The sequence below is a fragment of the Variovorax sp. KBW07 genome (assembly GCF_003852515.1).
Classification (GTDB): domain Bacteria; phylum Pseudomonadota; class Gammaproteobacteria; order Burkholderiales; family Burkholderiaceae_C; genus Variovorax.
Genome location: NZ_QAJK01000026.1, coordinates 1 through 56338 on the forward strand (window position 1 = coordinate 1; position 56338 = coordinate 56338).

Here is a 56338-nt window from a genome sequence, read left to right on the forward strand (position 1 = left end):
TCGATCGGAGCAGCCGGTGGCGGCGTCACTTGTGCAATCGGAGCGATGGGCGCAGGCACGACCGGCTCCGGCAAGACGATCGGCGTGATGCTGCCCATGCCGACCCTGCCGCTCGGCTCGAAAAGATAGTTGCCCGCGCCATCTCCGGTCAATTGGAGGCCGCTGCCGGTGACGGCCTTGTCGTTGCCGACCTCCTTCGTGTCGAAGCTGCCGACGGTCCCTCGCACCGTCACCCTGTCGTCTTCCCCGGGGACAACGCCTGTCAGCTTCAGTCCGCTCAACACGGCCGACGTGTCGCCGTCGTAGACCTTGGGCGCGACGATGCCCGTCGCGGTGAGCATCTTGGGCGCAATGGTTGCCGTGGCCGTCGTCCGGGTGTCGGGAACAACTTCGTAGTTCGATGCCGATGGCCCGAAAAGCTGGATGTCGGTCACGTCCACGCGCTTCGACCGGCCCGCGTCCTTGGTGTCGAAAGTACCGGTGCCGGTGCCCGTCAGGACATCGCCCTTGATGACGTTGAGGAACGACACGCCGGTCACCGTCGCCGATCGGTTGCCGTCGTAGACCTTGTCTTCGGCGGTTGCGGAGTCGTGGGGGTCCAGCGTGAGTTTTCGCTTGTCGATGATGCCGATGTTGGCGCTGGCGCTGCTGTTCCACTGGTAGCCGTACACCTTCACCGCGCCTTTGGTGGCCGAGTCGAGTTCGATGTCCGTGACGGTGACCTGCTTTTTCGTTCCGGCGTCCCACGTGTCGTAGGTTGCGGTGCTCGCCGGGCCGCGCTTGAAGACCATCGCATCGCCGTCGATGGCGCCGCTGTACGCCAGGTTCGCATCGGTGACAGACGCGGTGGTTGTGCGGTCGTATTCCTTTCGCACTTCGCCGATCAACGCAATATCGATCGTCGGTGCGATGCTGTAGAGAAATCCGTTGCCGGTTCCCTGTACCTGGTCGGTGGCGGCTCCACCGGGGTAGGTGGCGTTGTACTGCTTGAATTCGTTGACCAGACCGCCTTGCTGGCTGGTGTCGGGAGCGGCGGAGTACACCAGCCAGCGGCCGTGGGGTGCTACGAGCGCCTGTGCGCTCGGGTTCTTGTTGACGAACTTCTGGCCCGCCGCCAGGACGATGGCATCGCCCGTGCCCGAGGCAACCACCGTCGCTTTCGGTGCCAGCGTCACGTCGTGCCCGGCCTGCACGACGACGCGCCCGGTCGCGGCGGAGTTGGTCAGCGTGCCCTGTATGTCGACGCTGCCCAGCCCACTCAACAGCTTGAAGGTGTCGCTGACCTGCGCGGTAATGCCGGTCGCCGGAACCGTGATGGTTCCGGTGCCGTCCGCGCGTCCTATCGTCAGGCTCTTGACACCGCTGAGCCTGTCGAAGGTTTCGGCGCGGGCGATGCCGGCGCCGGCGCTGCCGAGGGCGACAGGGCTGGCGGGATCGCTCGGCTCCAGGCTGATGCTCGCCGTCGAAACGTTCGTCAGCGTCGCGCGCGAGAAGTCGATGTCCGTGGCGCGAAGGGTGACCGGGCGGTCTTGCGTATCGAACGTGACGCTGCTGGTGAAGTGGATGGGGCTGTCCGTGTAGATGGAAGCGCCCCCCTTCAAGGTCAGCGGGGTAGAGAAGTCGACGTCGCCGCTCAAGACCAGCTTTCCGCCAAGTATCTTTTCGCCTGTCGATCGGCCCAGCGCCTTGGTCGCGGGGTCCCCTGGGATTGCATCGCCAAAATAGAGTCGACCGGCCCCGAGCGTGATGTCGCCCATCAACTCCGCCTTGGCTAGCGCATCGTGGCCCCCGAAGGACACATAGAGGTTGCCGCCCTGGGTCGTCACCGGCGTGGTCAGCTTGAAATCCCCGATGCCTCCCAGATCCGAATCCGCCGAGAGACGTATGTAGCCGCCATTCGTGGTGAGGGCCCCGGCGATGGTCAGGCCGTCCGCGCCAAGAAGCGTGATGGAGCCGGGGGCCGGCGTTCCGTTGCCAATTTGCTTGATGTCATGGCCCGGCAGATCTGCAGGACTCGGGTTGCTTCCACGCCCCTTCGCCGTGAGCTTGAAAACGTTCTCGATGCGACCGGTGTTGGCCAGCCCGGCCTGAAGGTAAATGCTGCCCGTGCCTGAAACAACGAGTTCGTTGTCCTTGTTCAGGAAAGTCATTTTTCGAGGGTCGATGAGGTTGTTTCCTTCCACCTCCGCCCGGAAGCTCACGCCGTCTTGCAAGGTGATGACGCCGTCACCGCCGTTGTCGGTCAGGTCCTCGAACGTGATGGCTTTCGATGCTTGCAGAAGAATGTTGGCGCTCTGCGCCTCCAGTGTCTTCTCATAGACAGTGGCATCTACCGTGGCGGCGGCGGCCCCCTGCCAGGCACCGTCCGTGCCTTCTCCACCCTTGATCGTGATGGTTTTCGGATCGAGCAGCAGATTGCCCGTGACACCCTTGCTCGCACGGGCATCGGTCACGCCGTCATAGAAGAGATCTTGCGCCCCCGACACTTCCGCCTTGCCCCCGTTGCCGCCGGTCGTGCCGCCGCGCACGGCGATCTGGCCCGTGAAGCGGGTGGTGCCGTCGCTCCAGAACACGACGGTTCCACCGTCGCCTTCGCCGGTCGCGTTGGCCCGTGCCACGACGCTCCTGTCGGCCGACACGGTCGTGGCATTGGCGATGGAGGTATCTTTTCCTTGCCAGCCACCGCCGACGCTGATGGTGCCGCCACCCGTGGCACCGCTTGCATCGAGCACGGCGCCGCCGTCGAGCGTGATGAACCTGCCCCCGACCACGATGCTGCCGCCTCGGCCGTCGGCGGAGCTGGCGTCCAGCGTGCCGGACACGTGCGTGCTGCCGCCCGTCGCGTCGCCGTCCAGCAGGATGCGGCCATTGCGCGAGACCAGGCCGCGGGCTTCGATCTGCCCGGTGTTGTTGACCACGCCGCCCAGCACCGAATCGACGCCGCGGGCACTCAGCGTGACCGATCCGCCAGTGGCACTGATATGCCCGCTGTTTTCCGCCGCGGCTTCGACCAGGCCGCGTTCCACGCTGACGCCGACCAGGCCATCGCCGGTGAAGTCGAGCCTGACGGCATCGCCGGCTGCCAGCGCGGTGCTGCCGCCGGGCGTCGAAATGCTGCCCGTGTTGCTGACGTGCGGGGCGATGAGCGCCACCACGCCACCCGTGCCCGTCTGGATGCTGCCGTTGTTGATGACCTGGCCGGCTCCGCTGCCGCCCGTGAACTTGCCGCGACCGGCGAGAAAATCGGTATCGGACACCTGCAGCGACGACGCCACCAGCCCGCCGACATTGACCTGCGCGCTCTTGCCGAACACCACGCCGCTGGGGTTGATGAGCCACACATTGCCGTTGGCGCTCAGCTTTCCGTCGATGGCGCTGGCCGGGCCCCCGCCGGTCACACGGTTCAGCGCGACGCTGTCGGCGCCCGGTTGATTGAACCGGACCTCGGCGTTGGCACCGATGTTGAAGGCCGCCCAGTTGGCGACCATGCGCTGCGAGGTCTGGGTGATCGTCATCTGGCGACCGCTTTGCACGATGGTGCCCTGGCCCGCCGCAATGCTGCCGCCTGTCGGCAGCGTTTGCGCGAGGGCGCTCGCGCTCATCATCAGTGCCACGGCCAGCACGCCGGTGCGGCGCTTTCCGCGGCCCGATGCATGCTCCGCAACGGCCACGTAGGTGCCGGATGCCTCGCTCCAGACGAGCCGGTAGATGTGATTCATGGATGCGCGTTTCATGATGAAACTCCTTGAAGACCAAATGGGAGGTATCGAGAGAAGAAGGGGATCAGAAGGCGTACATGGCTTGCACCCAGCCGCGCCACTTGCTGCTTCGGCCGTCTGCATCGAGACCGTTCGGGCCTCGACCGGGGTTGCTGCCCAAGGTGCGTGCAAGCGCGGTGCGCAGCGTCCAGCGGTCGAGCGACAGGTTCAGGCCCACGCCGGCGCTGGCCAGGTGCACGTTGTTCGTGTCTCCTGCATTCGAGATGGCGTGGGGCCAGGCGCGCTTGTGCAAACGAACCTGTCCCGCGTCGACGAAGGCCAGCGCCTGCAGCTTCGACTGCATGCCGTCGCCGCCCAGGGTGAAGTTGCGCCGCAGCTCGAGCGTGCCCAGCACCCCTTCGTCGCCCGAAGCCTCGCCGACCGGATAGGCGCGCACGCCGGACGCACCGCCCAGGATGAACTTCTCGGACGAGTCCAGGTTGCCGCTGGCGAGTTGACCGATGACCCCGGCAAAGAGCGTCCATTCGGAGCCCGGCGCACCGCCCAGGTTCTGCAGCCGATTTGCCCCGACGAAGAGCTTTCGGAAGCTGCCGTTGGTGCGCGCCGTGCGGCTGTCGACGAACTTGTCGTCCGCATTGCCCGACAGGTCGGCTCGCCCCGCCGTCATCGCCACGTTGCCCTGGAAGGTGCCGCCGCCGCCCCACGGGTCGATGCGGCTGCCCGCCAGCAGGAAGCTGAGGCTGTCGAGCTTGCGCGAGCGCAGCGTCTCGCCCAGTGCACGGTCTGTGAGCTTGCGGCGCTCGTAGGTCAGCGATGCGTAGAGGTTGCGCTCGCGCGTTCGCACCAATGGATAGCTCGCACCGAGCTGGAATGCGGTGGCATCGCCTCGCAGGTCGAGCGAACGGAACGCCTCCTGGTCGATGCGGTAGCGCAGGTACGAAGCACCCGCGTTCAATCGCAGGCCGGACGCGTTCAGCGGCAGGCTGTAGTTGAGGTTGGCCGCCGTGCTGCCCGTGGACTGCACAAGGCCCACCGCGACCGAGTCGCCCAGCCGCGACGGACTGTTCACCTGGAGCTGCGCGCCCAGGCGAAACGATCCGGTGCTGCGGTTGCCGAAGTTGTCGGACCAGGCCCGGCCTTCGAGCATCGGGGTGTCGTTCGCGTCCACCACCAGGCGGCTCGTGCCTCGTTCGCTGCCGCGCTCCAGTGTCGAGCGCGCCGCCAGACCGGAGAGATCGTTCAGGAGCAGCATCGCGCGCTCGAGGTCTTCGACGCTGACCGCCTGTCCGACGGGCAACGCCGAATCCGCGATCGCGTAGAGCCGGCTGGCGTCGATGCGCGTCGTTCCCCGGATCTCGATGCGCTGCGCATCGGATTGCAACCGGCCCTCGGAGACGGCTATTTCCAGGTCGCCGTCCGTCAGGTCCTGCTGCGGCAGATAGGCGCGCGCCAGCATGTAGCCACGGCTGCGCAACAGGCGCGTTGCGGCATCGACGGTGCGCTGCAACTCGGCATGGTTGACCGTGCGCCCGATCAACGGGGTCGTCAGCGATGCCAGGTCGCTCGACTCGGCCAGTGCGGTCGCGCCAGTGAAGCGGACCGAGCGCACCCGGACTGCCAGGCCGATGGCGGGCGTGTTGTTGCCCGAGCCTTCGGGCACCACCACGGCGGGCGGCGGACTGTGCAGGGGCGGCGCGGCCGGCAGCGTGCGCTGCTGTTCGTTGAGCAGCTGCCCGGCGTTCGGCAGGGCTTGCGCGGCAGACTCTCCGGCGCCCAGAAGCAGCATCGCGAAGATCGCGAAGAGAACTCCGCTGTGTGCATCTCGCGGCTGTCCCGGCGGCGTGTCGAAATTGGCGGTATCTGAAGGCGATGTCATGACGACCGTCCCTGGTTGTTGTGTCGAGATATGGAGAGAGAAAAGAGAGCGCGGGGCCGGCCGCTCGCGCAGCGGCACCGGGCGCCGAGCTAGGACAGCGTGGGGAGAAGCGTCCTCGGGCCGACCTCGATCCAGCAGGCAAAGATCGGCTTGCCATCGATGATCTGAGGGGGGGCGGCGCGCCGGGCCTGGAAGCCCCTGCGACGAAGCAGGCGCTCTATGCCGAGCGGCGAAACGGTAATGAGCCGCTGCACACCGTGGCTCGCGGCTTCGGCCATGACCGCGTCGAGCAGGTCGTCGACGATGGTGGAGCTGAACTGCGAAAGTGCATTGCCGGTCGCGGCAAAGAAATCGGTCGCCGCAAAGCGGGAGAGCTCCCACACCAGCGGATCGCAAGGCGGTGCGGCCCCGCCCATCAATTGCGGAAAGACCTCCCCGAGCAGATAAGGCCGGTCCGTTGGAAGAAGGCGCGCGGAGCCCACGACATCACTCGACGCATTTCTCGCAATAACGTACAGGGTATCTGCATGATCGAATTGATCTAGCTCTACGCCGTGCTCGCATGCCAGGTTCCACCCCAATTTTTCAATGAAAACTCTGTGGCGATACCTGCCTAGCGCATTCATGATGCCAGGCTCTAGCGCATTGAGTCGGCCGATAATGAAATCCATGAAATCTACTCCCCGATGAATATATCGGGGCGATTTCACCTCGCAAAGAAGGTCGGCGTAACTACTAAATTTAGTGGTTTATTCGGGGTTCCGGCTTATTAACGCATTGCGCGTTTTTTCGTGCCAGGAGAGTGCGTCCACGGCATTGGCCAACAGATGAAGCGTGGGCAGCCAGCCGAACTCGCGCTGCATTTCGTCGGTCAGCATGGCATTGCTGCGCGGAAGGCCAAACCGCCTCCAGACCACGATGCCCTGGTCCGACGCCAGCACCCAGTCCCATCCTATCGAAAGACCGGGCTCGGTGTCGCAAACCCACTCGGTGTAGCCGGAGATCGTGGTCGGCCCGCCGCACCGTGGCGCCGCGCCGCATTGCTCGTCTTCGTCGACGCCGGAAACCAGGTGGCGAAGCTGCAGCCGGGTGAACCTGAGCAATGGAATGCGAAGGAATCCATCGTTGGAAATACTTGTTGTCATTGATAAACGATTCATATATTTGTCACTTGTATTTGACGGATGCCTCCGCAAAAAGATGACGTTTTTCGTGAGTTAATCTGTCTTTTTAATGCGATCCTGCATCACCACGAAAAGTAATTGATGCAGCGGCAGCAAGACGTGGCAACCCTCTTGTAGCATTCGTTACCTGCATAGTTCAACTTCCTAACCGCACTTCAACAAAGGGGAATTCAATTGAAATAAGTTGAAAGTATTCAATAGCATTTTTTGAAATGAAGTCGGGATCCAGCGGCCAAGTCAATTTCCATTGGAAATAGCTGCCGTATTGACGCTCGGTTCAACTGGGAGAAGAGGGCGGGGCGTTTTCAATTCGAACCACTCCCGAGAAGGCCTCATCATGAATGCGTGGATTGAAGAGCTTTCAACAGGCTTGCTGCGATCGCCCGACGCGGACGCGGCCTTTGCGTTGGTGCTGAGCACCGCAAGGAAGTTGGGATTCGACTACTGCGCATATGGATTGCGCCTGCCATTGCCGGTGTCGAAACCGCGCGTCTTTCTTTTGAACAACTATCCGCCCGAATGGGTCAGGCAATACGAAGAGGCGGGCTACCTGGCGATCGATCCGACGGTCCTGCATGGCCGAAGAACACAGGCGCCCATCGTCTGGACCGATTCCCTGTTCGCCAATGCCCGGGAGATGTGGGATGCGGCCCGTTCGTTCGGCCTGACCGTCGGCTGGGCGCAGTCGAGCTTCGATGCCAATGGCGTGGTGGGCATGCTCACGCTGGCCCGGTCAGGCCAGGCCATGACCGAGAGCGAACTGCGGGACGGCGAGCCGAACATGCGCTACCTGGTCAGCGCCTCGCACTACGCGCTGTCGCGGGCCTTGTCGTCGGACATGCAAAAAGGCCCCGCCGTTCTGCTGACGGCACGCGAGACTGAAATTCTCAAATGGCTGGCGGACGGCATGACCTCCAAGGAGGTCTCGGACCTGCTCCACATCTCGTTCGACACCGTGAATTTCCACGTGAAGAACGCCATCACCAAGCTGGGCGCGGCGAACAAGACCGGCGCGGTCGCTCGCGCCATCCTGCTGGGGCTGCTGGGGTAGCCGCAGCGCGCCTAACGAAGCACGAGCACGGGCAGCGCCGAGTGCGCCAGCACGTGCTGCGTCTCGCTGCCGAGCAGCAGCCGCTTGATGCCCTTGCGGCCGTGCGATGCCATCACGATCAGGTCGCTCTTGTGCTTTTTCGCCGCGGCAATGATCGCCTCCGCCACCAGGTCCGAATTGACCGTCGCCGTCTTGACCCGCACGCCGCTTGCCTTGGCGCGCGCGCTCACGGCGTCGAGCATCTCTCGCGCTTTTTCGGCCCATTGCGCTTCGATGCGGCCGATGTCTTCCGCAGAGAAAGTCATGGCGCCCTCGAAGTAGCTGCGGGGGTAGCGCGGCACCACGTTCAGCGCCACCAGGTCGGCATCGTTCTGTGCGGCAAGGGCGATGGCGCTGGCCACGGCCTTCTTCGACAGCGTGGAACCGTCGGTGGCGACAAGGATGCGTTTGAACATGGCAGTTCTCCAGAAGAATCGGTGCCGCAAGCTTCGGCTAGGCCACGGTCGCAGGCCTTGATGCAGATCAAGGTGCGCGGCGGGGGCCGCGCTTAGCCTCGCCACGATGCAAGCCGCGCTCGCTCCGTCATCACCATCTTCCCCGCTCTTTCCGCATCCATCGTCCGCACCGGCTTCGGCCGATCCCTGGCAGGTGCTCGACGATCCGGCCGAATGGCCGGCGTTCGGCCAAGTGGAAGAGGGCGATGCGGCCACGGGACGGTGGGCGTCGCAGGTCGCGGTCGAGGGCATGCATTGCGCTGCCTGCTCCGTCACGCTCGAGGCTGCGTTGCTGAAGGTGCCCGGCGTACTCGACGCGCAGGTCAATGCCGCCAGCCGGCGGGCACGCGTGGTGTGGTCGGCCGCGGCCACCCGGCCGTCGCGCTGGTTCGCGGCTTCGGCGGCGGCCGGTTATCCGCTGCTTCCCGCTGGCAGCCATGAAGCCGGCGCGCAGCGTTCGCGCGAACTGCGCATGGCGCTGTGGCGCTGGCTGGTGTCGGGCTTCTGCATGATGCAGGTGATGATGTACGCCTACCCGGCCTACATCGCGAGGCCGGGCGACATGACGGACGACGCGGCACAGCTGCTGCGCTGGGCCTCGTGGATGCTCACGCTGCCCGTCGTGCTGTTCTCGTGCGGTCCCTTCTTTCGCAGCGCCTGGCGCGACCTGCGCGCGGGCCGCGTCGGCATGGACCTGCCTGTCGCCTTCGGCGTGCTCGTGACCTTTGCCGTCAGCAGCGCCGCCACCTTCGACACCCATGGGCCGCTCGGCCACGAGGTCTACTTCGACTCGCTGACGATGTTCGTCTTCTTCCTGCTCACCGGCCGCTGGCTGGAGGCGCGCCTGCGCGACCGCACCGCCGGTTCGCTCGAAGCGCTGATGAACCGGCTGCCCGACAGCATCGACCGCCTCGACCGTTCCACGCAAGACGGCGGCTGGACCCGCGTGGCCGTGCGTCGGCTCGCCGTGGGCGACGTGGTGCGGGTGCGCCCCGGCGAGGCCTTTCCGGCCGATGGCGTGGTGATCGAAGGCGACACCAGTGCCGACGAAGCCCTGCTCACCGGCGAGTCCCGCCCCGTGCCGCGCCCTTGCGGCGACCGTGTGCTGGCCGGCAGTCACAACCTGTCGGCAATGGTGCAGGTGCGGATCGAATCGGTGGGCGAGGGCACGCGCTTCGCGCAGATCGTGCGGCTGATGGAAAGCGCCGCCTCGCGCAAGCCGCGGTTGGCACTGCTGGCGGACCGGGTGGCGCGGCCCTTCCTCGTCGCGGTGCTCGCATCGGCGGCGATGGCCGCGGTGTTCTGGTGGCCGACCGACCCGGGCAAGGCGCTGATGGTGGCGGTCGCGGTGCTGATCGTGACCTGCCCGTGCGCGCTCTCGCTTGCCACGCCGGCCGCCATGTTGGCCAGTGCAGGAGCACTGGCGCGCCGCGGCGTGCTGGCTTCCAACCTGCAGGCACTGGAGGCGCTGGCCTCGGTCGATACCGTGGTGTTCGACAAGACGGGCACGTTGACCGGCGACATTCCGCGCCTGGAGCGCATCTATTGCCGGCAGGGCTTGCGGCCCGGCGATGCGCTTGAAATGGCGGCGGCACTTGCCGCACATTCGCTGCATCCCGTGGCGCAGGCGCTGGTGAACGCGTGGAATGCGCAGTTCCGCTCGCCGCCCGCATGGACCGTGGAACAGGCTGCTGAAAAGGCGGGCTTCGGACTCGAAGGCCTGATGCGCCGGGCACGGGCGAGCGCCGAAGCAGGCGAGTACGTGCGCCTGGGCTCGTCGGCCTTCTGCAAGGTGGCGCCGCTGGAGGTCGATGCGGTGCAGGTGCACCTGGCCGACGCGCGGGGGTGGGTCGCCAGCTTCGTGCTGGCCGAAGAGCTTCGTGCCGACGCGGCCGATGCGGTGGCGGCGCTGCGCGCGCAAGGCCTCACGGTGCGGCTGCTCTCGGGCGACCGGGACAGCACCGCGAAGGAGGTTGCCGCGCGCGCCGGCATCGGCTTCGCGCAGGGCGGCTGCACGCCCGAAGACAAGCTCGACGTGCTCTGGCGGCTGCAGGCCGAGGGGCGGCGAATCGCGATGGTGGGCGACGGCCTGAATGACGGGCCTTCGCTGGCGCGCGCGAATGCTTCGTTCGCCTTCGGCCGCGCGGTGCCGCTGTCGCGCGCGCACGCCGATTTCGTCGTGCTGGGCGACAGGCTCGCCACCATTCCGGCGGCCATTGCGCAGGCCCGCAAGACGCTGCGGGTGGTGCGGCAGAACCTTTGCTGGGCCGCGGGCTACAACGCGCTGTGCGTGCCGCTCGCCGTCGTGGGCTGGCTGCCTGCGTGGCTTGCCGGGCTCGGCATGGCCGCGAGCTCGCTGGTGGTGGTCTTGAATGCGGCGCGGCTGGCGGCCGTGGGCCAGGCGCGGCACTGATGGACATTCTTTTCCTGCTCGTTCCGCTGTCGGTGGTGCTGGTGCTCGCGATCCTCGGCGGGCTCTGGTGGGCCATCGAGCGCGGCCAGTTCGAAGACGTCGAGGCCGAAGGCGACCGCATCCTGCGCGGCGATTGATTTGCATCAACCCCGGGGAGAAGGGCGCAACGGAAACTGCCCGAAATTCTTTCAAGGGCACGACGATGCAACAACCGAACCCTCCCGCCGCGGCCTACGACGACACCGTCGTGCGGCAGTTCGCTCTCATGTCCGTGGTCTGGGGTGTGGTCGGCATGCTGGTCGGCGTGGTCATCGCCTCGCAGCTGACGTGGCCCGAGCTCAACCTCGGCATTCCATGGCTCGGCTACGGGCGGCTCCGGCCGCTGCACACCAACGCGGTGATCTTCGCGTTCGGCGGCTGCGCGCTGATGGCCACGAGCTTCCACGTGGTGCAGCGCACCTGCCAGGTCCGCCTGTTCGCGCCCCGGCTCGCGACCTTCGTGTTCTGGGGCTGGCAGGCGGTGATCGTGGCGGCCGCCATCAGCCTGCCGATGGGCTACACCAGCGGCAAGGAATACGCCGAGCTCGAGTGGCCCATCGACATCCTCATCGCGGCGGTGTGGGTGGCCTACGCCATCGTGTTCTTCGGCACCATCGGCATGCGCCGCGTGCGCCACATCTACGTGGCGAACTGGTTCTTCGGCGCCTTCATCATCGCGGTGGCGCTGCTGCACATCGTCAACAGCGCCGCGATTCCCGCGGGCTGGATGAAGAGCTACTCGGCCTATGCCGGCGTGCAGGACGCGATGGTGCAGTGGTGGTACGGCCACAACGCGGTGGGCTTCTTCCTCACCGCGGGCTTCCTGGGAATGATGTACTACTACATCCCCAAGCAGGCTGGCCGGCCGGTGTATTCGTACCGCCTGTCCATCGTCCATTTCTGGGCGCTGATCTTCACCTACATGTGGGCCGGCCCGCACCACCTGCACTACACGGCGCTGCCCGACTGGACGCAGTCGCTGGGCATGGTGTTCTCGCTGATCCTGCTGGCGCCCAGCTGGGGCGGAATGATCAACGGCGTCATGACGCTCTCGGGCGCCTGGCACAAGCTGCGCACCGACCCGATTCTTCGCTTCCTGATCGTCGCGCTGTCGTTCTACGGCATGGCCACCTTCGAGGGCCCGATGATGTCCATCAAGACCGTCAACGCCCTGAGCCACTACACCGACTGGACCGTGGGCCACGTGCATGCCGGCGCGCTGGGCTGGGTGGGCTTCATCACCATGGGCTCGCTCTACTACCTGATCCCGCGCATGTACGGCCGCACCGAAATGCACAGCGTGAAGGCCATCGAAGTGCACTTCTGGGTGGCCACCGTCGGCATCGTTCTCTACATCGCGGCCATGTGGATCGCCGGCGTGATGCAGGGGCTGATGTGGCGCGCCGTCAACCCCGACGGCACGCTCACCTACACCTTCGTGGAGAGCGTGAAGGCCACCTTCCCGTTCTACGTGGTGCGCCTGATCGGCGGGGTGCTCTACCTGTCCGGGATGCTGGTGATGGCCTGGAACGTATGGATGACCGTTATCTCGGGCCACTCGGTGCGCGCCGAAATCCCGGGCCCCGCCATGGCCCACGCCTGAGGACCGAACGATGAATTCGAACAACAAGAACACCCCCTCCACCGGCTTCACCCACGAGAAGGTCGAGACCAACAACCTGTTGATGATCGTGCTGATCCTCGTGGTGGTGGCCATCGGCGGCCTTGTCGAGATCGTGCCGCTGTTCTTCCAGAAGTCGACCACCGAGGCGGTGCAGGGCGTCAAGCCGCTCACATCGCTTCAACTGGCCGGCCGCGACGTGTACCTGCGCGAGGGTTGCTACAACTGCCACTCGCAGATGATCCGCCCCTTTCGCTCTGAGACGCTGCGCTACGGCCACTACTCGGTGGCTGGCGAGTTCGTGTACGACCACCCGTTCCAGTGGGGCAGCAAGCGCACCGGCCCCGACCTGCACCGCGTGGGCGGCAAGTACAGCGACGAGTGGCACCGCATTCACCTGAACAATCCGCGCGACCTGGTGCCCGAGTCGAACATGCCGGCCTATTCATGGCTGGAGAAGACCCCGGTCGACGCCGCGGCCATGCCCGCCCACATGCGCGCGCTGCGCAGGGCCGGCGTGCCCTACACCGACGAAGAGATCGCCGGCGCCACCGAAGCGGTGAGCGGCAAGACAGAGATGGAGGCCACCGTGGCCTACCTGCAATCGCTGGGCCTGGCGCTCAAGTAGTCGGAGTCGGGCGGAGACACACACACCATGATCGACATCACCACCTTGCGCGTCGGCGCAACCGTTGCCTGCTTCATCGTTTTCATCGGCATCGTCGCCTGGGCCTGCTCGCGCCGCAACGCGAAAGATTTCCAGGAAGCGGCCCTGCTGCCGTTCGAGCAGGACTGAAGGAAGAACCACGATGAGCGACTTCATTCACCGTTTCTGGTCGGACTACGTGGCGATGCTTTCGCTGCTGAGTATCGTGGCCTGCGTGCTGCTGCTCTGGCTCACGGCGCGCAAGCGCGTGGCCTCGGACGCCGACAACACCACCGGCCACGTCTGGGACGAGGACCTGCGCGAAGCCAACAATCCGCTGCCCCTGTGGTGGGTCGGGCTGTTCGTGCTGACCATCGTCTTCGGGCTGGGCTACCTGGCCGTGTTTCCGGGGCTTGGCAGCTTCAAGGGCCAGTCGGGCTGGAGCTCGCGCGGCGAGTACGAGGCCGACGTGGCCAAGGCCACCCAAGCGCTGGCGCCCGTGTATGCGAAATACGAGGCCATGCCGGTCGAAGAAATCGCACGCGACCCGCAGGCCCGGGCCATCGGCGAGCGCCTCTTCATGAACAACTGCGCCCAGTGCCACGGCTCCGACGCCCGCGGCAGCAAGGGCTTTCCCAACCTGACCGACAAGGACTGGCTGCACGGCGGCACGCCCGAGAAAATCGTCGAGACCATCACCAAGGGCCGCATCGGCGTGATGCCGCCCATGGCCGCGGCGGTCGGCACGCCGGACGACGTGAAGAACGTGGCCAACTACGCGCTGAGCCTGGCGGGCGAGCCGCACGATTCGTTGCGCGCCGGCCTCGGCAAATCGAAGTTCACGGCCTGCGCGGCGTGCCACGGTATCGGCGGCGTCGGCAACCAGGCCCTGGGCGCGCCCAACCTCAGCGACAAGATCTGGCTGCACGGCTACGGCGAAGCCGCCATCGTGCAGATCATCAACAACGGCAAGCACAACGAGATGCCGGGGCAGGAGGGCCGCCTGACCGACGCGCAGATCCGCATGCTCGCGTCGTACGTCTGGGGCTTTTCCAACACGGCCGCGGCCACGCCGTGACGCCATGACGCCATGACCCGGAAGATCATTCCCATCGCCAGCGCGGGCAGCCCGCAGGCCGGCGCCGGCCTCTACGAAGCCACGAAGAAAATCTACCCGCGCACCGTGCGCGGCATGTTCGCCCGCTGGCGCTGGGCCATGGTGTTCCTGACGCAGCTGGTGTTCTACGGCCTGCCATGGGCGGAGTGGGGCGGGCGGCAGATGGTGCTGTTCGACCTGGCCGCGCGCCGCTTCTACATCTTCGGGCTGGTGCTGTACCCGCAAGACCTGATCTACCTGTCGGGCCTGCTGGTCGTCAGTGCGCTGGCGCTGTTTCTCTTCACCGCCGTGGCCGGACGGCTGTGGTGCGGCTTTGCCTGCCCGCAGACCGTGTACACAGAGATCTTCATGTGGGTCGAGCACAAGATAGAGGGCAACCGCACCGCGCGCATGCGGCTCGATGCCGAGCCGATGTCGCTCGAGAAACTGGTGAAGAAGTGGTTCAAGCACTTCGTCTGGATCGGCATTGCGATGTGGACCGGCTTCACCTTCGTGGGCTACTTCACGCCGGTGCGCGAGCTGGGCATGGCCTTTTTGCAGGCGCAGATGGGTTCGTGGGAAGTGTTCTGGGTTTTCTTCTACGGCTTTGCCACCTACGGCAATGCCGGCTTCATGCGCGAGCAGGTCTGCAAGTACATGTGCCCCTATGCACGCTTCCAGAGCGCCATGTTCGACCGCGACACGCTCATCGTCAGCTACGACCCGCAACGCGGCGAACCGCGCGCCCCGCGCCGCAAGGGCACGGACCCGCGCACGCTGGCACTGGGCGACTGCATCGATTGCGGCCTGTGCGTGCAGGTGTGCCCGACGGGCATCGACATCCGCAATGGCCTGCAGTACGAATGCATCGGCTGCGGCCTGTGCGTCGATGCCTGCGACACCGTCATGCGCAAGATGGCCTACCCGCCGCGGCTGATCCGCTACGACACGCAGAACGGCATGGAGGCCGGATGGTCGCGCCGGCAATTGCTGCGGCGCGTGCTGAGGCCGCGCGTGCTGGTCTACACGGCGCTCCTGGCGCTGCTGGTGGCGGGGCTGCTGGGCAGCCTGGTGGTGCGCACGCCGTTCAAGGTCGACGTGGTGCGCGACCGCGCCTCGCTGGCCCGCATTGCCGAGGGCGGACGGCTCGAGAACGTCTACCGCCTGCAGATCATGAACGCCACCGAAAAGCCGCAGCGCTACCGCATCTCGGCCGATGGGCTGGAGGGCCTGAGCGTCTCGCCCGACGAGCCCGTGACAGTCGACGCGGCCCAGTCGCGCTGGGTCGCGGTGCGGCTGCAGGTGCCCTACGGCGCGGTGCCCGCCGGTTCGCACACGGTGCATTTCGGCATCCGCGAAGAGGGCGGCGAGGCGCAGGTTTCGGAGAAAGCGGCCTTTCTTGTGCCGCGCTGAAAGGTGGAAATGAACGCATCGGCGACGAACGAACAACCGGCGGACGCCTGGTGGCGCCATCCGCTGCTCTGGATGGTGATCGGCGGGCCCGCCGCCGTGGTGGTCGCGAGCTTCGTGACCTTCTGGCTGGCCTGGCGCAGCCCCGATGCGCTGGTGTCGGAAGACTATTACCGCGAAGGCGTGGAGATCAACAAGACGCTGGCCGCAAAGAAGCTGCTGCCCGCGCTGGCCGGGCGCAACCATGCGGCCACGCCGGTGGACGACGTGCCGCTGCCGGCACGGAAGGCTGCACCATGAACGGCCCGGGCGGCACAAGCGGCACAAGCGGCACAAGCGCCACAAGCGCCACAAGCGGAACTCGCCAGATCGTCGGCGTGCTGTGGCCCTCGTTCCTGGTGGCCTGCGCCATGGAAATGCTGGTGTTCGCGCTGGTCGATCCGGTCAACGTGTACTGCGGCGCCGATGCGCTGGGCATGTCGCGGCAGGGCGCCTACACCACGGCCTTCTTCGTCTTCTGGCTGATGGCGGCGGCTTCGAGCGCGTGCACGGCATTGCTGGCCGCGCCATCCGATGCCGAACGCCGCAACGCCGTCTTGTGAGTACCCGCGTCATGAACCTTCCCGCTCTTGCTCCACAACCCACGCAAGCTGTACCAGCCACGCTCCCCATCGAACTGCTGCGCCAGTTCGACGTTCCCGGTCCGCGCTACACCTCCTACCCCACCGCCGACCGCTTCGTCGAAGCCTTCGGCGCAGACGACTACGCACAGGCACTGCAACGGCGCCGCGCGTCCGGTGCGCAGGCGCCGCCGCTGTCGCTCTACGTGCACATTCCGTTCTGCGAGTCGCTGTGCTACTACTGCGCCTGCAACAAGATCGTCACGCGGCACCGCGAACGGGGCCGGCAGTACCTGGCGTACCTCGCGCGCGAAGTAGAGCTGCAGGTCGCGCAACTGGGGCACAGCACCACCGTCGCCCAGTTGCACCTGGGCGGCGGCTCGCCCACTTTTCTCGACGACGCGGAACTGGGCGAGCTCATGGTGATGCTGTATCGCTCCTTCGCCTTCGTGCCCGGCGGCGAGCGTTCCATCGAAATCGATCCACGCACGGTCGATGCGCGGCGGCTCGCCAATCTGTTCGCGCTGGGCTTCAACCGCCTGAGTTTCGGCGTGCAGGACTTCGACCCCGCCGTGCAGCAGGCGGTGCACCGCATCCAGCCCGCGTCGCAGGTGTTCGCGCTGATGGCGTCGGCCCGCGCGCTCGGTTTCGAGTCGATCAATGTCGACCTGATCTACGGGCTTCCGCGGCAGAACGACGCCTCTTTCGACCGCACGCTGTCGCAGATTCGCGACCTGCGGCCCGACCGCATCGCGCTCTACGCCTACGCGCACCTGCCCGAGCGCTTCAAGCCGCAGCGGCGCATCGCGGCCGACGAGCTGCCCGATGCGGCGGCGCGCGTGCGCATGCTCGCCGCCGCCATTGCGCAGCTCACCGAAGCGGGCTACGTGTACATCGGCATGGACCATTTCGCGCTGCCCGACGATCCGCTGGCGGTTGCCAAGAGGGAAGGGCGGCTGCACCGCGACTTCCAGGGCTACGGCGTGCGGCCCGAAGGCGACCTGCTCGCGCTCGGCGTGTCGGGCATCGGCCGCGTGGGCGACACCTACAGCCAGAACGCCAAGACGCTCGAAGACTATTGCGACCACCTCGACCAGGGGCGCCTGCCGGTGGTCCGGGGCCTTGCGCTGTCGCGCGACGACCTGCTGCGGCGCGCGGTGATCATGGCGCTGATGTGCCGGGGCCGCGTCGATTTCAACGCCATGGGCGAAGCCCACGCAGTCGATTTTCGGCGCTGCTTCACGACCGAATTCGCCGCGCTCGGGCCGTTGGTGGCGCAAGGCCTGGTGCGGCTGAGCGACCACGACCTGGCGGTGACCGAGCAGGGGTGGTTTCTGGTGCGCGCCGTGGCGATGGTTTTCGACCGCCATTGCCACGCGAACCGCGCGCGCTTTTCGAGGGTGGTCTGAGCATGCAGCTCGCGCTCGTCGGCGCCGCGCTGGTGATGGGCCTTGCCGGCGGGCCGCATTGCCTGGCGATGTGCGGTGCCACGTCGGCGGCAGTGATACGGATCGTGCCGCTTGCTCCGGCGGGGCACGGCGCCATGCGGACAGCAGCGGCGCCCGCGGCATTTCATCTCGGCCGCATCGCGAGCTATGCGGTGGCCGGCGCCATCGCCGCCGCGAGTGTCGACAGCCTGGCGCAGGCCAGCACGCACGTGGCGGCGCTGCGGCCGTTGTGGGTGCTGCTGCATGTCTTCGTGTTCGCCTGGGGCGCGATGCTGGCCGTGACGGGGCGGCAGCCGCTGTGGGCACAACGCATCGGCCGCAGCCTCGAAGCGCGTCTTCGTCCGCTCGCCGGTGGCTCCTGGCTGGGCGTGCTGGCCACCGGCATGCTGTGGGTCGCCTTGCCTTGCGGCCTTCTCTATTCGGCGCTGATGCTGGCCGGCCTGGGCAACGGGCCGTTGCAGGGCGCGGGGCTGATGGCGCTGTTTGCGCTCGGAAGCGGCCTCTCGTTGTTGCTGGGCCCCTGGCTCTGGCGGCGGCTTCGCGGGAGCGGCGGCGGTACGCGACAGGCATGGGGCGCGCGGCTGGCTGGCGCGCTGCTGGCGACCGTCGCGGCGCAGGCCCTGTGGTTCGATCTCGTTCGCCAGATCGACGCCTGGTGCCGCTGAGCCGGGCGGCGCCCGTGGTTCAGGCGATGGCTTCCAGCAGCAGGGCCTGCAGCACGAAGCGCCGGTTGTCGGCCAGCGGTGTCTTGTCTCCGAGCAGCTCCGCGAGCCGATCGGCCGGGTGGCCCGCCACGGCGGCACCGTCGAACACCGGAATGCCGGCGTGCTGGCCGATGCGCTGCACCAGCGCCGCGTCCAGCCCCTGGCACTCCACGGCTTCATAGAGACGGCCGAGCATGCGGGCGGTGTCCTGCACTTCCTGCGGTGCGCTCGCGGGCGACAGGCCCGAGCGCATAACCGCCACGTGCGCACCCAGTTCCCTGGCGGCGCGATGGAACAGCGCCTGGGCCTCGTCGGGTTGCGTTTCGCACAGCAGCCCCAGGTTTCGGCCGCGCAGCAGCCTGGGCACATTCCCGTCCAGGGCGGCACGCTGGAGCATCCGGGCGCGGCACAGCAGGTTCGTCACCTTGAGCGGCGAGAGCTGCGGCACGGCCTCGGGGGCACGGGTCTGGGGCGAATGGGGCATGGCAATGGTCGGTATATGACTCGCCAAGGTTAGGCACGGCCACCGCCCCGGATTTGATGCAGGTCAAGCGGCGGGCACGTGCCCCTGTGACTTGCCGCACGCCGCGTGCCGTTGATACACGCCGGACACACTTCATTCACCCAGCGTTACCGGCCGATTCCGGCCGTTGTCATTGCGCGGCCCGCGGCTTCCTAGCATCGACCCATCGACACGCGACAAGACAAAAAAGGAACCCCGATGCTCAATACCGCCGCCCCCTCGCAGACCGCACCGGCCATGCCCGACGTGGCGCTGGCCACCCTCGGCAACGCGTGCGCGGGCCGGCAGACCGCCGACACGCTGAAGCTGCTGTGCGAGCAACTCCGGCCGCAGCGCCGCGTCGTGCACACGGGCGACGTGATCTACCAGGCCGGCGAGCGCTTCGGCAACCTCTACATTCTGAACTCGGGTTTCTTCAAGATCGTGAACCTCTCGGCCGACGGGCGCGAGCAGGTGGTGGGCCTGAAGTTCCGCGGCGACTGGCTCGGCTTCGACGGCATCGCGGGCAGCCGCTATTCGTGCGACGCCGTGGCCATGGACACCGGTGAAATCTGGGTGGTGCCCTACGAGTCCTTGCTGGCCGCCTGCGTCGCGTGCCCGCCCTTGCTGCAGGTGCTGCATGCCGCCATGAGCCGCGAGATTGCGCACGACCGCGATTCGCTGATGTCGGTCTGCACGCTGCCCGCTGACGCGCGCGTGGCCGAGTTTCTTCGCCATTGGGCCGAGTCGCTGGCCGAGCGCGGCATGCGCACCGACGAGATCACGCTGCGCATGACGCGCGCCGAAATCGGCAACTACCTGGGCATGACGCTGGAGAGCGTGAGCCGCGCGCTGTCGAGGCTGGCACGCGACAAGGTCATCGGCTTCGCCACGAAGGGACGGCGCGATGTACAGATTCCCGACGTGAGGGCGCTGACTGCCTTCGTGCAGCGCTGCCTGGCCCCGGCGCCAACCATGCTTCAGTAGCAAGCGGAAGCGCCGGGCCGGCGCGTTTCAGGCCGCGCGGCCGGCCAGCACCTTCGCCATGGCCTGCGCCAGCTCGGAACGCGTGTACGGCTTGCGCAGCAGCTCCCAGCTCTGCGGCACTTCGCGGTCGGCGTCCAGCAGCTCCGACGAAAAGCCCGACATCAGCAGCACCGCCAGCTGCGGAAAGCGCCGCTGCACTTCGGTGGCCAGTTGCGTGCCGCGCATGCCGGCGCCCAGTGCGATGTCGCTCAGCAGCAGGTCGATGGGCGCTACACCCGCGTCCAGCGTCGACAGGGCCTGCTCGGCCGTGGCGGCGGCAATCACCTCGCAGCCCAGCGTGGACAGAAAGGTGTCGACCACCTTCAGGACTTCCGCGTCGTCTTCGACCAGCATCACGCGCAGGCCGGGCGGAATGGTTTCGTCGGCGCGCTCGTCCAAGGCGACCGGCGTGCGGGCTGGCTCCCGCGAGGGCAGGTAGAGCGTGACCGTGGTGCCCTGGCCGGCCTTGCTGTCGATCGCGACCGCGCCCCGGGACTGGTTGACGAAGCCATGCACCGTGCTCAGCCCCAGGCCCGTGCCGCGGCCGGCTTCCTTGGTGGTGAAGAAGGGTTCGAAGGCGCGCTCCTTCACCTCGTCGGACATGCCCGTGCCGGTGTCGGAAATGGAAATGGCGACGAAGTGCGCGGCGGCATCCTTGTTCGGGTCGTTGCGTTCGCTGCGCAGGGCCGCCGGCAACGCGCCGCAGGCCTCGGTGCGAAAACACAGCGTGCCGCCCTCGGGCATGGCGTCGCGCGCGTTGATGGCGATGTTGAGCAGCGCCGATTCAAGCTGCCCCGGGTCGGCCGTCACGGGCGGGCAGTCCGGCGCGGTGTCGATCTCGATGCGAATGCGCTGGTCGAGCGTGCGGCGCAGCATGTCGGCCAGCGAATGCAGCAGCGCGCGGGTGTCGACCGTGCTCGGTTGCAGCACCTGCCGCCGCGAAAACGCCAGCAGCTTGCCGGTGAGTTCGGCACCGCGCCGCGTGGCGCGCGTGGCGGCGCTCAAGAGCTGTTGCGCATAGCTGTCGTGCGCCAGCGCGGGCAGCTCTTCCAGCACCTGCAGGTTGCCCTGGATGACGGTCAGCAGGTTGTTGAAGTCGTGCGCGATGCCGCCCGTGAGCTGGCCGACGCTCTCCAGGCGCTGCGCGTGGTTGAGCTCTTCTTCGGTCTGCACGCGCTGCAGGCTGGTGGCCAGCAGGCTCGACAGAGATTCGAGAAAGCTCACTTCCTCGTCGCCGAAGCGCTTGGACTCCTTCGAGCGCACCGACAGCATGCCGATGACGCGGCCCCGATCGCTCAGCGGCACGGCGAGCGCGCTGACCAGCCCGGCTTCGAGATACGCCCGCGGCACGGCGAAGCGATGCTCCAGCCGGTAGTCCGGTATGACGACCGGCCGGCCTTGTGCAAACACGAAACCGGGCGGCGTGTTGGGCCGGTTGGCGATGCGCGTGCCGATCTCTTCGCCCGCGAGCAGGCCGACGCCGCTGGCCACCCGGAATTCGAGCCGGTTGCCATCGAGCAGCCACACCATCGCGACTTCGACCTGCAGGGCCGTGGTAATGATTTCCGGCACGTGCTCCAGCACCACCTGCAGATCGCGCGTGTCCACCGCAAGGCGCCCCAGCTGGGCCAGGTGCTCGCTGTAGCGGGCGCGTTGCAGCGCCTGCTTCACGCGCGGGTAGGCGCCGATGTCGCGGATGGCGGCCACCACGAAGGGCAGGCCCTGGTTCTGCAGCGGGCTGAGCGCGATCTCGACCATGACCTCGCTGTCGTCCTTGCGCCGGGCCACCAGCTCCATGTGCGTGCCCATGGGGCGAGGGCGGGGCGCGCGGCCATAGGCCTCGCGGTACGAGGCATGGCGCGGGCGGATGCTGTCGGGCACCAGCGCGTCGACGTTCAGGCCCACCAGTTCTTCGACCGTGTAGCCCAGCAGCGTGGCGGCCGAGGGGTTGGCCAGGATGATGCGGCCCGCCTGGTCCACCAGCAGCAGCGAATCGGGGTAGGCGATGAAGAGCGAGCGGAACACGCTGCCTTCCTCGACGCCCGACGGCAGCCCCAGCATGGGCAGCTCGGGCAGCGAGGGCTGCGAAGGAGGCGGGCCCGCGGCGTCAGCCATGGGACACCGGCGGGATCAGGATGTAGCCCGCGCCCCGCACCGACTTGATGAGCTGCGGATCGTCCGCGTCGGCTTCGATCTTCCTGCGCAGCCGGCCGACCTGCACGTCGATCGTGCGGTCGAAAGGCGCGGCTTCGCGTCCGCGTGTTTCTTCCAGAAGAAAGTCGCGCGACAGCACGCGGCCGGGGTGGCGGGCAAAGGCCTGCAGCAAGTCGAATTCGCCGCCGGTCAGCGTGACCTCTTCGCCTTTCGGGTTCCTGAGGCTGCGCGCGGCGGTGTCGAGTTGCCAGCCCGCGAAGCGCAGCTTGTGGGCGGAGGCGGCGGGCAACACCGGCGTCTCGGGCGTCAGACGGCGCAACACCGCCTTCACGCGCGCCACCAGTTCGCGCAGGTCGAAGGGCTTGGTCACGTAGTCGTCGGCACCGACCTCCAGGCCGACCACCTTGTCGACCGCGTCGCCCCGGCCGGTGACGATGACGAGGCCGCAGCGCCAGCTCTCGCGCATGCGGCGCGCGATGGAAAAGCCGTCTTCGCCGGGCAGGCCGAGATCGAGCAGCACGAGGTCGGCGGGGTCGGTGTCCATCAGCGCCATGAGGGCGCGGCCGTTGTGCAGCTGGGTGACGCGGAAGCCGTGGCCCTGCAGGTAGTTGGCCAGCAGCAGCGTGATGTCGACTTCGTCGTCGAGCACCGCGATGTGGGGGGCAGGTTTCATGCGATGGCAGAGAAATGAAGCACGAATGTTTGTAAACAAACTTAATCAAGGAGCGTAGCACGCAGGCTTTGTGCAGCAGCACCCGCGCGGGCCGCCCGGCGGCTATCGCGTCCAGCGCCAGTTCTCGATTTCGGGCATGTCCTGGCCATGGCGCGTGATGTAGGCGCGGTGTTCCAGCAGCCTGTCGCGCAGATGCTGCTGCACGTGGCCCGTGCTGTCGCACAGGCGCGGCACGCGCGCGATGGCATCGGCGGCGAGGTGAAAGCGGTCCAGCCCGTTGAGCACCGTCATGTCGAAGGGCGTGGTGGTGGTGCCTTCCTCGCAATAGCCGTGCACATGAAAGCCCGGATGGTTGCGCCGCTTGTAGATCAGCCGGTGGACCAGCGCGGGGTAGCCGTGGAACGCGAAGATCACCGGCCGGTCGGTGGTGAAGATCGCGTCGAAATCGGCGTCCGAAAGACCGTGTGGATGCGCGCTGGGCGACTGCAGCGCCATCAGGTCGACCACGTTCACCACCCGCACCTTGAGCTCGGGCACCCGCTCGCGCAGCAGGTCGACGGCCGCCATGGTCTCCAGCGTGGGCACGTCGCCAGCGCAGGCCATGACCACATCGGGCGTGCCGCCCTCGTCGTTGCTCGCCCAGTCCCAGATGCCCAGGCCCGTGGTGCAGTGGCGCGTCGCGGCGTCGATGTCCAGCCACTGCGGCCCGGGTTGCTTGCCGGCCACGATGACGTTCACGTAGTCGCGGCTGCGCAGGCAATGGTCGACCACCGAGAGCAGGGTGTTGGCGTCGGGCGGCAGGTACACGCGCACTACCTCGGCCTTCTTGTTCACGACGTGATCGAGAAAGCCCGGGTCCTGGTGGCTGAAGCCGTTGTGGTCCTGCCGCCAGACGTGGCTGGTGAGCAGGTAGTTCAGCGACGCGACGGGCCGACGCCAGCCGATGCCGCGGGCCACCTTGAGCCACTTGGCGTGCTGGTTGAACATCGAGTCGACGATGTGGATGAAGGCCTCGTAGCACGAGAAGAAGCCGTGCCGCCCGGTCAGCAGGTAGCCTTCGAGCCAGCCCTGGCACAGGTGCTCGCTCAGGACTTCCATCACGCGGCCGTCGGGCGAGAGATGGTCGTCGCCGGACCATATCTGGGCGGTGGTGGTCCGGTCGGTCACCTCGAACAGCGCGCCCAGGCGGTTCGATGCGGTTTCGTCCGGCCCCATGACCCTGAAGTTGTTGTCTTGCGCACTGGCGCGCATGACTTCGCGCAGGAAATTGCCCGCGACGCGCGTGGCCTCGGCATCGGCCGCGCCCGGCGCCGTCACCGGCACGGCATGCGCGCGGAAGGGCGGCATTGCCAGGTCCTTCAGCAGCAAGCCGCCGTTGGCATGCGGATTGGCGCTCATGCGGCGCCGGCCGCTGGGTGCGAAGGCGGCGATTTCGGGGCGCAGTGTGCCGCGCGCATCGAACAGCTCTTCGGGCCGATAGCTGCGCAACCATTGCTCGAGCAGCTCGACATGGCCCGGCTTGCTGGCGAAACCGGTGAGCGGCACCTGGTGCGCGCGGAAGGTGCCTTCGATCTGAAGGCCGTCCACCTCGCGTGGCCCGGTCCAGCCCTTGGGAGAACGCAGCACGATCATGGGCCAGCGCGGCCTGGCACTGAAGCCGTTCTTGCGGGCGTTGGCCTGGATGGCGCGGATGCTGTCCAGGGCGGTGTCGAGCACGGCCGCCATCTGCCGGTGCATTGCCATGGGCTCGTCGCCCACCACGAAGTACGGCTCGTGGCCGTAGCCGCGCAGCAGTTGCGTCAGCTCTTCCTCGTCGATGCGCGCCAGCACGGTGGGGCCGGCGATCTTGTAGCCGTTCAGGTGCAGGATCGGCAGCACGGCACCGTCGCGTGCAGGGTTCAGGAACTTGTTGGAATGCCAGCTCGCCGCCAGCGCACCGGTCTCGGCCTCGCCGTCGCCGATCACGCAGCAGGCCAGCAGCGAGGGGTTGTCGAACACCGCGCCGTAGGCGTGCAGCAGCGAATAGCCGAGCTCGCCGCCCTCGTGGATGGAGCCCGGTGTTTCCGGCGCCACGTGGCTCGGGATGCCGCCGGGAAACGAGAACTGCCTGAACAGCCGCTGCAGGCCCTCGGCGTCCTGGGAAATGGCGGGGTAGACCTCGCTGTAGGTGCCTTCGAGGTAGGTGTTGGCAACGACGCCCGGTCCGCCGTGCCCGGGACCCGCGATGAAGATCGCGTCGAGGTCCCTCGCGTTGATGCAGCGGTTCATGTGCGCGTAGATGAAATTCAGGCCCGGCGTCGTGCCCCAATGCCCCAGCAGGCGCGGCTTGATGTGCGAAAGCGCGAGCTTCTCGCGCAGCAGCGGGTTGTCCATCAGGTAGATCTGGCCCGCCGAGAGGTAGTTGGCGGCGCGCCACCAGGCATCGAGCAGCATGAAGTCGTCCGGCGTTGCGGGTGTGGGAAGGAAGGCCATGTAGGGCTGCTTTCTGGTGGACGGGGTGGACGAACGTCCCAGTATGGGCATGCGGGCGCGCGCCGGGTTGATGTTGCGCAAGCCGGTAACAACCGATACAGGACGCACGTCTTTGTGTTGTCTTGATCCGCCGCAAGGCCTGGGGCGCGCGGCACGCTCATCTGGCCGCACCGGCGCTCGTCCGTTCTTCCCGTGCCTTGATACGGATCAAGGCCCGTGGCCGGTGCGCTTCGCAGAATGGCGCGCACTGTTCACGAGGTACGAATGCAATCCCTGTTCTATTCCGGCGTTCTGGATCTTCCCTGGTGGGGCGCCGTGCTGGCCGCGCTGGCGCTCACGCACGTCACCATCGCGTCGGTCACCATCTTCCTGCACCGCCACCAGGCCCATCGCGCGCTCGAGCTGCATCCGGTGGCGAGCCATTTCTTCCGCTTGTGGCTGTGGCTGACCACCGGCATGGTGACCCGGGAGTGGGCCGCGGTGCACCGCAAGCACCACGCCAAGTGCGAGACGCCCGAAGACCCGCACAGCCCGCAGGTGTACGGACTCAACCGCGTGCTGTGGGGCGGCGTGCTGCTGTACGTGCGCGAAGCGGCGAACACGGAAACCCTGGAGCGCTACGGCCACGGCACGCCCGACGACTGGGTGGAGCGCAACCTGTACTCGCGCTACAAGATCATGGGCATCGTGCTGATGGGCATCGTCGACATGGTGTTGTTCGGCGTGCTGCCGGGCGCACTGGTGCTGCTCACGCAGATCGCATGGATTCCGTTCTGGGCGGCCGGCGTGGTCAACGGCATCGGCCACTACTGGGGCTACCGCAACTGGCCGGCCCGCGACGCCAGCACGAACATTTCGCCCATCGGCATCCTGATCGGCGGCGAAGAGCTGCACAACAACCACCACGCCTTTCCCGCCTCGGCCAAGCTTTCGAGCAAGTGGTTCGAGTTCGACATCGGCTGGCTCTACATCCGCGTGCTGCAGGCGCTGGGCCTGGCGAAGGTGAAGCACGTGGCGCCGACGCCGCGCTTCGTCGCGCCCAAGGCCAACGTCGACCTGGCCACGGTGCAGGCCATCATTCGCTGCCACTACGACGTGCTCTCGAACTACACGCGCTCGCTGAAGAAGGCTTGTGCTACCGAACTGGGCCGCCTGCGCCGCAAGTCGCCGGAAGCAGCGCGCGTGCTGAAGACCGTGAAGCCGTGGCTCGGCAAGGAGCAGGGCGCGCTCGGCGCGTCGCGGCAGTTGCAGGTGGCGCAGGCACTGAAGGCATCGCAGGCGCTGGCCACCATGTATGCGATGCGCGGCGAGCTGACCGCGCTATGGAGCCGCTCCGCCGCCACCGGCGAGCAGCTTGCCAGGCACCTGCAGGACTGGTGCCAGCGCGCCGAGGCCAGCGGCATCGCGCCGCTGGCCGAGTTTTCGCGCCGCCTGCGTTCCTATGCCTGACTTTGTGTGCCCGACAAACACAAGGAGCTGCCGCCCCATGACCCACGCCACCGTTCGCATCATTCGCCAGGAGCACGCCGCGCTGGCCGCCATGCTCCGCTCCATCGTCCTGCTGCTGGAGCAGCACCGCAAGAAGGGCAGCCTGCCCGACTTTGCGACGCTGCGGGCCATGCTTTTCTATGTGGACGAGTTTCCCGAGAAGCGCCACCACCGCAAGGAAACCGAGCTGCTGTTTCCCAAGCTGCGCGCCCGTACCCCGATCTCGCGGGACCTGCTGGACAAGCTCGACAGCGACCATGCCCGGGGCGAGCGAAGAATCCGCGATGTCGAGCATGCGCTGCTCGCGTTCGAGATGCTCGGCGAGTCGCGCCGCGAAGCCTTCGAAACCACGGTCGGCGACTACGTCGACTTCTACCTGCTCCACATGGCGCTGGAGGAACGCGAGATTCTTCCGCTGGCCGAGCGCGTGCTGACCGAGAACGACTGGCTCGACCTGGACGAGGCCTTTGCACAGAACCGCGACCCGATGACCGGGCACGTGCCCGAGCTCGAATACAACGCGCTGTTCACGCGCATCGTGAACATGGTTCCCGCGCCCATCGGCCTGGGGCCTGCGCTCGACTGACCATGAATTCGCAACCCGACATCGAAGCTGTGCCATGACGAAGTTCACATTGAACGGAACCCTTCAATTCCTCGGGTTCGGCATTGCCACGCTGCTGGCCACGGGCGTCCTGGTGCTCGGCGGGCTGAACGAACGCGGGCTGGTGAAGTTCTGCGAAACCATCGTCGCCTGTGCTTGATCCAGATCAACCGGCGGCCGGACCGTGACGCCGATACTGATTTTTTAAGTGCAATTCATCTTGGAAAATCATGGCGCATCTCGTATGGAAAACCGAACTCAACACTGGAATCCACGAGATCGACACGCAGCACCAGCGAATCGTTCAATACATCAATGCGCTGGGCGACGCCCGGCTGACGAATGACCAGAAAACGGTCGGCAGGATCATCGACGAAACCATCGACTACACCGCCTCGCACTTCGCTTTCGAGGAAGCCATGATCGAAGACGCGGGCTACTCGTTCGTTGGCCCGCACAAGAAGGTGCATGAGATCTTCGTGCGCCGCGTGGTGGATTTTCGGACCCGTTTCGAACGCGGCGAAGATGTGCTGGGCGAGCTGCACGACATGCTCTCGCGGTGGTTGTTCAATCACATCCGCCACGAAGACGGCGCGTATGTGCCGACGGTCAAGGCGCACCTGCAGGTCACGGAATCTTCGGCTGAAAGAGTCGTCAAGGAGCAGGTCCGCAGGGAACTGCAGCAGGGCAGGGCGGGCGTGCAGGCCAAGCAGGGGTGGCTGAAGAGACTGTTCGCCTGATGCGGGTGCTGAAGGGCGGTGGCGGTGGCCGCGGGGCTACGTCGTTGCGGCGTCGGGCCCGTAGATCTTGAAAAAGGCATCGATGGCGCGCTGCGCGGAGCCGCGCACGCGCTGCTTCGTGGCCTTGACGCGTTCACCGTAGAGCAGGGAATCGAGCCATTCCGCCTCGAGCAGCGCCCTCAGCTGCAGGCCTGCGACTGAAGGGGAGGGAACCCGAAGCTCCCCGCGCGCCTGGGCCATTTCGAGGTAGGCCGCGCATTCCTTCAAGCCCCACCCCGCGCCGGCCTCGTAGCACCTGGCGGCAAGTTCCGTTGCGCCGCCCGCGCTCGCGGTCATGACCAGGCGCCTCAATGTGTGAACCCCGGGCGAGCAGACCTGGGCGATGAACCTTTCGCCGAAGCGCAACAGAACCTCCCTGGCCGGCGAGGTGGTGTCGTGAAGCAGCACGAACGGCTCGCGAAAATGCACGTCGGTGGCCTCGACGATGGCTTCGTAGAAAAGCGCTTCCTTCGATTCGAAGTAGCCGTACAACGTGCCCTTGGAGCAGGGCACCGCGGCAGCGATGTCGTCCATCGACGTGTTCTCGAAGCCGCTGCGCTGAAATGCGCCCGCAGCGGCCGAGACGATGGCTTGACGACGCGATTCGCTCTTGGTTCTCATGCGGAATATTGAACTGGGCGGTGCAGTTTAAAGCGCGATTGGCTAGAATCCAAACCGAACCCGCCGGTTCACTTATCCACGGATATCCACGGATCACCATGAAGAACAGCCCCACGCCCCGCCGCGAGCACCGGAACATCTCGCTACTCCAGTTGCTGCCCTACATTGCACGGTTCCCGGCGTCGGCCTGGGTGTCCTTGATGCACCGGGTCAGCGGGGTGCTGTTGTTCCTGCTGCTCCCCGTGATCATCTGGGTTTTCGACCTGTCCATCTCATCCGAGATTTCGTTCGAAAAACTCAAGAGCGGGTTCGAGAACGGCGCCGGCTTCGTGCCCGGCTGGTTCTTCAAGCTGCTGGCGCTTGCGGTACTGTGGGCCTTCTTGCATCACCTCGTCGCAGGCCTGCGCTTCCTCCTGCTGGACGTGAATCACCACGCCGTGGACAAGCAGCGCTCGGGCCGCTCGGCGCGCTGGGTGTTCTTCATCAGCATCCCGCTGACCGTCGTTCTTGGTGCCAGGATTTTCGGCGTCTACTGATTCTTCCGGGACCCCGCTGCGAAGCGCGCGCAGGCCTCGCGGAAGAATGGCGAGTGCAAGAGCTTCATCTGGACCAGGCGTTCCTGCTCCAACTGGTCGGGCAACGTGGCGTCGGGCGCGGCATCGAATAACTCGCGCATGGCGCGCAGCGCATCGGGCGAAATGGCGGACAGCCTGCGCGCCAGCGCCATGGCCTCGTCCATCAACACCGCATCGTCCACGCACTTCCAGACCAGGCCCCAGGCTTGCGCCTGTTCCGCCGTGATCCGCTCGCCCAGCAGCGACATTCCGAAAGCGCGCGAGCGGCCGATCATGCGCGGCAATTGCCATGTCGCACCCAGGTCGGGAACGAAGCCGAGCACCGGCACTTGCGGCAGCTGAAAGTAGGCGGAGCGCGCGGCCAGCACCATGTCAGCGGCCAGTGCCAGGCCCGCGCCGCCGCCCACGCAGGCACCGTTGACCGCGCTGATCACCGGAACGGGTGAAGAAGAAATGGCCTGGGCCAGGGGATTGAGCGTCTCCTGCATGCGCAACCCGATGTCTTCTTCGCCGTCCGGCGTGGCGTCGTTCACCAACTGGCCCGCCACCGCGAGATCGGCGCCGGCACAGAATGCCCGCCCGTTGCCGGTGAGGATCACCGCGCGAGCGCCATCGCGAATCGCCCCTTGCAGTGCCGCCAACCCCAGCGTGCCCGTTTCGCGCGTCAAGGCATTCAGCGCCTCGGGGCGGTCGAAGGCGATGGTGGCAATGCCGTCTTGCAGGGTGGTCTTGATCATGGTCTTGCAGATGCTGGAAGTTGAGCGAACACGATACCTCCGGGACCGTCCGGCGTCTTGCGGCAGGACGCTGCACCGGGCGCCCGCGGCGCACGGCGAGTCGACGCAAGACGAGCCGCCGCAGTCGCCGGTAGCCTTCCATGAGAACGAACGCCCGCTGGGCATGACGGAGCAAGCATGGACGACATCGCACGACTCATCGGCAACAACAAGGCCTGGTCCAGGCGCATGCGGCACGAGGACCCCGCGTTCTTCAGCCGGCTGGCGGAGCAGCAGACCCCTCGCTACCTCTGGATCGGTTGCTCCGACAGCCGTGTGCCGGCCAACGAGATCGTGGGGCTGTTGCCGGGCGAGGTATTCGTGCACCGCAACATCGCCAACCTGGTCATCCACACCGACCTGAACTGCCTGTCGGTCGTCCAGTACGCCGTGGATGCATTGCGTGTCCGGCACCTGATGGTGGTGGGGCACTACGGCTGCGGTGGCGTCCAGGCGGTGCTGGACGAGCGCCGGGTGGGCCTGGCCGACCACTGGCTGCAACACGTCGAGGACACCCGACAGATTCATGCCCGCCGCCTGAATGCCGTCGCGAGCGACAAGGAGCGCGCGGACAGGCTTTGCGAAGTGAATGTCATCGAGCAGGTGTGCAACGTGAGCCGCCTCGAGACGGTTCGTGCCGCGTGGGAGCGTGGCCAGCCGCTGACAGTGCATGGCTTCATCTATGGCGTGCACGACGGCCTGCTGCGCAACCTCGGCGCGACGATCGCAGGCAAGGTCGACATGGTCGCGTGGCGCAGGGCGGCGCTTCGTTCCCTGTGGCAGAAGCCGTCGCCGCGCGGAGCGATGGCGGCATCCGCGCCGCCTGCTCGTCGCCTCTCGCACAGCGGCTGCACGCAAGACGACGGGGTGGCCCGTTCCTAAGATGAACCGATGACGAACACACCCAAATCCATTCCCGCGAGCACCCTCGTTTTTGGTGCCAGCGGTTTGATCGGAGGCGCCGCCGCCCGGCACCTGAAAGACGTATCGCCCCAGACGCGCCTGCGGCTGGTCACGAGCAGGGAAAAGAAGGCCGCGCAGTTGCGTGCCCGGTTTCCCGATTCCGAGGTGATCGTCGCCGACTACCTCGACCTCCCCGGAATGATCCGGGCATTCGACGGCATGGAAGGGGCCTTCGTCGTCACGCCGGACTTTCTGGACGAGACCGCGGCCATGATCAACGTCGTGGCGGCCGCGCGGCATGCCGGCACGCTGAAGCACCTGGTGCGCGTGACTGGCGATCCGTCGAGCGTTCATACCGAGGACGATGTGCCGCTGAACCTGCGCGCCTTCGATGGCGGGACCGCGATCCAGCACGTGCGTGCGCGCAAGGTGATCGACAGCGCGCGGCTGCCGGTGACTTACCTCAACATCGCGGCCTACCTGATGTCGGACTTCACGCGGCTGTTCTATCGCAGCCTCGTCAACGAACGCACGCTGCTCGTGCCGTACGACCGCACCATGGCCTTCATCGACGACCGCGACGTGGGCAGGGCCGGGGCGTGCCTGTTGCTGTCCACGAACGGCCACCATCTCGGCAAGGTCTACCAACTCGACAACGGCCACGACCTCATGACGTTCCGCGAAGCGGCGGCGGTGCTCGGCGAAGTGCTGGGAGAGCCCATTGCCTATGACGATTCGGTCGAGCGCTACGTGCGGTCGTTTGGACCGCTCGCCGAGGGCAAGGACGTGAAGCTGCGCTACTTCCTGCAGTACATGGAGTGGGAGCGCGGCGCCTCGACCATCTGGCGCAGAAGCGACATCCTCGAGACACTGACGGGAACTCGCGGCGGCACGCTGCGGGCATGGATCGCCGAGAACAGGGCGGCGCTGCTCGGGGAGGCGCCGAACTCCGAGGAGAAAGTGCCTGCCTGACTTTCTTGCAGAAAGGTCCGGCAAGCACTTCAGCGCGGCTGTAATTCAGGGGCAGTCGGACGGTGCGTTCTCTCCGGCAAACCGGTCCGACATCCACCCCAACGCGAGCGGCCAGCCCAGGGCCATGCCGGAGATATGTTCCGTGATGCCGATGGTGCGGAAGCTCACCTTGGCGCCGGCAGCGCACCAGTCGGTAAACAGTTGCTTGGTGACGGGGTAGGGCACCACCTCATCGAGCAGCCCCGCATACACGAGCGCGGGCACGGCGGGCGCCACCGACCCGGTGCGGTTCTGCGCCAGGCGCGCCTTCCAGTCCGGGCGGTCCAGGATACCCGGCGGGTTGACGAGCACGGCATCGCTCGTGCCGGGGTAGCTGGCCACCATCTCGATGAAGCACTTCTTGTCGCGCGCATCCGCCACGAGATGCTGCCCATACGAGGTCAGGATGGATGGCAGGTCGAGCTCCGGGTAGGCCGCGTTCATGCCCATCAGCATGTAGATCATCGCGCCGCCGAAGAGGCTGCCGTTGTTCTGGCTGTAAAAGGTTCCGTCGATGCGGGCCGGCCCGGCGCCGGCCGCCACGCCCTTGACCTTCAGGGTCGGCGCGTAGCTGGGCTGCAGTTCGGCGGCCCAGGCCGAGGCATGCCCGCCCTGCGAGTAGCCCATGATTCCCACTGGCGCATTGGCCGAGAGGTTGGCCGCGGGCAGTTGCTGTGCCGCCAGCGCGGCATCGAGTACGGCCTGTCCTTCGGATCTTCCCACCAGGTAAGGCTGGTCACCCGGCGTGCCCATGCCCTGGTAGTCGGTCATCGCGATGGCCCAGCCGCGCGCCAGTGTCAACGCAGGGGCACCCAGGAGCACCTCGTACTCGGTGCCGATCGCGTACTGGTGCGAGGGCGCGCAGTTGTCCGCCATCCCCTGTGTGCCGGGTGCCCAGGCGATGAGCGGACGGTTGCCGCCGAACCAGGGTGTCCAGGGGACCAGCACGGTGCCGGTCACGGCCACGGCATTGCCGCTGGCATCGGTGGACTTGTACATGATCTGCCAGCCCGACACGAGCAAGCCGACGGGCACGAAGGGGCGTGAGCGAATCAGGGTTCCATGCGGTCCCGGCGGCAGTTGGGCGGGCGGCGTGTAGAAGGCATCGTTGCGCGGGTCGTCCAACGGCCCCGCCATCGTGGGTGGCGACCAGATGCCGAGAAGCACCAGCGCTGCAAGAGCCCACGTCAGCCGGAGCCAGCAGGCCCTCAGGGTCGCTGCAAGGTCCGCGCCGCGTGCGAGTGGATGAGTCATGTCGTTTGTCTCCTGTGGGTTCTCATGCAGTCATTCGGGGAAAAACTCCGACACCACCTTCACGCTGCCGTCCTTCTGCGTGACCCCCTTCAAGCCATTGAAGCCCACGTAGTCGGACACCACCTTCCACTTGCCGTCCTGGATCTGCGAGAGCCGCGAATAGGGGCTGCCCAGCCGCTTGGTGGCGGTGAAGCTGGCCTCGGGTGCGCCGAAGATGTCGCGCGGGATCACGATGCTGTCCATCGCCTTGATGAAGCTGTCGGTGCCAAGGTCGGGCCCCGCCTTCAGGGCCGCGCGTGCAAAGGCATCCGCGCCGTAGTAGCCGTACACCGCGAAGGTGTTGGGCTCATCGCCGAAGCGGTCCTTGTACTTGTTGGCCCAGGCGCGCACCTGCGGCGATGCGTCGTCCAGGTAGGGGTGCTGCGCCGTCATGATCGCGTACAGGCCGTCCATGTTCTTGCCGCCCAGCTTGTGGATCAGGTCGCTGTAGGCGGCCGACGAGGTGACGAAGACGGGGTTGAAACCGGTCTTGCGCGCTTCGGCGATGGTGCCCACTGTCTCGCGGATGACGGTGCCCATCATCACCAGGTCGCAGCCCGCCGCCTTCATCCTGGCGACCTGCGACGAGAAATCGGTTGCCCCGCGCTTGTACGAAGTCTTCTCCACCAGCTCCATGTTCACGAGCTTCAAGCCGGCCTCGCTGCCGCGCAGCACCTCCTGGCCGAAGTCGTCGTCCTGGTAGATCACGCAGGGCTTCTTCAGTCCCTGCTCCTTGACCAACCGCGGCGCCGCGGTACGCATCTGGTCGTAGTTGGTCGCGAAGAACGCGAACTTCAGGCGATTGACGGGCTCGTACATTTCGCGCGCCGCGCTCACCGGCAGGAAGCTGATGACGTTCTTCTCCAGTTGCAACGGCATCGCCGCCAAGCTCGGTGCCGTGCCGAGAACGCTGGTCAAGAGGAAGACCTTGTCCTGGTTGATCAGCTTCTGCGCGGCCAGCACCGACTTCTTGGGGTCGTAGCCCGAGTCTTCCACCACCAGCTTGACCTTGCGGCCCTGGATGCCGCCCTGTTCGTTGAGCTCGTCGAAGCGCAATTGCAAGCCGTTGCGCAATGCCTTGCCATAGCTCGCGGCCGGGCCGGAAAGATCGACGATGGTTCCGAGCTTGATCTCGCCCTTGCCGATGCCCTGGCTGGCGTTCTGGGCGAATGCAGGTCCGGTGCCCAGAACCATTAGGGCAAGAGCGACGGGGAATCTTCGTTTCATGTGCGTCTCCTTTTTTTGACGTGGATCGAACGGGTCTGCCGGTGCATCGCATCGACCGGCGCGGTGCACTGCTGTGTGAGCGGATGGGTTCTTCAGTGCCTGCGATCGAGGCTCGCGGCGATGGACCGCGGAACCTTGATGCTCATGTCCAGCAGCATCTGTCCCATGCCCTTGCCCAGCGGGTCCATGCGCATCGACGACGGGCCGCCGCCGTCCAGCGCTTCGTGCAGCAGCAGGTTCATGGAGGCCGTGCCGGGCAGATGGAAACGCTCGACCCTGCCGTGCATCAGGTGTGCGAAGTAGCCGCGCACCGCATCGGGCGTGACCTGGTCCCACAGCAATGGCAGCCACTCGGGGCGGCGGGCCACGAGGCCGATGTTGGAAATATCGCCCTTGTCTCCGCTGCGCGCGTAGGCGAGGGCGATCAGCCGCACTTCTTCCTGGGCTTCGTCCGCGTCATGCCAGGCGTCGGGCGCGGCCGTGGGTGGTACGTCGGCGGTGCCGGTGCCTGGCGGAATGGCAACGGCATGGCGCTCCCCATCGAGCACGTACGCCACCGCGACGGCCCCCTTGTCCAGAGTGAATGCAAAGGGCTTGACCAACGGCGACACCGTGGGCCGGCCGCCCCCCGGGCTGGTGGTGCCAGGCGCACCGGATGTGGCCAAAGGCGCGATCTCGCGCGAGAACATTTCGAGCGCCGCCTTCTGTGGATGGTTGGCGACCACGCGCAGCATGACCTCGCGCACATGACGCGTGCGCGCATGTGGGCCGTACAGTGTTTCGGCTCCGATGACCTCGACGAAAGTCGAAGTGAAGGGCGGTTGCCCGCTCTCGCGCAGGATGTTGCCGGCCCGTTCGAGGATGGTTTCGCCGGTGCGCAGCGCCTTCTTTTCGGCGTCGAAGCCCACGATCACCAGACTGCCGGCGCAGCGGTAGCCGTCGAACTGCGTGGCCGACACCTTGTAGCCGGGCATCGGCGCACGCCCCTTGGCGGGGCTCACCCGCACACGGTCCGCGCCTTGCTGCTCGATCACCACGTCGCGGAAATCGCAGGTCACGTCGGGCAGCATGTAGGCAGCCGGGTCGCCGATCTCGTAGAGCATCTGCTCGGCGATGGCCGCGCGTATCACCTTGCCGCCGGTGCCCTCGGGCTTGGTGACGACGAAGCTGCCGTCGGCATGGCACTCGACGATGGGGAAGCCCATGTGGGCCCAGTCGGGAATGTCTTCCCAATCGGTGTGCAGGCCGCCCGTCGCCTGGCAACCGCATTCGATGATGTGGCCGGCCAGGCTGCCGGAAGCCAGCAGGTCGAAGTCGTCGCTGCGCCAGCCGAACTCGTGCATCAAGGGGCCGAGCGTGACGGCGCTGTCGACGCACCGGCCGGTGATCACCACGTCGGCGCCGGCCGCCAGCGCGGCGGCAATCGGCACGGCGCCCAGGTAGGCATTCGCGCTCAGCACTTTTTCGGGCAGCGCCTCTCCGGTGAACATGTCCTTGGCGCCGAGCCCGCGCAGCGCCGGCATCTTCGCGCTGAGGTCGTCGCCTTCCACCACCGCGACGCGCAGCGAAATGCCTTCGGCCTCGGCCAGCGCGCGCAACGCATCGGCACACCCCTGGGGGTTGATGCCGCCGGCATTGCTGATCACCTTGATGCCTTGCCGCTTGATCTCCTTGAGCACCGGCTTCATCGAGATGTCGACGAAGTCGGTGGCATAGCCCATTTCGGGTTTCCTGGCACGCGCGGCGGCCAGGATGGCCATGGTGGTCTCGGCCAGGAAGTCGAACACCAGGTAGTCGAGCCGGCCGTGTTTCACGAGCTGCGGCGCGGCCACCATGCTGTCGCCCCAGAAGCCTGAAGCGCCTCCGATGCGGACGACTTTTTGTTCGGATGAAGAGGGGCGGGTCATGCGTGTTTTCCTGGGGGGTCTGATCGAAAAGTCAGCTTATCCAGCGCGCCTGCAAAACGCTTGCGCCGAAGCGCTGTGTTGCGCAGCGCTTCGGCGCAAGACCTGCCGGCCTTCGTTCGGTAGCCTCGCGTCAATCATGGCGTGTGCCGACCGCCACGCCTGAAAAAAGGACCGATGCGATGAGAGAGACAACCGACGACCTGCGTGCCGAATACAAGGGGCTGGCCGACCTGGCGCGCACCCTGAGCCCCGCGCAGTGGAACGAGACCACCGCCTTCTACGGATGGACGGCCTGGGACGAAATCGCGCACACCTGCTTCTTCGACGAAACCGCGCTGCTGTCGGCCACCGACACCGACGCCTTTGCCCGCGATGCCGCGGGCTTGATGGCCCGGATTGCGGCGGGCAAGGAAATCAGCGCCATCGCGCGCGAAAAATACGGCCACCTCGATGGTGCGGCGCTGCTGGCCCGGTGGGAGCCGATCGCCATGCGGCTCGTGGACGCACTGCAGCCTCTGGACCCCAAGGCGCGCCTGCCCTGGTACGGGCCCAGCATGAGCGCGCTGTCGTTCGCTTCCGCCCGGGTGATGGAAGTCTGGGCGCACGGCCAGGACGTGTGGGACCTGATGCGGCGCGAACGGCCCGCTACCGCGCGGCTGAAGCACATCGCCCACATCGGCGTGAACACCTTCGGCTGGACCTTCGTCAATCGCAAGCTGCCGGTGCCAGGCCCTGCACCGCGCGTCGAGCTCGAGGCGCCCGATGGCGGCACGTGGACCTGGGGCGACGTGAGTGCCGAGGAGTTCGTGCGCGGATCGGCAACAGACTTCTGCCTTGTCGTCACGCAGCGGCGCCATGTGGCCGACACGGCACTGCGCTACAGCGACGGCGCGGCGCGGCAATGGCTGTCGATGGCGCAGTGCTTTGCCGGCCCTCCGGCGGACGGCCCGGCGCCGGGCGTGCGCAAGGTGGTGTACGTACCTTGACCGGGCTGCCGCTGACGCTCGACCTGCAGGCGCCGATCGACGCCGCGCTGGCACGTCTTCGCGAGGGCAGCGGTGCGCATTGCCTCTCGGACCATTCGTTCTCCAATCTCTATCTGTTCCGCGAGGTTCACAGCTACCGCTTTCTTCCGGGAGAGTGGCCTTGCATTTCGGGTCTTGCTTACGACGGCAGCCGGCACCTGATGCCGCTGTTCGAGCCTGCCGCGGCGCCCCGCGATGTGTGGGCCGAACTGCTGCAAGGGCACGGGCATGTCTATCCGGTGGCGGCGCGCCATGCCGATGGGCTTCCGACCGGCCTGTTCGAGATCTCCGATTCGCGCGACGACGCGGACTATTTATTCGCCGCTTCCGATTTCGTCGACTACCCCGGACGCGCGCTGGCCAAGAAGCGCAATCTCCTGCGGCAGTTTCACGCGGCGCATGTTCCACATGCCGAGCCATTCAGCGACGAACTCGCGGAGGCGGCCCGGCAGGTGTTGCGCGGCTGGATGGCGCAGAAAGAAAAGAACCCGGGCGAAGCCGACGAAGCCGCCTGTTTGGAGGCCATCGCGTTGCATGCGCGCTTCGGGCTCGAAGGCTTCGTGTATTTCGCCGAAGGGCAGCCGATGGGGTTCGTGCTGGCGCAGGAACTGCAGCCGGGCGTTTTCGTGATGCGTTTCGCCAAGGGACTCGACAGCCACGCCGGCCTCTATCCCTTCATGTTCCAGCATTTCTGCCGCGAATTTGCGCGGCCTGTGGCATGGCTCAATTTCGAGCAGGACTTGGGCATCGCGGGGTTCCGCCGCAGCAAGCTGTCTTATCAGCCGAGGGCGCTGCTGTCCAAGTTCCGTTTGCGTTTGCGGGCCTGACCCCGCATCGCAGCGACTGCGCGCAAGACGTTGCGCACCGCTTTGCCTAAGCTGCTTTCCATACATCCAAGGCAGCAGCAAATGGCAACCATCGAATCGAGTATTTCTACTGGCAGCGAGAACTTCCAGTCCAACCGCGACGGCATGCTGGCGCTCATCGAGCGTGTCCGTGGCTACCAGCAACGCGCCGTCATGACATCGGCTAAATCACGCGAGCGCTTCGAGAAGCGCGGCCAGTTGCTGCCGCGCGAGCGCTTGTCATTGCTGCTCGATCCGGGCACGCCGTTTCTTGAAATCGGCTCACTGGCGGGCCTTGGCCTGGACAACCCCGACCTCGAGAAAAGCGTGCCGGGCGGCGGCGTGATCGGCGGCATCGGCTGGGTCTCGGGCGTGCGCGTGATGATCAACGCCTCCGACTCCGGCATCGATGCCGGCGCGCTGCAGCCGATGGGCATCGACAAGCAGTTGCGCATGCAGGAAATCGCGCTCGAGAACAAGCTGCCCTATATCCAGCTGGTCGAGTGCGCTGGCGCCAACCTCATGACCTACCGGGTCGAGGAATTCGTGGTCGGCGGCAACCTGTTTCGCAACATCGCGCGCATGTCGGCCGCGGGCCTGCCGGTGATCACCGTGACACACGGTTCTTCGACGGCGGGCGGTGCCTACCAGACGGGTCTGTCGGACTACATCGTGATGGTGCGGGGCCGCTCGCGGGCTTTCCTGGCGGGGCCGCCGCTGCTCAAGGCCGCCACCGGCGAGGTCGCGACCGAAGAAGAGCTGGGCGGCGCGGTGATGCACACCCACATCTCTGGCCTGGGCGACTACCTGGCCGAAGACGACCGCGACGCCATTCGCATCGCACGCGAGATCGTCGCCAACATCGACTGGCATCGCGATGTGCCGCCCGAGCCGGCGCGGCGCTTCAAGCCGCCGCGCCACGATGCGGAAGAACTGCTGGGCATCATGCCGATGGACCACAAGCGCCCGGTGGACATGCGGCAGGTGATCGCGCGCATCGCGGACGATTCCGAGTTCCTGGAGTTCGGCGAGAACTACGGCAGCGCCACGGTGGTCGGCCACATCAAGGTCGAAGGATTGCCGCTCGGCGTGGTGACCAACAACGGGCCGATCGACGTGGCCGGCGCTTCCAAGGCCACGCACTTCATCCAGGCCTGCTGCCAGTCGCAGACGCCCATCCTCTACCTCAACAACATCACGGGCTTCATGGTGGGCAAGGACGTGGAGGAGGCCGGCATCATCAAGCACGGCTCCAAGATGATCCAGGCGGTGACCAACGCCACCGTGCCGCAGATCACGCTCTTTTGCGGCGCGTCGTTCGGCGCCGGCAACTACGGCATGTGCGGCCGGGGCTTTCATCCGCGCTTCTGCTTTTCGTGGCCCAACGCCAAGACGGCCGTGATGGGCGGCGAGCAGGCGGCCAAGACGATGTCCATCGTCACCGAGGCGGCCATGAAGCGCAAAGGCGAGGTGGACCAGGCCAGGCTCGACGACATGGAGCGCCGGATCATCGAGCGCTTCGACGGCCAGATGAGCGTTTTTCATACCAGCGCGCGGCTGCTCGACGACGGCGTGATCGACCCGCGCGACACCCGCACGGTGCTGGCCAAGGTGCTGTCGATCTGCCGCGATGCCGAGCTGCGCAAGCCGCATCCGATGCAGTTCTCGGTGGCACGGCCCTGAGAAAAAGAAGAAAGACACCATGCAACTGACACCCGAACACGAAGCACTGCGCGACACGCTCAAGCGATTCATCGCGCAGGAAATCAATCCGCACGTGGACGAATGGGAAAAGGCAGAGATCTTCCCGGCCCACCAGGTGTTTCGCCGCATGGGCGAACTCGGGCTGCTGGGCCTGACCATGCCGGTGGAAAACGGCGGTGCGGGCCTCGACCATTCGTATTCGGCCCTGATGGCCGAGACCCTCGCGGAAGTCAATTGCGGCGGCGTGCCGCTGGCCATCGGCCTGCAGACCGACATGGCGACACCGGCATTGGCGCATCGCGGCAGCAAGGAGCTGCGCGACGAATTCCTCACGCCGGCCATCGCGGGCGAGTACGTGGCCTGCCTGGGCGTGTCCGAAGTCGGCAGCGGATCGGACGTGGCGTCGATCAAGACCACGGCCCGCAAGGACGGTGGCGACTACGTCATCAACGGCGGAAAGATGTGGACGACCAGCGGAACGCAGGCCGATTTCTGCTGCGTGCTGGCCAATACCTCCGACGGTGCGGCGCATCGCAACAAGTCGCTGATCGTCGTCCCGATGAAGACGCCGGGCGTGTCTGTTGCACGCAAGCTGAAGAAGCTGGGCATGCACGCCTCGGACACCGCGCAACTGCACTTCGACGAGGTGCGCGTGCCGCAGCGTTACCGCATTGGCGAGGAGGGCATGGGCTTCATGTACCAGATGGAGCAGTTCCAGGTCGAGCGGCTGTGGGGCGCGCTCAACAACGCCGGCATGGCCCAGCGCGCGATCGACATCACCATCGACTACACGCGCGAGCGCAAGGCCTTCGGCCGCTCCATCCTCGACAACCAATGGGTGCACTACAAGCTGGCCGAACTGCAGACTGAGGTGTCGTGCCTCAAGGCGATCTGCTGGCAGGCGGTGGAAGAAATGGTCGCGGGCCGGGACGCCACGCGCACCGCCACCGTGGCCAAGCTCAAGGCCGGCCGCGTCATGCGCGAAGTGGCCGACGGCTGCCTCCAGTTCTGGGGCGGCATGGGCTTCATGGACGAGAGTCACATCACGCGCATCTTCCGCGACGGCCGGCTGACCTCCATCGGCGGCGGTGCCGACGAGGTCATGTTGCAGATCCTCAGCAAGTTCATGGGCACCTTTCCCAAGTCGGCCTGAGCAGCCGCTCCTGTCGTCTCTTTTTCGGACCACGCTTTCATGACCGATTCCACCTCTACCCCGACGCCTTTCCAGAAGATCCTCATCGCGAACCGCGGCGAGATTGCGCTGCGCGTGATCCGCAGCGCGCGTGCACTCGGCTACCGCACCGTGGCGGTGTATTCCACCGCCGACGCCGGCGCGCGCCATGTGCTGGAGGCCGACCAGTCGGTCTGCATCGGCGAGCCGCTGCCGGCGCAGTCGTACCTGCGCATCCCGGCCATCATCGAGGCGGCGCGCCTGAGCGGCGCCGACGCCGTGCATCCGGGCTACGGCTTCCTGGCCGAGAACGAAGATTTTGCGCAGGCCTGCAAGGACGCCGGGCTTGTGTTCATCGGCCCCTCGGCCGAAGCCATCGTGTCGATGGGCAACAAGGCCGGCGCCAAGACGCTGATGCAGGCTGCCGGCGTGCCGTGCATTCCCGGCTACCAGGGCGAAGACCAGGGCGAGCAGCGCCTGGCGTCGGAGGCTGCGCGCATCGGCTTTCCGGTGATGATCAAGGCCACGGCCGGCGGCGGCGGCCGCGGCATGCGGCTGGTGCCCTCGGCCAAGGAGTTTCCCGAGCTGCTGCGCAGCGCGCGCTCCGAAGCGCAGAGCGCCTTCGGCGACCCGGAGGTGATCTTGGAGCGCGCCATCGTGGAGCCGCGTCACATCGAGATCCAGATCTTCGCGGACCGCTACGGCAACGCCATCCACCTGGGCGAGCGCGATTGCTCGGTGCAGCGCCGGCACCAGAAGCTGATTGAAGAGGCGCCGTCGCCGGCCGTCGATGCGGCGCTGCGCGAGCGCATGGGCGCCACGGCCGTTGCGGCCGTGAAGGCGATCCGCTACGAAGGCGCCGGCACGCTCGAATTTTTGCTCGACCGCGAGGGCAACTTCTACTTCATGGAGATGAACACGCGCCTGCAGGTCGAGCACCCGGTGACGGAGGCCGTTACCGGGCTCGACCTGGTCGAGCTGCAGTTGCGCGTTGCCGCGGGAGAAGCATTGCCGCTCACGCAGGAGCAGGTGCGCTTTTCGGGCCACGCCATCGAGGTGCGGCTGTGCGCCGAGGATGCCGACAAGGGCTTCATGCCGCAGAGCGGCACGGTCGCGCTCTGGAAGATGCCGGCGCAATTGCGCGTCGAGGATGCATTGCGCTCAGGCGCCGAGATTCCGCCGTTCTACGACTCGATGATCGCCAAGATCATCAGCCACGGCCGCACGCGCGACGAAGCACGCCGCAAGCTGATGGCGGGGCTGGAAGATGCGGTCGCACTCGGCGTGACGACCAACCAGGCCTTCCTGCGCAGTTGCCTTGCGCACCCGGTCTTTGCGGCCGGTGGTGCGACCACGGCATTCATCGGGCAGCACCAGGATGCGTTGCTGCAGCAGGACCCGGAAGCGCAGTCGCGCGCCGCGGCGCTGGCGGCCGTGCTGCTCTATGCCACCGCCGGTTCGTCGCGCCCGCGCCGCGCGGGGCGCACGATGACGCACAACCTGCCGATCTCGCAACGCTTCGATCTGGGCGGCCGCACCTGGAACGCCAGTGTGGTGCTGGGAACGCAGCATCGCTTTCAGGTCAGCCTTGGCGACGCGCAGGACTTCGCCATCGAGATCGCCCAGGTCGACGAAGCCTCGGTGCGCTTCGTGTGCAACGGCGTGTCGGAGAACGCAGCCTTTTATCGCGATGGCCCGCTCCTGCTGCTGCACTACCGCGGCCGGGCACTGCGCATCGAAGACAAGACGCGCGCCGCATCGGCCCGCCAGGGCGAGGCGGGCGGCGACGGCAAGCTGCGCGCCTCCATGAACGGGCGCGTGGTCGCGGTGCTCGCCGCCGTCGGCGACACGGTGCAGGTCGGGCAGCCCATCGTCACGCTCGAGGCCATGAAGATGGAGCACGTCCACGTGGCTTCCGTGGCCGGCAAGCTCGCCGCGCTGCACGTGGCGGTGGGCGAGCAGGTGGCCGCGAGCCGCGTGGTGGCCGAGATCGAAGTCACCGAAACAACAACCACTCCCCAGGAAAAACCATGAGAGACACGACGATCGCCGCCGGCACCGCGCCGGTGGTTCTTCTTGAAAAGCGCGACCGCGCGTTCTGGATCACCATCAACCGCCCCGACAAGCGCAACGCCATCAGCAAGGATGTGGTCGCAGGCATCCGCGAGGGCTATCGGCAGGCCCACGCCGACCCGGAAGTGCGCGTGATCGTGCTGACCGCCGCGGGCGACAAGGCGTTCTGCGCCGGTGGCGATCTGCAGCCGGGTGCGGCGTTCAGCTTCGACCACTCCAGGCCCAACGTGGAATATGCCGACCTGCTGCGCGATGCGCAGAACGCCACCCTGCCCAGCATCGCGCGGGTCAACGGCGTGTGCATGGCCGGCGGTTTCGGCCTGCTGTGCATGACCGACATGGCCATCGCGGCGGACCACGTGCAGTTCGGCCTGCCCGAGGTGAAGATCGGACTCTTTCCGATGCAGGTGCTGAGCGTGCTCAACGGCGTTGCGCCGCGCCGCAAGGTGCGCGAATGGTGCATCACGGGCGAGCCCTTCGACGCCGAGGAAGCCAGGAAAAACGGATTGCTGAACTACGTGGTGCCGGCCGCCGAGCTGGACGCCAAGACCCAGTGGCTCATCGACCGGCTGGCCGGCAAGTCGCCGACCGCCATTCGCCGTGGCAAGTACGCCATGCGGGCCATGGACGCGATGTCTTTCGACGAAAGCATTGCCTACACCGAGAGCCAGATCGCCCTCATGGCCATGACGGAAGACGCCAGGGAAGGGCTGGCGTCATTCAACGAGAAGCGCAAGCCGGTATGGACGGGGCGCTGAGGGCGCCGGGCAGCCTGAGCGAGCTATCGGAAATGCTATGGACGACCGCCATCCACCGCCGCGAGAATCGGTGGAGACGACCCACGGGGCATGCCAGCCTGGCAGGCCGCGGTGGGGCGCCATCGGTCAAGCCAAGCAAGGAGACGCTCATGCCCCATCACCCAGAACCCGCGGAAAGCCCCCCGGTTGCCGCGCAGGCGACGGGGCCGGCACGGCCGGATTCGATGATGTGGCTGAACGTCGACCGCGTGGTGTATGTCGGCCTGGTCGGCGAGCCGATGGTTCGGGAGCTGGGCGCGTATTCCATCTACGTGTCGCTGAGCAAGACGCACCGCATTTCCATCGAGGGCGGGCCGTGGCAGGAGGCGGAACTCTCGGTGGTGCCGCCATATGTTTCGCATTCCCTCGTGTCGGGCGACCGCATGATCTGCGACATCTTGATCGAGGCCGACAGCGTGGCGCTCGACCAGTTGCCCGCGTTCATTGCCAACGGACGGGGCGCGGTGCCGGCGCCTGAAACGGCGAGCGCGCTGCGCGGCGCGCTCGAACGTTTTCAGGGCGGAACGGCCCGGCAGACGCTGCACACGGCCGATTTCGACCAGTGCTTTTTCGGCCAGGCGCTGGCGCCGCGTGCCATCGACCGGCGCATCCGCGCGGTGCTGGCGAAGATCAAGGACGACCCGAACAGCCACACCTCGGCACAGGATTGCGCCGAGGTCTCGCACCTTTCGGTGTCGCGCTTCCTGCATCTTTTCAAGACCGAGACCGGCACGTCGTTTCGCAGCTTTCGCACCTGGCAACGGGCGCGCAGCGTTCTCTACTACGTGACGCAGGACGCGAACCTTGCGCAGATCGCGCTCGACGTGGGCTATCCGGACTCGACCCATTTCAGCCATTCGGTACGGCAGGTCTACGGACTGACGCCGAAGTCGATCTTCGCGGTCGGCCGCAAGATCGATGTGCATGGCCGCGTGGCTTAGTTGGCGCGGCACAGGAGACATTCAATGCAAGTGAATTTTGATTTCAGCGGACAGCACGTGGTCGTTTTCGGCGGCACCACGGGCATCAATTTCGGCATCGCGCATGCCTTTGCACGGCAGGGCGCCAGCCTGACGGTGGTGAGCCGCAAGCCCGAGAACGTCGAGGCCGCGACCACCGAGCTGCGCAGCTACGGCGGCAAGGTGCACGGCGTGAGCGCGGACGTGCGCGACTTCGATGCCGTGGGGCGCGCGCTGCAGGCGTCCGTCGATCGCTTCGGCCTCATCGACACGCTGGTGTCGGGGGCGGCGGGCAATTTTCTCTGCGAAGCCAAGGACATGTCGTCCAACGGATTCAAGGTGGTGGTCGACATCGACCTGGTCGGGAGTTTCCACGTGCTGCGCCAGGCCCACGCGCACCTGAAGAAACCGGGTGCGTCGGTCATCAACATCACCGCGCCGCAGTCGTTCATTCCCATGCGCTACCAGGCGCATGCCTGCGCTGCAAAGGCCGGCGTCGATCAGCTCACGCGGGTGCTGGCGCTGGAGTGGGGCGGAGAGGGCATTCGCATCAACTCGATCTCTCCCGGCCCTATCGATGGCACCGAGGGCTTTCGCAAGTTGATGGCGCCGGCACCATCGGAGCGCGAGAGGGCGCGCAACGCCGTGCCGCTCAAGCGCTTCGGCAGCCTCGACGACGTCGCCAACCTGGCCTTGTTCCTGGCGTCGCCGTTTGCCGGCTACATCTCCGGCGCATTGATTCCGTGCGACGGCGGCGGGGCCATGGAAAGCGTCAAGCCCGCGCTGGAATCGGCGGGGGACGAGGCAACCGCGTCCGCTGCAAAGGCGTAGCGCATTCGCCAGAAGCGGGAGTGGCGCGAAGTAGCTTGACGACTCGACGCAAGACGTCGCGCACCGGCCAAAGTAGCCTTCGTGCAAAAGGAGACAAGCCATGGAAATTTCACTCGACGCGCTGCAAAAACGTATTCGGCGGATTGCACTCGGGGACGTAATGCACCGCTCGGCGCGTCGCTTCGGCGAACGCACCGCACTGATCGACGGGGACACGCGCGCGTCGTACCGGGAGCTCGACGAGGCAGCCAACCGGTTCGCCCACTACCTGTTGGGGCAGGGCGCAGGGGAGGGCGGCCCTGTCGGCATGCTGTGCAGCAACTCCATCGAGATGATCAGCGCCATATTGGGCATCCACAAGGCGGGGCGGGTCTGGGTGCCAATCAACACCGCGCTGGCGCCGGAGGCCATCGGCTACATCCTCGACCACGCGGAAGTCCGCTCCCTGGTGATCGACGCAGCTTTCTACGCCAGGCCGGAGCTGCGCGAACTGGTCGAGTCCAGGGGCATCGTTCCCATCCTCGTATGCCCCGCGGACAAAGTTCCGGCCTCGGCTGCATTGACCGTGAACCAGTTGATTGCCAGCGGGCCGGTCACATTGCCCGAGGTCGAAATCGACAGCGACCAACTGGCGCTGATCATGTACACCAGCGGCACGACCGGCAAGCAGAAGGGCGTGATGCACTCGCATGCCTCGGTGTATGCCGCGTTGACCTCGAGCGCGATCGCCTGGCACAGCAGTACCACCGGCGATGTCTGGAGCGGCATGCTGCCTCTGTTCCACATCGGGCAGTACACGGTCATGATGACTCTGCTGGCCGTCGGCGGCACGATGCTGGTGCAGCGCGGCTTCGATCCGGGCGCCATGCTCGAAGCGATCGAGCGCCACAAAGTGACGGTGATCGCCGCGCTACCGATGATGTATGCGGCAATGCTTTCGCACCCCGACAAGCCCAGGCGCGACCTGAGCAGCCTGCGCCTGTGCATCTATGCCATGGCACCGATGTCGAAGGCGCTGGTGCTCAAGATGCTCGACGAGTTCTGTCCGAACCTCATGCAGCCCGGCGGGCAGACCGAGGTCATTGCGCCCGCCACGGTCTTCGAGGCCCACGAGCAGCGCAAGCGCTTCGGCGCGTACTGGGGCGTCGCCACCACAGCCAACGAAGTCGCGGTCATGGGCGACGACGGCCGGTTGCTGGAACGCGGCGAGGTCGGCGAGATCGTGTTCCGCGGTCCGAGCGTGATGCTCGGCTACTACAAGGACCCGGAAGCAACGGCGGCCGCGTGGCGGCACGGATGGCACCACTCAGGCGACCTGGGCATGTTCGACCAGGACGGGCAGTTGCTCTTCATGGACCGCCTGAAGGACATGATCAAGTCGGGCGGCGAGAACGTGCCGTCCATCAAGGTCGAGGAAGTGCTGCTGCGCCACCCGGCGGTGTTCAACGTGGCCGTGGTCGGGCTGCCGCATGATCGCTGGGGCGAAGCGATCACTGCTTTCATCGTGCTCAGGCCCGGGACGGCGGCAACGCCGGACGATGTGATCGCCCATTGCCAAGGGCAGCTCGGCGGTTTCGAAGTGCCCAAGGACATCGTTTTCGTGCCGGCACTTCCCATGACGCCGACAGGCAAGATCCAGAAGTTCGAGCTGCGCCGGGCGAACCTGGCGTACTACGAAAAGGGGTGATGGGCCTGACCGGCCCAGGCCCTCGCGTCCGGTTTTTCTACCGAAGGCGCTGGGCCACCCAACCGATCATTTTCGGTATGACCTCGTCGAGTCGCGTAACGGCACAGTGGCCTGTGTTGGCGAGCAACTCGACCACCGTGTCCTTGCGGCCTTCGAAGACCAGCGTGTCGTGTTGGGGGACATGGACGTCGTCCGCGCCATTGACCACCAGCATGGGCGCGTTCGCCTGAAGATCGAGCAGCGGGCGCAACGAGAAATCGGAAAGCGCGCGCGTCACGTCTTCCAGCTGCGGGCGCTGGTTGAAGCCCAGTGCGTTGCCGACGATGTCCGTCATGCCGAAGCTCGCGACGCCCTTGGGGGCAAACGCCGCCTCGACGGGGCCGCCGAGCACGATGGCCGCATCCACTTCGCCGGCGAGGCCCGAGCGGGCCGAGAAATAGCCGCCCATCGAAATACCGAGGTGGCCGACCTTGCGGGCCCCAAGGGACTTTGCCTCGGCCACCAGCCCGCTCACGATCTGCACGCTCGCCGCGGACATGGGAATCTGCGATTCGCCCGTGCCGGGAATGTCGAAGGCGATGACGCGCAGGCCTGCGTGCTGTGCGAAGGCGAGGAATATCTGCGGAAGGTCCATCTTCCAGGAGTCCACGCCGCCACTGGCCAGCAGAACCGGCGTGTCGGGCGCGGCGCCTTTGGGCGAAAAGATGTTGACGGCCACGGGAGTCGTTGAGCTACCGATAGGCAGTTGCAGCACGCGACGTTCGTGATCGAGGGGGAACTCGCGGGACCAGAGTTCGTACTGCGCGAGCTGGTGCTGCAACGCGCGCCGGCTGGCGTCGTTCGCGAGCGTGGGAAATTTTGCCCAGCCATAGGTGGCCGTTGCAAGGTCGTGCCGGCCTTCGCCTGCGTACCGTTTGGCGAGCTGCGACCATTCGAACACCCACCCGCCCGGCTCATCGACCCACATGCGCTTGATCGATGCACGCACGGCATCGACGTCGGCGGGATCGAGCCCACGGGTCATCTGGGGATAGCGTTCATGGAAGAGTTCCTGCGGATCGATCGGCCATTCGTAAGACATGAGATTGCTCCTTTGAGGGTGATGGGAAAGAGGGGCGTGGCTGGGTGACCTGCCGGGGTTTCGAGCGGCAGAGTGCTCAACGCCAATGGGCCAGCGGCATGCCGGCCACAGGGGAGCGGAAGCTGGCGAGCGTGGTGCCCATCAGGCTGCCGAGGTAGACGGTTCGCAGATCGGGGCCGCCGAAGGTGATGCTGGCCATCCATGGCGCGAGCGTGCCGTGCGCCTTCGCCATCACATCCATCGTGAGCGTTCCGGCCGCGAAATGGGTTTCGAGAGCGGCAGTGGCTTCGGCATTTCCGTCATCGAGCAGCTCCAGCATTTCGCCCTCGGGCGTGATGGCGAGCAGCCGGTCGGACATGATCATCGTGACCCACAGGTTGCCGAAGGCATCGAACGCCATGCCGTCCGGCGAGCCAGCTCCGAGAGATGAAGGGCCGAACACTTCACGCCCGGACAACGAGCCGTCGGCCGCGACTCGCAGGCGGGAGACCCGCTTGGCGGTTGTCTCTACGACATAGAGCCACTCTTCCTTTGCATCCAGCCGGACCTCGTTGGTGAACGCGAATCCGTCGGCGACAACGCGGGCGCCGCGCTCGTCCAGAAGAATGACGTAGCCGTCGTCGATGCCCGGCTTCAATGCTTCGGTCCAGGGATTGATGCGCGTGGACACCGTGATCCACAGCCGATTCCGGGCGTCGCGCAGAACGAAGTTCGCCTTTCCGATGGGCCGGCCGTCGATCGTGTCGAGCAGCACCCGGGACCGGCCATCGTCGCGCTGCATCAGCTCCAGCCGGTCGGTACCGAAGTTGGCGATCAGCAGGTTGCCGTCCGCGTCGAAAGCCAGGCCATTCGGCAAGGTTCCTGAAGTGAAGCGGCCATGCAGGTCGCTCGTGCTGTCGAAGTGCGAGTCGGTTTGCTGGGTGATCAGCCGCTGCGATCCGTCTGGCCGGATATGCATGACCCCGCCGCGGGCGTCGGCCACCCACAAATCGCCGCCCGATTCAGCCAGGACGCACTCGGGGCGCTTCAGGTCGACGCCGACGGGCGTCACCAACGACGGGTCGACCTTCCAGCCGCGCAGAGGGTTGGTTGCCATCTTGACTCCAGGAGTTTGCGAGGCGCAGCCTGGCGCCGCACGCTCACTTAATTGACTATACGTATGTATAATATCTTCGAAAGATCCGCTTGAACATGGGGGCCGGAATTTATTGGGTTGGTAGTTGCGCGGATACCGCCGTTGGCCGAATGGGGCAGGGCAGTCGCGACGATTGGTTGAACGAATGGATAAACTTATTTCGCCTTGCCACCCCGAGCCGGTATTCATGACCACCACCGCCACCACTGCAAAGACGCCACGAACGAGCGCGCCTAAAAAGCGCACACCGCAGCCCCGGCCCGACAGCGAGCAAACCAGGGAGCGCATCCTGGACAGTGCGGAAAAGCTTTTTGCGCGGCACGGATTTCATGGCACGTCGATTCGCGACATCGCCACCGATGCGGACTATCAGTTCGCGCTGATCGGCTACCACTTCGGCGCCAAGCTCGACCTGATGGACAGGGTTCTTGGCCGGCGCGCGGAGGTGCTGAATGCCGAGCGGCTGGCATTTCTGGCGCAGGCGCGCACGCGCAGCAAGGGAGCGCCGTTGCCGGTGCGCACGCTCATGGAGGGCTATGTCGGAGCGCTCATGGCGCGGGCTTCCCGCAACGACGCGGGTTGGCGCAACTACACCCAGCTTGTCGGGAGCGCGGCTGCCAGTGCGGAGTGGGCGGAACTGACCGACCGGCACTTCAACGCAGTGGCGCGCGAGTACCTGGGCGAGCTGCAGCGCAGCCTGCCCAAGGTGCCCAGCGAGGCCCTGCACCAGGCCTTCTTCTTTGCAGTGGGCGCGATGGTGTCGGCGTGCGCGAGGCCGGGCCGGATCGAGACCCTGTCGCAAGGAAAGTTCAAGTCCAAGGAGCTCTCGACGCTGTACGAGAACCTGTGCACGTTCCTGGAGGGCGGCTTCAAGGCCGTTGCCAGCCGCCGCCCGGAATCGGGTTGATGGGTCGGCCGGCGCTCATGCCTTCGAGACGAGGCCTGTTGCCATTGGCGCGGGCGCCGGATAGCCCGACAGATCCTTGGAAAATTTCGGGCCGATTAGACTGCCGCCATGCAAGACATCATTGCCGGCTTTCTTCGCTTCCAGACGGAAGTGTTCCCCACTCGCAAGGAGCTCTTCAGGGAGCTGGCAAAGAGCCAGACCCCGAAGGCGTTGTTCATCTCGTGTTCGGACAGCCGCATGGTGCCCGAGCTCGTTACCCAGCGAGAGCCGGGGGATCTTTTTGTCATGCGCAACGCGGGCAATATCGTTCCTTCCTTCGGTCCCGAACCGGGTGGCGTCTCGGCAACCGTCGAGTTCGCCGTATCGGCATTGAAGGTCAGCGATATTGTCATCTGCGGGCACTCCGATTGCGGCGCCATGAAGGCGATTGCAACCTGTGCCTGCATGGACTCGATGCCTGCCGTGAAGTCCTGGCTGCGCTACGCCGACGCCGCGCGCATGATCAATGAAGCGAAACCGCACGCGGACGAACGCTCGCGCGTGGATGGCATGGTGCGCGAAAACGTACTCGCCCAATTGAACAACCTGCGAACGCACCCGTCGGTTGCCCTGGCACTGGCCCAGGGTGCGCTCACGCTGCACGGCTGGGTCTACGACATTGAAAGCGGCTCGATCGACGCGCTGGACATGGCGACGAATCGTTTCGTGCCGTTGGCGAACCATCCAGCGGCTGGAAAAAAGCCGGAGAGCGCCTGACGAGGCCGCCACCAGATATCGTGCTGTTCTGGCGGCCGGCCCCGGTGGCCTCAGTTCGGAGCCAAAGCTTCGTAGACCAGCACTGCAGCGGCCAGGTCCTCCAGCGCGGTACCCACAGCCTTGAAAACGGTCCGCCCGTCATTCGAGGCGCGTCCCCGAATCCTGCCCGCGGCCAGATCGGCGAGATCGCCCGCCACATCTTTGGCGGTGAACACGCCGCGCGACATGGGCCCGAGCAGTTCGCCGCTCTTCTGCAAGGCTTCCTGCGTATCGACAAACAGGCGTGCGCCAGCAAAGCAGGCATCGTCGGCTTCGCGCATCTGCGGCGTGAAACTGCCGATCAGGTCGAGGTGGCTGCGCGGCCGAAGCCACGCGCCCAGCACCACCGGCTGTGTGGCGAGCGTGGCACAGCTCACGATGTCGGCATCGCTTACCGCCTTGGCGAGGTCCGGCGCAACGGATGCCTCGATGTCCTGCACGCACAGCCGCGCGGCGAGTGCCTTTGCCGCAGATTCGTCGCGGTCCCACAGCACCACGCGTTCGATGGGACGCACGGCACGGCAGGCCTCGGGAACCAGGCTGCCGACGCGCCCGCAGCCGACGACCAGCAGACTGCGCGCATCGGTGGGCGCCAAATAAGACGCGGCCAGGGCCGACGCGGCAGCGGTGCGGCGCGACGTGATCTCGTTGCCGTCGATCTGCGCCAGCGGCTCGCCCGTGCGTGCGTCGTACAGCACATAGGTCGAGAACAGTCCGGGCAGGCCGCGCTGCGCGTTCTCCGGGAAGATGGTCACCGTCTTGATGCCCATGTAGCGGTCGTGCTGCCACGCCGGCATGACGAGCACGGTGCGGGGCAGGGCGTCCGTCTCGGCCTGGAGCGAATGCGTGTGCCGCAAAGGGACCTCGCAGCCGGCGATGAACATGTCCCGAAGAGCCGGGATCAGGCGGTCGAAGGGCAGGGCACGGCGGGTGCTTTCGGTATCGATGATTTTCATGGGGTCGCGGATGGGATCAGGTAATTGAAGGTGCCGGCAGTCATGCCTCGAGCACCACGTCTTCAAGCGGGATGGCCTGGCAGGCCAGGCACACGGCTGGGTCTTCCGGTTCGCTGCCATGCAGATGGCGCACCTTGCCGCTCAACAGGCGCACGGCGCAGCTCTCGCATTGGCCCACGCGGCAGCCACTGGCCATCTGCAGGCCGAGCGATTCGCCGAAGGTGAGCAGCGTGCCTTGTTTGGGCGTCCACGTCGCGGGGGCGTGGCCCGAGCGCGCGAAGCTGACGGTGAAGCGCTGGTCGCCGTCGGTGGGCGGCGTGGTGGGCGAGCGGAATACCTCGCTGAAGATGTCGAAGCGCGGAACGCCCCGCGCCACCAGTCCGGCGGTCACGGCGTCCATCATGGCGGGCGGTCCGCACATGTAGAAGCGGGCGCGCTGTGCGATGAGCGCATCGTCCACCACGCTCGCGTCGATGTAGCGGTCCGACTGGTAGTCGATGCCTTGGCGCTCCTGCGGCTGGGGTGCGTTGTAGTGGTCGATAACCCGCAACGGCGGCAGGCGCGCGCGGTGTTGCGCGATGCGCTCGCGAAAAGCGTGGGTCGTGCCGTTCTGGTTGGCGTAGTAGAGCCAGATGGCCGGCCCCTGCGCGCCGTCGGGCAGCGATTCGAGCAGGCTGATGAAGGGCGTGATGCCGATGCCGCCCGCGAAGAAGACCAGCGGTTGCGGCGAGCGGCGCGGCAGCACGAAGCCGCCGGACGGCGCCCGCAGCGCGAGGGTGTCGCCGACCTTCAACGCGCGGTGCAGATGGCTCGACACGCGCCCCTCGTGCGGCGTGCCGTCGGCCGAGCGGCCACGCTGGTGGCGCACGGCCACGCTGTAGCTGCGTCGGCCCGGCACCTCGGCCGCGCCCGTGAGCGAGTAGGCGCGCGTGACCTGCGTGCCGTCGTCCAGATGCAATTGCATCTCGACGTGCTGGCCGGGGCGGTAATCGGGCAGTTCGCCGCCATCGACCGGCTCGAAGTGGATGCCCAGCACGCCATCGGCCTCGGGCCGCAGCTCGCTGATGCGGAAGGGGCGGTAGCCGGGCCACTTGCGCTGCCGCAACTCCGTCGCCGGGTCGCGTTCGATGTCGCAGAGAAAGGAGCGATGCGGCACCGAGCCGCTCACCGGGTCGCAACGGTCGGCGGAGATGAGCGCGTTGAAGTTGCTGCCCAGCGCGCCTTCGACCGGCGGGCCGTCGCGGTCGAGCTGGGGGCAGCCCTGCCACCAGCCGAACTCGGCCACGATGACGTCGTCCGCCAGCTGGGGCGTGACGCGTGCGACGAAGCGGGCCTCGCCCACGCGCGTGCGGATGCGCATCCAGTCGCCGTCCACGATGCCTTTGGCGGCCGCCAGCGCGGGGCTCAATTCGGCCACCGGATCGGGCGCGCGCTTGCGCAGAGAGGGCAGGCTGCGGTGCTGGCTGTGGCAATAGAAGCCGTTCTTGGCCGAACTCAGCACATAGGGAAAGCGGCCCTGGCGCGTGGCCTTGGCATCGCGCGGCGTGTCGGCTGGTTCGACGAAGGTGGCGACCGGCGGCTGGCCGTGGCGCAGCAGGGTTTCGGAATAAAGCTCGACGCGGCGCGTCGGGGTGTCGAAGCCGCGCACGCCGGTGGGTGTGGCGCGGGCGTATTTCTGCTCGCTCGCATCGATGGCGCAGGCAATGCCTTCGGGCCGGGCGCGCAGTTGGTCGACCGTGAGGCCGAGCGGCTCGAGCATGTGGTTCCAGCCAGCGTCGAGGCGGCCGCCGAAGAAGCCGTCGCCCATGCCCAGGCGAACGGCCAGATCGAACAGCACATCGTTGTCGGCGCGCGATTCGTCGCGTGGCGCCACCATGCGCTGGCGCAACTGCACCCAGCCGGCCGCGCGGTCATCGATCTCGAAGCCGATGCGCAGGCCTTCGCGCTCCCACGGCGTATTGACCGGCAGCAGGATGTCGGCGTACCTGGCGGCGGGTGTCTCGAACAAGTCGCAGTGCACGTGGAATTCGAGCTGCGACAGCGCCTGGTGCGCGAGCGCGGTGTCGGCCTGCGACACGGGCAGGTTGGTGCCGAAGGCCATAATCGCGCGCACCTTGTAAGGCTCGCCTTCGACAATTGCGCGGTAAGTGTCGCGCGCCGTCACCCAGCCGTGCGCGGGCGGGCCGATAGGGCGCTCCGCCAGGCCGAGCGCCTTGGCGCGCTGCGCGTCGGGCAGCAGCGAGAGCGAGTTGACGGCGTTGACGCGCGGGCCGACGCGAACGCGATTCCCACCGATGCGATCGAAGCTGCCGCACAGCGCATACAACGTGGCGACCGCGCGCTCGGCTTGCGTCGCGTTGGTGTGCTGGCCGATGCCGGTCCAGGCGTGATAGGCCACGCGGCGGCAAGTGCCAAAGAGGTCGGCGACCGCGCGCAGCGAGGCCTCGGCAACGCCGGTGATGCGCTCGACATTCGCCGGCGTGTAGGCCGCGCAGCCCTGGGCCAGCAGTTCGAAGGCCGGAGCGCACGACAAGCGATGTGCGCCCACGTCGATCTCGACCGCGCCGCGCAGGCGGAAGTGGGCTGCGTCCTGGGCTTGCGCCGCCTGCTCGGTGTCGTAAGGCACCGCGCAGGCGAGCGCGTCGTTCCACGCCAGGAAGCGGTTGCCTTCGGCTTCGGGCCACAGGTCTTGCTCGCGCAGGAAGTGTCCGTTGTCGCCGCGCACCAGCAGCGGGGCATTGGTCCACGCGCGCACGAAACCTTCATCGAAGCGCGCGTCGGCGATCAGCAGGTGGACCAGCCCCAGCGCCAGTGCGGCATCGGTGCCGGGCCGCACGGGCAGCCAGGTGTCGGCCTGCCGCGCGAGCGCGGTGGGGCGCGGATCGATCACCACCATCTTCGCCCCGTTCGCGCGGCCACGGCCGATGGCGTTGGCCTGCGCCAGCCAGGTGTTCGCGGGGTTGTGACCCCACAGCACGATCAGCTCGGCCTGCGCGTAGTCGGCCGCGGGCATGCCACAGCCGAAGGTGAAGGCGTGCGCGAAGTCCTTGTGCCAGTTGCAAACCTCGGTCGCATAGCAGATGTTGGGGCTGCCGAAGAGACGCACGAAGCGCTCGATCCAGTCGATGCTGTCCGTCAGCGGCGTGCCGCTGGGCGTGGTCACGGCGAACACCACCGACTCGGCGCCGCTCTCGGCCTTGATGGCGCCCAGGCGCTGCGCGGTCTCGGCCAGCGCCTCGTCCCAGCCGATGCGCACCCAGCCCGGGTCCGCTTCGGTCTTGGGCCTGGTGCGGCGCATCGGGTAGCGCAGCCGGTGCGGGCTGTGCACAAGTTCGGGCGCGGCCTTGCCCTTCATGCACATCGCCTGGCCGGTGGGGTGCGAGGCGTCGGGCCGTACCGACACCAGCATGTCGCCCTGCACCTCGTTGAGCGTGCCGCAGCGCGAACGGCAGAGCGTGCAGTAGCCCTGCTTGATTTGCGTGGCCGCTGCTGTCGTAGTCACTTGCATCCGGGACCTGCCTGACTCAAGTCAGTCAAAGCACTCAAGGCATCACCGGTGCGACATAGCCCAGCGTGCGCCCGAACGCCCAGAGCATGAAGAGCACCAGCGGCGCGTGCACCAGCAGTTGCAGGAAGGTGAAGCCCACGATGTCGCGTGCCTTCAGCGACAGCACGCCCAGCAGCGGCAGCATCCAGAACGGGTTGATCAGGTTGGGCAGCGCCTCGGCCGCGTTGTAGACCTGCACAGCCCAGCCCAGGTGCACCTTCAGGTCGTTGGCCGCCTGCATGACGTAGGGCGCCTCGATGATCCACTTGCCGCCACCCGAGGGAATGAAGAAGCCCAGCACGGCGGAATACGCGCCCATCACCACGGCGAAACTGTCGACGTTCGAGATGCTCACGAACAGATGCGCGATGCGGTCCGACAACGTGATTCCCGCGTCGCCCTTGGCGCCCGTCAGCATGGCCGCGATGGCACCGTACAGCGGGAACTGGATGATCACGCCCGCCGTCGACGGTACCGAACGCGACACCGCGTC

50 protein-coding genes (1 of these 50 cut by a window edge) are annotated in these 56338 nt (G+C 66.6%); 31 read left to right on the plus strand and 19 right to left on the minus strand.

Features of this window, described 5'->3' with window-relative positions:
• The 4 genes from DBV14_RS05465 to DBV14_RS05480 form a co-directional block, all read right to left on the minus strand.
• Positions 1–3842, minus strand: a 3842-nt coding sequence (locus DBV14_RS05465) for a YDG domain-containing protein (RefSeq protein WP_124458176.1), incomplete at its 3' end; no start/stop codon positions are given.
• The gene (locus tag DBV14_RS05470) at positions 3784–5595 is read right to left on the minus strand and encodes a ShlB/FhaC/HecB family hemolysin secretion/activation protein (protein WP_124458177.1); all 1812 of its coding nucleotides are present in this window, start codon (positions 5593–5595) and stop codon (positions 3784–3786) included. The genes DBV14_RS05465 and DBV14_RS05470, both read right to left, overlap by 59 nt.
• An 89-nt stretch (positions 5596–5684) precedes the next feature.
• Complete coding sequence (locus tag DBV14_RS05475; protein WP_185545929.1) at positions 5685–6266, minus strand: acyl-homoserine-lactone synthase; 582 nt, start codon at positions 6264–6266, stop codon at positions 5685–5687.
• A gap of 78 nt (positions 6267–6344) precedes the next feature.
• On the minus strand, positions 6345–6740 hold the full coding sequence (locus DBV14_RS05480) for a DUF4902 domain-containing protein (protein ID WP_185545930.1): 396 nt from the start codon (positions 6738–6740) through the stop codon (positions 6345–6347).
• Between the two features lie 286 nt (positions 6741–7026).
• On the opposite strand from DBV14_RS05480, the gene DBV14_RS05485 reads away from it, so the two are divergent.
• Complete coding sequence (locus tag DBV14_RS05485; protein WP_260396825.1) at positions 7027–7830, plus strand: autoinducer binding domain-containing protein; 804 nt, start codon at positions 7027–7029, stop codon at positions 7828–7830.
• 11 nt (positions 7831–7841) lie between these two features.
• Here the strand turns inward: DBV14_RS05485 and DBV14_RS05490 are convergent, their stop codons facing one another.
• Positions 7842–8285, minus strand: a complete 444-nt coding sequence (locus DBV14_RS05490) for a universal stress protein (protein WP_124458180.1) — start codon at positions 8283–8285, stop codon at positions 7842–7844.
• Between the two features lie 106 nt (positions 8286–8391).
• On the opposite strand from DBV14_RS05490, the gene DBV14_RS05495 reads away from it, so the two are divergent.
• From DBV14_RS05495 to DBV14_RS05545, 11 genes are all read left to right on the plus strand, one after another.
• A complete protein-coding gene (locus DBV14_RS05495) occupies positions 8392–10737 on the plus strand; it encodes a cation-translocating P-type ATPase (protein WP_124458181.1) in 2346 nt (781 codons plus the stop codon).
• Positions 10737–10874: a cbb3-type cytochrome oxidase assembly protein CcoS gene (ccoS, locus tag DBV14_RS05500; RefSeq protein ID WP_124458182.1), complete on the plus strand. Its 138-nt coding sequence runs from the start codon at positions 10737–10739 to the stop codon at positions 10872–10874. The genes DBV14_RS05495 and ccoS overlap by 1 nt, the downstream gene beginning before the upstream one ends.
• Before the next feature lie 65 nt (positions 10875–10939).
• A complete protein-coding gene (gene ccoN / locus DBV14_RS05505; RefSeq protein WP_124458183.1) occupies positions 10940–12379 on the plus strand; it encodes a cytochrome-c oxidase, cbb3-type subunit I in 1440 nt (479 codons plus the stop codon).
• Positions 12380–12389: 10 nt separating this feature from the next.
• Positions 12390–13025 (plus strand): cytochrome-c oxidase, cbb3-type subunit II, encoded by a 636-nt coding sequence (gene ccoO, locus DBV14_RS05510; RefSeq protein ID WP_124458184.1) that lies wholly within the window; start codon positions 12390–12392, stop codon positions 13023–13025.
• A gap of 27 nt (positions 13026–13052) precedes the next feature.
• The gene (locus tag DBV14_RS05515; RefSeq protein WP_124458185.1) at positions 13053–13193 is read left to right on the plus strand and encodes a cbb3-type cytochrome c oxidase subunit 3; all 141 of its coding nucleotides are present in this window, start codon (positions 13053–13055) and stop codon (positions 13191–13193) included.
• Between the two features lie 13 nt (positions 13194–13206).
• Positions 13207–14121, plus strand: coding sequence for a cytochrome-c oxidase, cbb3-type subunit III (gene ccoP, locus DBV14_RS05520; protein ID WP_124458186.1), 915 nt, complete (start codon positions 13207–13209; stop codon positions 14119–14121).
• A gap of 12 nt (positions 14122–14133) precedes the next feature.
• Positions 14134–15552, plus strand: a complete 1419-nt coding sequence (gene ccoG / locus DBV14_RS05525; RefSeq protein ID WP_124458187.1) for a cytochrome c oxidase accessory protein CcoG — start codon at positions 14134–14136, stop codon at positions 15550–15552.
• Positions 15553–15561: 9 nt separating this feature from the next.
• The gene (locus DBV14_RS05530) at positions 15562–15849 is read left to right on the plus strand and encodes a FixH family protein (protein ID WP_124458188.1); all 288 of its coding nucleotides are present in this window, start codon (positions 15562–15564) and stop codon (positions 15847–15849) included.
• A 77-nt stretch (positions 15850–15926) separates the two neighbouring features.
• On the plus strand, positions 15927–16151 hold the full coding sequence (locus tag DBV14_RS05535; RefSeq protein ID WP_260396826.1) for a hypothetical protein: 225 nt from the start codon (positions 15927–15929) through the stop codon (positions 16149–16151).
• 11 nt (positions 16152–16162) lie between these two features.
• A complete protein-coding gene (gene hemN / locus DBV14_RS05540) occupies positions 16163–17578 on the plus strand; it encodes an oxygen-independent coproporphyrinogen III oxidase (RefSeq protein ID WP_124458189.1) in 1416 nt (471 codons plus the stop codon).
• A gap of 2 nt (positions 17579–17580) precedes the next feature.
• Positions 17581–18282 (plus strand): sulfite exporter TauE/SafE family protein, encoded by a 702-nt coding sequence (locus tag DBV14_RS05545; RefSeq protein ID WP_124458190.1) that lies wholly within the window; start codon positions 17581–17583, stop codon positions 18280–18282.
• 19 nt (positions 18283–18301) lie between these two features.
• Here DBV14_RS05545 and DBV14_RS05550 read toward each other — a convergent pair whose 3' ends face one another.
• The gene (locus DBV14_RS05550) at positions 18302–18805 is read right to left on the minus strand and encodes an ornithine carbamoyltransferase (protein ID WP_124458191.1); all 504 of its coding nucleotides are present in this window, start codon (positions 18803–18805) and stop codon (positions 18302–18304) included.
• A 237-nt stretch (positions 18806–19042) separates the two neighbouring features.
• Here DBV14_RS05550 and DBV14_RS05555 point away from each other — a divergent pair, with 237 nt between their 5' ends.
• Complete coding sequence (locus DBV14_RS05555; protein ID WP_124458192.1) at positions 19043–19810, plus strand: Crp/Fnr family transcriptional regulator; 768 nt, start codon at positions 19043–19045, stop codon at positions 19808–19810.
• A 27-nt stretch (positions 19811–19837) separates the two neighbouring features.
• Here the strand turns inward: DBV14_RS05555 and DBV14_RS05560 are convergent, their stop codons facing one another.
• From DBV14_RS05560 to DBV14_RS05570, 3 genes are all read right to left on the minus strand, one after another.
• Positions 19838–21964, minus strand: coding sequence for a PAS domain S-box protein (locus tag DBV14_RS05560; RefSeq protein ID WP_124458193.1), 2127 nt, complete (start codon positions 21962–21964; stop codon positions 19838–19840).
• Positions 21957–22676: a winged helix-turn-helix domain-containing protein gene (locus tag DBV14_RS05565; RefSeq protein ID WP_124458194.1), complete on the minus strand. Its 720-nt coding sequence runs from the start codon at positions 22674–22676 to the stop codon at positions 21957–21959. The genes DBV14_RS05560 and DBV14_RS05565 overlap by 8 nt, the downstream gene beginning before the upstream one ends.
• A gap of 102 nt (positions 22677–22778) precedes the next feature.
• Positions 22779–25148: a phosphoketolase gene (locus DBV14_RS05570; RefSeq protein ID WP_124458195.1), complete on the minus strand. Its 2370-nt coding sequence runs from the start codon at positions 25146–25148 to the stop codon at positions 22779–22781.
• A gap of 264 nt (positions 25149–25412) precedes the next feature.
• Between DBV14_RS05570 and DBV14_RS05575 the strand changes: the two genes are divergently transcribed.
• The 4 genes from DBV14_RS05575 (at position 25413) to DBV14_RS05585 (ending at position 27980) form a co-directional block, all read left to right on the plus strand.
• Complete coding sequence (locus DBV14_RS05575; protein WP_124458196.1) at positions 25413–26597, plus strand: fatty acid desaturase; 1185 nt, start codon at positions 25413–25415, stop codon at positions 26595–26597.
• A gap of 37 nt (positions 26598–26634) precedes the next feature.
• On the plus strand, positions 26635–27222 hold the full coding sequence (locus tag DBV14_RS05580; protein ID WP_124458197.1) for a hemerythrin domain-containing protein: 588 nt from the start codon (positions 26635–26637) through the stop codon (positions 27220–27222).
• A gap of 34 nt (positions 27223–27256) precedes the next feature.
• Entirely contained in the window at positions 27257–27400 is a 144-nt protein-coding gene (locus DBV14_RS33335) for a hypothetical protein (protein ID WP_185545931.1), read from the plus strand.
• Positions 27401–27470: 70 nt separating this feature from the next.
• Positions 27471–27980: a bacteriohemerythrin gene (locus tag DBV14_RS05585; RefSeq protein ID WP_124458198.1), complete on the plus strand. Its 510-nt coding sequence runs from the start codon at positions 27471–27473 to the stop codon at positions 27978–27980.
• A gap of 36 nt (positions 27981–28016) precedes the next feature.
• Here the strand turns inward: DBV14_RS05585 and DBV14_RS05590 are convergent, their stop codons facing one another.
• Positions 28017–28640 carry a TetR/AcrR family transcriptional regulator gene (locus DBV14_RS05590; protein WP_124458199.1) on the minus strand — a complete coding sequence of 208 codons (624 nt, stop codon included), beginning with the start codon at positions 28638–28640 and terminating at the stop codon, positions 28017–28019.
• A gap of 98 nt (positions 28641–28738) precedes the next feature.
• Between DBV14_RS05590 and sdhC the strand changes: the two genes are divergently transcribed.
• Positions 28739–29176 (plus strand): succinate dehydrogenase, cytochrome b556 subunit, encoded by a 438-nt coding sequence (gene sdhC / locus DBV14_RS05595; protein ID WP_124458200.1) that lies wholly within the window; start codon positions 28739–28741, stop codon positions 29174–29176.
• On the opposite strand, the gene DBV14_RS05600 is transcribed toward sdhC, so the two are convergent.
• Positions 29170–29952, minus strand: a complete 783-nt coding sequence (locus DBV14_RS05600; protein WP_124458201.1) for an enoyl-CoA hydratase/isomerase family protein — start codon at positions 29950–29952, stop codon at positions 29170–29172. The genes sdhC and DBV14_RS05600 overlap by 7 nt on opposite strands.
• A gap of 177 nt (positions 29953–30129) precedes the next feature.
• On the opposite strand from DBV14_RS05600, the gene can reads away from it, so the two are divergent.
• Together can and DBV14_RS05610 are read left to right on the plus strand one after the other, a co-directional pair.
• Positions 30130–30873, plus strand: a complete 744-nt coding sequence (gene can, locus DBV14_RS05605) for a carbonate dehydratase (RefSeq protein WP_124458202.1) — start codon at positions 30130–30132, stop codon at positions 30871–30873.
• A 9-nt stretch (positions 30874–30882) separates the two neighbouring features.
• Positions 30883–31866, plus strand: a complete 984-nt coding sequence (locus DBV14_RS05610) for an NmrA family NAD(P)-binding protein (protein WP_124458203.1) — start codon at positions 30883–30885, stop codon at positions 31864–31866.
• 45 nt (positions 31867–31911) lie between these two features.
• Here the strand turns inward: DBV14_RS05610 and DBV14_RS05615 are convergent, their stop codons facing one another.
• The 3 genes from DBV14_RS05615 to DBV14_RS05625 all read right to left on the minus strand — a co-directional run bounded on the left by DBV14_RS05615 (position 31912) and on the right by DBV14_RS05625 (position 36332).
• Positions 31912–33159, minus strand: coding sequence for a lipase family protein (locus DBV14_RS05615; RefSeq protein ID WP_124458204.1), 1248 nt, complete (start codon positions 33157–33159; stop codon positions 31912–31914).
• A 30-nt stretch (positions 33160–33189) separates the two neighbouring features.
• Complete coding sequence (locus DBV14_RS05620) at positions 33190–34425, minus strand: ABC transporter substrate-binding protein (protein ID WP_124458205.1); 1236 nt, start codon at positions 34423–34425, stop codon at positions 33190–33192.
• Between the two features lie 92 nt (positions 34426–34517).
• Entirely contained in the window at positions 34518–36332 is a 1815-nt protein-coding gene (locus DBV14_RS05625; protein ID WP_124458206.1) for an acyclic terpene utilization AtuA family protein, read from the minus strand.
• A 179-nt stretch (positions 36333–36511) separates the two neighbouring features.
• Here DBV14_RS05625 and DBV14_RS05630 point away from each other — a divergent pair, with 179 nt between their 5' ends.
• From DBV14_RS05630 to DBV14_RS05670, 9 genes are all read left to right on the plus strand, one after another.
• The gene (locus tag DBV14_RS05630; RefSeq protein WP_124458207.1) at positions 36512–37318 is read left to right on the plus strand and encodes a TIGR03084 family metal-binding protein; all 807 of its coding nucleotides are present in this window, start codon (positions 36512–36514) and stop codon (positions 37316–37318) included.
• Positions 37315–38184: a phosphatidylglycerol lysyltransferase domain-containing protein gene (locus DBV14_RS05635; RefSeq protein WP_185545932.1), complete on the plus strand. Its 870-nt coding sequence runs from the start codon at positions 37315–37317 to the stop codon at positions 38182–38184. The genes DBV14_RS05630 and DBV14_RS05635 overlap by 4 nt, the downstream gene beginning before the upstream one ends.
• 81 nt (positions 38185–38265) lie before the next feature.
• Positions 38266–39885 (plus strand): acyl-CoA carboxylase subunit beta, encoded by a 1620-nt coding sequence (locus tag DBV14_RS05640; RefSeq protein ID WP_124458209.1) that lies wholly within the window; start codon positions 38266–38268, stop codon positions 39883–39885.
• Between the two features lie 19 nt (positions 39886–39904).
• Positions 39905–41059, plus strand: coding sequence for an acyl-CoA dehydrogenase family protein (locus DBV14_RS05645; protein ID WP_124458210.1), 1155 nt, complete (start codon positions 39905–39907; stop codon positions 41057–41059).
• 39 nt (positions 41060–41098) lie between these two features.
• Positions 41099–43111, plus strand: a complete 2013-nt coding sequence (locus DBV14_RS05650) for an acetyl-CoA carboxylase biotin carboxylase subunit (RefSeq protein ID WP_124458211.1) — start codon at positions 41099–41101, stop codon at positions 43109–43111.
• Positions 43108–43908, plus strand: coding sequence for an enoyl-CoA hydratase/isomerase family protein (locus DBV14_RS05655; protein WP_124458212.1), 801 nt, complete (start codon positions 43108–43110; stop codon positions 43906–43908). The genes DBV14_RS05650 and DBV14_RS05655 overlap by 4 nt, the downstream gene beginning before the upstream one ends.
• A gap of 149 nt (positions 43909–44057) precedes the next feature.
• A complete protein-coding gene (locus DBV14_RS05660; RefSeq protein WP_260396827.1) occupies positions 44058–44888 on the plus strand; it encodes an AraC family transcriptional regulator in 831 nt (276 codons plus the stop codon).
• A gap of 24 nt (positions 44889–44912) precedes the next feature.
• On the plus strand, positions 44913–45737 hold the full coding sequence (locus DBV14_RS05665) for an SDR family oxidoreductase (RefSeq protein WP_124458213.1): 825 nt from the start codon (positions 44913–44915) through the stop codon (positions 45735–45737).
• A gap of 100 nt (positions 45738–45837) precedes the next feature.
• A complete protein-coding gene (locus DBV14_RS05670) occupies positions 45838–47424 on the plus strand; it encodes a class I adenylate-forming enzyme family protein (protein ID WP_124458214.1) in 1587 nt (528 codons plus the stop codon).
• Positions 47425–47461: 37 nt separating this feature from the next.
• Here the strand turns inward: DBV14_RS05670 and DBV14_RS05675 are convergent, their stop codons facing one another.
• Positions 47462–48505 carry an alpha/beta hydrolase gene (locus DBV14_RS05675; RefSeq protein WP_124458215.1) on the minus strand — a complete coding sequence of 348 codons (1044 nt, stop codon included), beginning with the start codon at positions 48503–48505 and terminating at the stop codon, positions 47462–47464.
• A gap of 76 nt (positions 48506–48581) precedes the next feature.
• Positions 48582–49601, minus strand: a complete 1020-nt coding sequence (locus tag DBV14_RS05680) for an SMP-30/gluconolactonase/LRE family protein (RefSeq protein WP_124458216.1) — start codon at positions 49599–49601, stop codon at positions 48582–48584.
• A gap of 226 nt (positions 49602–49827) precedes the next feature.
• On the opposite strand from DBV14_RS05680, the gene DBV14_RS05685 reads away from it, so the two are divergent.
• Positions 49828–50547, plus strand: a complete 720-nt coding sequence (locus DBV14_RS05685; RefSeq protein WP_185545933.1) for a TetR/AcrR family transcriptional regulator — start codon at positions 49828–49830, stop codon at positions 50545–50547.
• A gap of 108 nt (positions 50548–50655) precedes the next feature.
• A complete protein-coding gene (locus DBV14_RS05690; RefSeq protein WP_124458218.1) occupies positions 50656–51303 on the plus strand; it encodes a carbonic anhydrase in 648 nt (215 codons plus the stop codon).
• A gap of 50 nt (positions 51304–51353) precedes the next feature.
• Here the strand turns inward: DBV14_RS05690 and DBV14_RS05695 are convergent, their stop codons facing one another.
• The 3 genes in view from DBV14_RS05695 to DBV14_RS05705 are tightly spaced (at most 40 nt apart) and all read right to left on the minus strand, a layout consistent with a single transcriptional unit that may run on beyond the window.
• Complete coding sequence (locus tag DBV14_RS05695) at positions 51354–52298, minus strand: ornithine cyclodeaminase family protein (RefSeq protein ID WP_124458219.1); 945 nt, start codon at positions 52296–52298, stop codon at positions 51354–51356.
• 40 nt (positions 52299–52338) lie between these two features.
• A complete protein-coding gene (locus DBV14_RS05700) occupies positions 52339–55806 on the minus strand; it encodes a molybdopterin-dependent oxidoreductase (RefSeq protein WP_124458220.1) in 3468 nt (1155 codons plus the stop codon).
• A 34-nt stretch (positions 55807–55840) separates the two neighbouring features.
• Positions 55841–56338 carry the 3' end of a short-chain fatty acid transporter gene (locus DBV14_RS05705; protein WP_260396828.1) on the minus strand. It continues 999 nt past the right edge of the window, so only the last 498 of its 1497 coding nucleotides appear in the window; the start codon falls outside the window, past its right edge; the stop codon is at positions 55841–55843.

Excerpts from the sequence above, each read along its gene's own strand:
- DBV14_RS05545 (WP_124458190.1), top strand. The coding sequence starts at position 17,581 with ATGCAGCTCGCGCTCGTCGGCGCCGCGCTGGTGATGGGCCTTGCCGGC.
- DBV14_RS05600 (WP_124458201.1), bottom strand. The coding sequence starts at position 29,952 with ATGATCAAGACCACCCTGCAAGACGGCATTGCCACCATCGCCTTCGAC.
- ccoN (WP_124458183.1), top strand. The coding sequence starts at position 10,940 with ATGCAACAACCGAACCCTCCCGCCGCGGCCTACGACGACACCGTCGTG.
- DBV14_RS05470 (WP_124458177.1), bottom strand. The coding sequence starts at position 5,595 with ATGACATCGCCTTCAGATACCGCCAATTTCGACACGCCGCCGGGACAG.
- DBV14_RS05615 (WP_124458204.1), bottom strand. The coding sequence starts at position 33,159 with ATGACTCATCCACTCGCACGCGGCGCGGACCTTGCAGCGACCCTGAGG.
- DBV14_RS05480 (WP_185545930.1), bottom strand. The coding sequence starts at position 6,740 with ATGACAACAAGTATTTCCAACGATGGATTCCTTCGCATTCCATTGCTC.
- DBV14_RS05515 (WP_124458185.1), top strand. The coding sequence starts at position 13,053 with ATGATCGACATCACCACCTTGCGCGTCGGCGCAACCGTTGCCTGCTTC.
- sdhC (WP_124458200.1), top strand. The coding sequence starts at position 28,739 with ATGAAGAACAGCCCCACGCCCCGCCGCGAGCACCGGAACATCTCGCTA.
- DBV14_RS05630 (WP_124458207.1), top strand. The coding sequence starts at position 36,512 with ATGAGAGAGACAACCGACGACCTGCGTGCCGAATACAAGGGGCTGGCC.
- ccoP (WP_124458186.1), top strand. The coding sequence starts at position 13,207 with ATGAGCGACTTCATTCACCGTTTCTGGTCGGACTACGTGGCGATGCTT.
- DBV14_RS05690 (WP_124458218.1), top strand. The coding sequence starts at position 50,656 with ATGCAAGACATCATTGCCGGCTTTCTTCGCTTCCAGACGGAAGTGTTC.
- can (WP_124458202.1), top strand. The coding sequence starts at position 30,130 with ATGGACGACATCGCACGACTCATCGGCAACAACAAGGCCTGGTCCAGG.
- DBV14_RS05530 (WP_124458188.1), top strand. The coding sequence starts at position 15,562 with ATGAACGCATCGGCGACGAACGAACAACCGGCGGACGCCTGGTGGCGC.
- DBV14_RS05660 (WP_260396827.1), top strand. The coding sequence starts at position 44,058 with ATGCCCCATCACCCAGAACCCGCGGAAAGCCCCCCGGTTGCCGCGCAG.
- DBV14_RS05610 (WP_124458203.1), top strand. The coding sequence starts at position 30,883 with ATGACGAACACACCCAAATCCATTCCCGCGAGCACCCTCGTTTTTGGT.
- DBV14_RS05670 (WP_124458214.1), top strand. The coding sequence starts at position 45,838 with ATGGAAATTTCACTCGACGCGCTGCAAAAACGTATTCGGCGGATTGCA.
- DBV14_RS05590 (WP_124458199.1), bottom strand. The coding sequence starts at position 28,640 with ATGAGAACCAAGAGCGAATCGCGTCGTCAAGCCATCGTCTCGGCCGCT.
- DBV14_RS05645 (WP_124458210.1), top strand. The coding sequence starts at position 39,905 with ATGCAACTGACACCCGAACACGAAGCACTGCGCGACACGCTCAAGCGA.
- DBV14_RS05555 (WP_124458192.1), top strand. The coding sequence starts at position 19,043 with ATGCTCAATACCGCCGCCCCCTCGCAGACCGCACCGGCCATGCCCGAC.
- DBV14_RS05475 (WP_185545929.1), bottom strand. The coding sequence starts at position 6,266 with ATGGATTTCATTATCGGCCGACTCAATGCGCTAGAGCCTGGCATCATG.
- DBV14_RS05550 (WP_124458191.1), bottom strand. The coding sequence starts at position 18,805 with ATGCCCCATTCGCCCCAGACCCGTGCCCCCGAGGCCGTGCCGCAGCTC.
- DBV14_RS05575 (WP_124458196.1), top strand. The coding sequence starts at position 25,413 with ATGCAATCCCTGTTCTATTCCGGCGTTCTGGATCTTCCCTGGTGGGGC.
- DBV14_RS05580 (WP_124458197.1), top strand. The coding sequence starts at position 26,635 with ATGACCCACGCCACCGTTCGCATCATTCGCCAGGAGCACGCCGCGCTG.
- DBV14_RS05675 (WP_124458215.1), bottom strand. The coding sequence starts at position 48,505 with ATGTCTTACGAATGGCCGATCGATCCGCAGGAACTCTTCCATGAACGC.
- DBV14_RS05655 (WP_124458212.1), top strand. The coding sequence starts at position 43,108 with ATGAGAGACACGACGATCGCCGCCGGCACCGCGCCGGTGGTTCTTCTT.
- DBV14_RS05620 (WP_124458205.1), bottom strand. The coding sequence starts at position 34,425 with ATGAAACGAAGATTCCCCGTCGCTCTTGCCCTAATGGTTCTGGGCACC.
- DBV14_RS05640 (WP_124458209.1), top strand. The coding sequence starts at position 38,266 with ATGGCAACCATCGAATCGAGTATTTCTACTGGCAGCGAGAACTTCCAG.
- DBV14_RS05680 (WP_124458216.1), bottom strand. The coding sequence starts at position 49,601 with ATGGCAACCAACCCTCTGCGCGGCTGGAAGGTCGACCCGTCGTTGGTG.
- DBV14_RS33335 (WP_185545931.1), top strand. The coding sequence starts at position 27,257 with ATGACGAAGTTCACATTGAACGGAACCCTTCAATTCCTCGGGTTCGGC.
- DBV14_RS05665 (WP_124458213.1), top strand. The coding sequence starts at position 44,913 with ATGCAAGTGAATTTTGATTTCAGCGGACAGCACGTGGTCGTTTTCGGC.
- ccoO (WP_124458184.1), top strand. The coding sequence starts at position 12,390 with ATGAATTCGAACAACAAGAACACCCCCTCCACCGGCTTCACCCACGAG.
- DBV14_RS05585 (WP_124458198.1), top strand. The coding sequence starts at position 27,471 with ATGGCGCATCTCGTATGGAAAACCGAACTCAACACTGGAATCCACGAG.
- DBV14_RS05490 (WP_124458180.1), bottom strand. The coding sequence starts at position 8,285 with ATGTTCAAACGCATCCTTGTCGCCACCGACGGTTCCACGCTGTCGAAG.
- hemN (WP_124458189.1), top strand. The coding sequence starts at position 16,163 with ATGAACCTTCCCGCTCTTGCTCCACAACCCACGCAAGCTGTACCAGCC.
- DBV14_RS05625 (WP_124458206.1), bottom strand. The coding sequence starts at position 36,332 with ATGACCCGCCCCTCTTCATCCGAACAAAAAGTCGTCCGCATCGGAGGC.
- DBV14_RS05560 (WP_124458193.1), bottom strand. The coding sequence starts at position 21,964 with ATGGCTGACGCCGCGGGCCCGCCTCCTTCGCAGCCCTCGCTGCCCGAG.
- DBV14_RS05700 (WP_124458220.1), bottom strand. The coding sequence starts at position 55,806 with ATGCAAGTGACTACGACAGCAGCGGCCACGCAAATCAAGCAGGGCTAC.
- DBV14_RS05570 (WP_124458195.1), bottom strand. The coding sequence starts at position 25,148 with ATGGCCTTCCTTCCCACACCCGCAACGCCGGACGACTTCATGCTGCTC.
- ccoG (WP_124458187.1), top strand. The coding sequence starts at position 14,134 with ATGACCCGGAAGATCATTCCCATCGCCAGCGCGGGCAGCCCGCAGGCC.
- DBV14_RS05685 (WP_185545933.1), top strand. The coding sequence starts at position 49,828 with ATGACCACCACCGCCACCACTGCAAAGACGCCACGAACGAGCGCGCCT.
- DBV14_RS05495 (WP_124458181.1), top strand. The coding sequence starts at position 8,392 with ATGCAAGCCGCGCTCGCTCCGTCATCACCATCTTCCCCGCTCTTTCCG.
- DBV14_RS05695 (WP_124458219.1), bottom strand. The coding sequence starts at position 52,298 with ATGAAAATCATCGATACCGAAAGCACCCGCCGTGCCCTGCCCTTCGAC.
- ccoS (WP_124458182.1), top strand. The coding sequence starts at position 10,737 with ATGGACATTCTTTTCCTGCTCGTTCCGCTGTCGGTGGTGCTGGTGCTC.
- DBV14_RS05565 (WP_124458194.1), bottom strand. The coding sequence starts at position 22,676 with ATGAAACCTGCCCCCCACATCGCGGTGCTCGACGACGAAGTCGACATC.
- DBV14_RS05650 (WP_124458211.1), top strand. The coding sequence starts at position 41,099 with ATGACCGATTCCACCTCTACCCCGACGCCTTTCCAGAAGATCCTCATC.